Annotated in this window: 47 protein-coding genes and 2 pseudogenes (1 of these 49 running past the window's edge); 46 read left to right on the top strand and 3 right to left on the bottom strand. The window is 60.9% G+C overall.

All coding sequences use genetic code 11. The features are described 5' to 3' along the window. The 42 genes and pseudogenes from FHT71_RS25820 to FHT71_RS25615 all read left to right on the top strand — a co-directional run. Positions 1 to 593 carry the 3' portion of a hydrolase gene (locus FHT71_RS25820; protein ID WP_132593215.1) on the top strand. The gene continues 70 nt to the left of window position 1, outside the view, so 593 of the gene's 663 nt are visible here — the last part of the coding sequence; its start codon lies off the left edge, out of view; it ends in the stop codon at positions 591 to 593. A 218-nt stretch (positions 594 to 811) separates the two neighbouring features. Next, on the top strand, positions 812 to 1,843 hold the full coding sequence (locus tag FHT71_RS25815; RefSeq protein WP_183722665.1) for an Atu2307/SP_0267 family LLM class monooxygenase: 1,032 nt from the start codon (positions 812 to 814) through the stop codon (positions 1,841 to 1,843). A gap of 37 nt (positions 1,844 to 1,880) precedes the next feature. Beyond that, positions 1,881 to 2,316 (top strand): annotated as a pseudogene (locus tag FHT71_RS25810) (LysR family transcriptional regulator). Between the two features lie 162 nt (positions 2,317 to 2,478). Then, complete coding sequence (locus FHT71_RS25805; RefSeq protein ID WP_183722663.1) at positions 2,479 to 3,414, top strand: pirin family protein; 936 nt, start codon at positions 2,479 to 2,481, stop codon at positions 3,412 to 3,414. A gap of 89 nt (positions 3,415 to 3,503) precedes the next feature. Next, complete coding sequence (locus FHT71_RS25800) at positions 3,504 to 3,791, top strand: GNAT family N-acetyltransferase (protein WP_183722661.1); 288 nt, start codon at positions 3,504 to 3,506, stop codon at positions 3,789 to 3,791. Positions 3,792 to 3,907: 116 nt separating this feature from the next. After that, positions 3,908 to 4,249: a hypothetical protein gene (locus FHT71_RS25795; RefSeq protein WP_183722659.1), complete on the top strand. Its 342-nt coding sequence runs from the start codon at positions 3,908 to 3,910 to the stop codon at positions 4,247 to 4,249. Between the two features lie 515 nt (positions 4,250 to 4,764). After that, positions 4,765 to 5,793: a substrate-binding domain-containing protein gene (locus FHT71_RS25790; protein ID WP_183722657.1), complete on the top strand. Its 1,029-nt coding sequence runs from the start codon at positions 4,765 to 4,767 to the stop codon at positions 5,791 to 5,793. Positions 5,794 to 5,989: 196 nt separating this feature from the next. Beyond that, complete coding sequence (locus FHT71_RS25785) at positions 5,990 to 7,516, top strand: sugar ABC transporter ATP-binding protein (RefSeq protein ID WP_183722655.1); 1,527 nt, start codon at positions 5,990 to 5,992, stop codon at positions 7,514 to 7,516. Between the two features lie 16 nt (positions 7,517 to 7,532). Beyond that, positions 7,533 to 8,522, top strand: a complete 990-nt coding sequence (locus FHT71_RS25780; protein ID WP_183722653.1) for an ABC transporter permease — start codon at positions 7,533 to 7,535, stop codon at positions 8,520 to 8,522. Position 8,523: 1 nt separating this feature from the next. Further along, positions 8,524 to 9,531 (top strand): sugar-binding transcriptional regulator, encoded by a 1,008-nt coding sequence (locus FHT71_RS25775; protein WP_183722651.1) that lies wholly within the window; start codon positions 8,524 to 8,526, stop codon positions 9,529 to 9,531. Continuing rightward, positions 9,528 to 10,523, top strand: a complete 996-nt coding sequence (locus FHT71_RS25770) for an aldo/keto reductase (RefSeq protein ID WP_183722649.1) — start codon at positions 9,528 to 9,530, stop codon at positions 10,521 to 10,523. The genes FHT71_RS25775 and FHT71_RS25770 overlap by 4 nt, the downstream gene beginning before the upstream one ends. A gap of 12 nt (positions 10,524 to 10,535) precedes the next feature. Further along, positions 10,536 to 12,284: a glycerol-3-phosphate dehydrogenase/oxidase gene (locus FHT71_RS25765; RefSeq protein WP_183722647.1), complete on the top strand. Its 1,749-nt coding sequence runs from the start codon at positions 10,536 to 10,538 to the stop codon at positions 12,282 to 12,284. Continuing rightward, positions 12,257 to 13,099 (top strand): class I fructose-bisphosphate aldolase, encoded by an 843-nt coding sequence (locus FHT71_RS25760; protein WP_132593235.1) that lies wholly within the window; start codon positions 12,257 to 12,259, stop codon positions 13,097 to 13,099. Before FHT71_RS25765 ends, FHT71_RS25760 begins: the two co-directional genes overlap by 28 nt. Before the next feature lie 103 nt (positions 13,100 to 13,202). Then, the gene (locus tag FHT71_RS25755) at positions 13,203 to 14,732 is read left to right on the top strand and encodes an FGGY-family carbohydrate kinase (RefSeq protein WP_183722645.1); all 1,530 of its coding nucleotides are present in this window, start codon (positions 13,203 to 13,205) and stop codon (positions 14,730 to 14,732) included. Positions 14,733 to 14,740: 8 nt separating this feature from the next. Then, positions 14,741 to 16,354, top strand: coding sequence for a GMC family oxidoreductase (locus FHT71_RS25750; protein ID WP_183722690.1), 1,614 nt, complete (start codon positions 14,741 to 14,743; stop codon positions 16,352 to 16,354). A 409-nt stretch (positions 16,355 to 16,763) separates the two neighbouring features. Continuing rightward, on the top strand, positions 16,764 to 17,057 hold the full coding sequence (locus tag FHT71_RS25745; RefSeq protein ID WP_007788994.1) for a DUF1330 domain-containing protein: 294 nt from the start codon (positions 16,764 to 16,766) through the stop codon (positions 17,055 to 17,057). 58 nt (positions 17,058 to 17,115) lie between these two features. Then, on the top strand, positions 17,116 to 17,826 hold the full coding sequence (locus FHT71_RS25740) for an SDR family oxidoreductase (RefSeq protein ID WP_183722643.1): 711 nt from the start codon (positions 17,116 to 17,118) through the stop codon (positions 17,824 to 17,826). 66 nt (positions 17,827 to 17,892) lie between these two features. After that, positions 17,893 to 18,192: an Atu4866 domain-containing protein gene (locus tag FHT71_RS25735; RefSeq protein WP_132593305.1), complete on the top strand. Its 300-nt coding sequence runs from the start codon at positions 17,893 to 17,895 to the stop codon at positions 18,190 to 18,192. 95 nt (positions 18,193 to 18,287) lie between these two features. Further along, on the top strand, positions 18,288 to 19,211 hold the full coding sequence (locus FHT71_RS25730; protein WP_183722641.1) for an AraC family transcriptional regulator: 924 nt from the start codon (positions 18,288 to 18,290) through the stop codon (positions 19,209 to 19,211). Positions 19,212 to 19,368: 157 nt separating this feature from the next. Then, positions 19,369 to 20,118 carry an SDR family oxidoreductase gene (locus FHT71_RS25725; RefSeq protein WP_183722639.1) on the top strand — a complete coding sequence of 250 codons (750 nt, stop codon included), beginning with the start codon at positions 19,369 to 19,371 and terminating at the stop codon, positions 20,116 to 20,118. A 72-nt stretch (positions 20,119 to 20,190) separates the two neighbouring features. Then, positions 20,191 to 20,742, top strand: a complete 552-nt coding sequence (locus FHT71_RS25720) for a flavin reductase family protein (RefSeq protein WP_132593245.1) — start codon at positions 20,191 to 20,193, stop codon at positions 20,740 to 20,742. 359 nt (positions 20,743 to 21,101) lie between these two features. After that, positions 21,102 to 21,737: a response regulator gene (locus tag FHT71_RS25715; RefSeq protein ID WP_132593247.1), complete on the top strand. Its 636-nt coding sequence runs from the start codon at positions 21,102 to 21,104 to the stop codon at positions 21,735 to 21,737. A gap of 247 nt (positions 21,738 to 21,984) precedes the next feature. Continuing rightward, on the top strand, positions 21,985 to 23,721 hold the full coding sequence (gene poxB, locus FHT71_RS25710) for a ubiquinone-dependent pyruvate dehydrogenase (protein ID WP_132593249.1): 1,737 nt from the start codon (positions 21,985 to 21,987) through the stop codon (positions 23,719 to 23,721). A gap of 9 nt (positions 23,722 to 23,730) precedes the next feature. Beyond that, positions 23,731 to 25,137, top strand: coding sequence for a cytochrome ubiquinol oxidase subunit I (locus tag FHT71_RS25705; RefSeq protein WP_183722638.1), 1,407 nt, complete (start codon positions 23,731 to 23,733; stop codon positions 25,135 to 25,137). Positions 25,138 to 25,139: 2 nt separating this feature from the next. Continuing rightward, positions 25,140 to 26,111: a cytochrome d ubiquinol oxidase subunit II gene (cydB, locus tag FHT71_RS25700; protein ID WP_183722636.1), complete on the top strand. Its 972-nt coding sequence runs from the start codon at positions 25,140 to 25,142 to the stop codon at positions 26,109 to 26,111. Between the two features lie 42 nt (positions 26,112 to 26,153). Continuing rightward, a complete protein-coding gene (locus tag FHT71_RS25695; protein WP_183722634.1) occupies positions 26,154 to 26,897 on the top strand; it encodes a (Fe-S)-binding protein in 744 nt (247 codons plus the stop codon). A gap of 35 nt (positions 26,898 to 26,932) precedes the next feature. After that, a complete protein-coding gene (locus FHT71_RS25690; RefSeq protein ID WP_183722688.1) occupies positions 26,933 to 28,453 on the top strand; it encodes a lactate utilization protein B in 1,521 nt (506 codons plus the stop codon). Next, the gene (locus FHT71_RS25685; RefSeq protein ID WP_183722632.1) at positions 28,450 to 29,061 is read left to right on the top strand and encodes an LUD domain-containing protein; all 612 of its coding nucleotides are present in this window, start codon (positions 28,450 to 28,452) and stop codon (positions 29,059 to 29,061) included. The genes FHT71_RS25690 and FHT71_RS25685 overlap by 4 nt, the downstream gene beginning before the upstream one ends. Before the next feature lie 285 nt (positions 29,062 to 29,346). Then, the gene (locus tag FHT71_RS25680; protein WP_183722630.1) at positions 29,347 to 31,065 is read left to right on the top strand and encodes a thiamine pyrophosphate-dependent enzyme; all 1,719 of its coding nucleotides are present in this window, start codon (positions 29,347 to 29,349) and stop codon (positions 31,063 to 31,065) included. A gap of 58 nt (positions 31,066 to 31,123) precedes the next feature. Further along, positions 31,124 to 33,214 carry an FUSC family protein gene (locus tag FHT71_RS25675; RefSeq protein WP_183722628.1) on the top strand — a complete coding sequence of 697 codons (2,091 nt, stop codon included), beginning with the start codon at positions 31,124 to 31,126 and terminating at the stop codon, positions 33,212 to 33,214. Next, on the top strand, positions 33,211 to 33,414 hold the full coding sequence (locus FHT71_RS25670) for a DUF1656 domain-containing protein (protein ID WP_007800399.1): 204 nt from the start codon (positions 33,211 to 33,213) through the stop codon (positions 33,412 to 33,414). Before FHT71_RS25675 ends, FHT71_RS25670 begins: the two co-directional genes overlap by 4 nt. Before the next feature lie 5 nt (positions 33,415 to 33,419). Beyond that, positions 33,420 to 34,565 carry an HlyD family secretion protein gene (locus tag FHT71_RS25665; protein WP_183722626.1) on the top strand — a complete coding sequence of 382 codons (1,146 nt, stop codon included), beginning with the start codon at positions 33,420 to 33,422 and terminating at the stop codon, positions 34,563 to 34,565. Positions 34,566 to 34,651: 86 nt separating this feature from the next. Then, positions 34,652 to 35,263, top strand: coding sequence for a response regulator (locus FHT71_RS25660; protein ID WP_183722624.1), 612 nt, complete (start codon positions 34,652 to 34,654; stop codon positions 35,261 to 35,263). A 396-nt stretch (positions 35,264 to 35,659) separates the two neighbouring features. Beyond that, complete coding sequence (locus FHT71_RS25655; RefSeq protein ID WP_183722622.1) at positions 35,660 to 37,168, top strand: mechanosensitive ion channel family protein; 1,509 nt, start codon at positions 35,660 to 35,662, stop codon at positions 37,166 to 37,168. Positions 37,169 to 37,658: 490 nt separating this feature from the next. After that, the gene (locus FHT71_RS25650) at positions 37,659 to 38,873 is read left to right on the top strand and encodes an acyl-CoA dehydrogenase family protein (RefSeq protein ID WP_183722620.1); all 1,215 of its coding nucleotides are present in this window, start codon (positions 37,659 to 37,661) and stop codon (positions 38,871 to 38,873) included. A gap of 67 nt (positions 38,874 to 38,940) precedes the next feature. Continuing rightward, positions 38,941 to 39,744 carry an enoyl-CoA hydratase-related protein gene (locus FHT71_RS25645; RefSeq protein WP_183722618.1) on the top strand — a complete coding sequence of 268 codons (804 nt, stop codon included), beginning with the start codon at positions 38,941 to 38,943 and terminating at the stop codon, positions 39,742 to 39,744. Between the two features lie 39 nt (positions 39,745 to 39,783). Continuing rightward, positions 39,784 to 41,010 carry a CoA transferase gene (locus FHT71_RS25640; RefSeq protein WP_183722617.1) on the top strand — a complete coding sequence of 409 codons (1,227 nt, stop codon included), beginning with the start codon at positions 39,784 to 39,786 and terminating at the stop codon, positions 41,008 to 41,010. Positions 41,011 to 41,040: 30 nt separating this feature from the next. Next, positions 41,041 to 41,856, top strand: coding sequence for an enoyl-CoA hydratase (locus FHT71_RS25635; RefSeq protein WP_348649320.1), 816 nt, complete (start codon positions 41,041 to 41,043; stop codon positions 41,854 to 41,856). 82 nt (positions 41,857 to 41,938) lie between these two features. After that, complete coding sequence (locus tag FHT71_RS25630; RefSeq protein ID WP_183722613.1) at positions 41,939 to 42,880, top strand: 3-hydroxyacyl-CoA dehydrogenase; 942 nt, start codon at positions 41,939 to 41,941, stop codon at positions 42,878 to 42,880. Between the two features lie 2 nt (positions 42,881 to 42,882). After that, positions 42,883 to 43,824, top strand: coding sequence for a 3-hydroxyacyl-CoA dehydrogenase NAD-binding domain-containing protein (locus tag FHT71_RS25625; RefSeq protein WP_132593281.1), 942 nt, complete (start codon positions 42,883 to 42,885; stop codon positions 43,822 to 43,824). A 246-nt stretch (positions 43,825 to 44,070) separates the two neighbouring features. Beyond that, positions 44,071 to 45,723, top strand: a complete 1,653-nt coding sequence (locus tag FHT71_RS25620) for a fatty acid--CoA ligase (protein ID WP_183722611.1) — start codon at positions 44,071 to 44,073, stop codon at positions 45,721 to 45,723. A 228-nt stretch (positions 45,724 to 45,951) separates the two neighbouring features. After that, positions 45,952 to 49,068 (top strand): PAS domain-containing protein, encoded by a 3,117-nt coding sequence (locus FHT71_RS25615; protein WP_210301574.1) that lies wholly within the window; start codon positions 45,952 to 45,954, stop codon positions 49,066 to 49,068. On the opposite strand, the gene FHT71_RS25610 is transcribed toward FHT71_RS25615, so the two are convergent. Continuing rightward, positions 49,049 to 49,441, bottom strand: a complete 393-nt coding sequence (locus FHT71_RS25610) for a response regulator (protein WP_183722608.1) — start codon at positions 49,439 to 49,441, stop codon at positions 49,049 to 49,051. The genes FHT71_RS25615 and FHT71_RS25610 overlap by 20 nt on opposite strands. A gap of 1,247 nt (positions 49,442 to 50,688) precedes the next feature. Between FHT71_RS25610 and FHT71_RS25600 the strand changes: the two genes are divergently transcribed. The 3 genes from FHT71_RS25600 to FHT71_RS25590 are packed head-to-tail and all read left to right on the top strand — an operon-like array spanning position 50,689 to position 55,122. Continuing rightward, positions 50,689 to 51,771 (top strand): efflux RND transporter periplasmic adaptor subunit, encoded by a 1,083-nt coding sequence (locus tag FHT71_RS25600; RefSeq protein ID WP_183722604.1) that lies wholly within the window; start codon positions 50,689 to 50,691, stop codon positions 51,769 to 51,771. Beyond that, positions 51,771 to 54,110: an ABC transporter permease gene (locus FHT71_RS25595; protein ID WP_183722602.1), complete on the top strand. Its 2,340-nt coding sequence runs from the start codon at positions 51,771 to 51,773 to the stop codon at positions 54,108 to 54,110. Before FHT71_RS25600 ends, FHT71_RS25595 begins: the two co-directional genes overlap by 1 nt. Continuing rightward, a complete protein-coding gene (locus FHT71_RS25590; RefSeq protein WP_183722600.1) occupies positions 54,100 to 55,122 on the top strand; it encodes a biotin/lipoyl-binding protein in 1,023 nt (340 codons plus the stop codon). The genes FHT71_RS25595 and FHT71_RS25590 overlap by 11 nt, the downstream gene beginning before the upstream one ends. A gap of 139 nt (positions 55,123 to 55,261) precedes the next feature. On the opposite strand, the gene FHT71_RS31910 is transcribed toward FHT71_RS25590, so the two are convergent. Next, positions 55,262 to 55,534, bottom strand: a complete 273-nt coding sequence (locus tag FHT71_RS31910) for a CHAD domain-containing protein (RefSeq protein ID WP_246718093.1) — start codon at positions 55,532 to 55,534, stop codon at positions 55,262 to 55,264. Between the two features lie 51 nt (positions 55,535 to 55,585). Here FHT71_RS31910 and FHT71_RS25580 point away from each other — a divergent pair. Next, positions 55,586 to 56,084: pseudogene (locus tag FHT71_RS25580) on the top strand (ATP-binding cassette domain-containing protein); the annotation flags it as partial. Between the two features lie 266 nt (positions 56,085 to 56,350). On the opposite strand, the gene FHT71_RS25575 reads toward FHT71_RS25580, so the two are convergent. Beyond that, the gene (locus tag FHT71_RS25575) at positions 56,351 to 56,917 is read right to left on the bottom strand and encodes an acyloxyacyl hydrolase (protein WP_183722598.1); all 567 of its coding nucleotides are present in this window, start codon (positions 56,915 to 56,917) and stop codon (positions 56,351 to 56,353) included. Positions 56,918 to 57,671 lie beyond the last annotated feature (754 nt).

Here is a 57,671-nt window from a genome sequence, read left to right as displayed (position 1 = left end):
AGCCCTATCAGCTCGCGAACGTGAACAGCCACGATCCGCAGGCGGTCGTGAACAACACGACGGCGCTTGCGAAAGCTGCGAAGGTTTTCAACGTCCCCACAATCCTGACAAGCGTGATAGCCGGCCGGGGTGGCCTGCTCTTCAAGCACCTCACCGATGTTTTCCCCGGACAGGAGGTGATCGACCGCACATTCATCAACACCTGGCAGGATCCGAAGGTGGTGGACGTGGTGAAGGCTACCGGCCGCAAGCAGCTGATTATTGCTGGCCTGTGGACCGAAGTCTGCGTTGCGATGCCGGCAATCCAGGCCGCGGGCGAAGGCTGGGACGTGACGGTGATTACCGACGCATCGGGTGGGACCTCAGTCGAAGCGCACCAGGTGGCGATCCAGCGGATGATGGGGGCTGGCATCAATATGATGACCTGGCTCGCGATCGCCGCCGAATGGCAGCGCGATTGGGCTCGCGAGGAGACCGCGGCTGCGCTGACGGACGTCATCATCGAGCATGCCGGTGGTAGCGGCATCGCCTATCTGTGGGAGCAGCAGCTCCTCAATACGCCGGTTCAGGCGGCCAGCCGGGCCGGTCTTTAAAAGCTGACTGGGATGGCGGAATCTCGAATTGATGTCACCGTAAAGGCCCCAAAGTCGAGCCTCGCCATCCCGACTCAAGCGAGTTCACGCTTGGCCCAGCCGTCCACCGACGCGAAAGATGCGCCTGCGACCACCGTGACGGCGACAATCTGAGGGCGGAAATGAAACTGGCCAGGTAGCGACGACAACGAACCGCGCAATCAACTTAAGGACCAAGCATGGAAATTGGTATCGACAGTTTCGCAGCCATCCTTCCTGATCCGAAAACGGGTAAGCGCCCGTCACCGTCGGATCGCATGGCCGAGCTTATCGAGGAGGTCGTGGTCGCAGATCGCGTCGGGCTCGACGTATTTGGTATTGGAGAGCATCACCGCAGTGAGTTTCTCGACTCCGCCCCGGCCGTCATTCTGGCCGCGGCCGCGGCCCGCACCTCCCGCATCCGATTGACGAGTGCGGTCACGGTTCTCAGCGCTGCCGATCCGGTGCGTGTTTTCCAGGAATTCGCAACCCTCGACCTGATTTCCAAGGGTCGTGCGGAGCTCGTGGTCGGCCGCGGATCCTTCATCGAGGCCTACGCGCTGTTCGGCCTTGATACGCGTCACTATGACGAGCTCTTCGCCGAAAAGCTCGACCTGTTTCTCAAGCTTTGCGAGACGAGAGATATCACCTGGGAAGGCCGCTTCCGGCCGCCACTCAAAGGGCAAGGCGTCTTTCCGCGCCCACATCAAACGCGGCTTCCAGTCTGGATCGGAGTTGGCGGTTCGCCGGAATCCTTCGCACGCGCCGGTGTACTTGGCCTTCCTTTGATGGTGGCGATCATCGGCGGCAGCTTCGAACGTTTCCGCCCGCTTGTCGATCTCTATCGCGAAACCGGACAACGCGCCGGGCATGATCCGGAAAAACTCAAGGTGGGCGTCCATGCGATGGGCTTTGTCGGCGAGACCGATTTGGCTGCAAAGGATGCCTTCTTCCCCGGATGGGCGTATCTGACGACGAAGATCGGCAGTGAGCGCGGCTGGTCGCCACCGACGCGCCAGCAATTCGAGCTCATGGCGGGTCCTGACGGCGCATTCCTGGTCGGCGAGCCGAAAGCCGTTGCCGCTAAGATGCAGCAGGCAAGCGAAACGCTCGGCGGCCTTTGGCGCATCACCTTCCAGATGAGTACCGCTTCGCTTGATACGGAAGCGATGAAGCGCTCGATCGAACTTCTGGGCACCGAGGTCGCTCCAATCATCAGGGCGGCGCCCTAGGTCGGGTCTCGACGGTGTCGCAACGGAGGAATGCCAAATGGACATCGAAGATCTGCGAGTGTTCGTCGAGGTTGCCGATTCGGGAGGCATCACTTCGGCCGCGCGCAGGCTGGGGGTTTCCAAGTCGATGGTCAGCCGTGCACTCACCAGAATCGAGGGGGCGGCGATTCATGGATGGCGAGAAAATCATCACCGTGCAGCCGCAGGGCCGCTTCAGGACCGACACCGGCATGGCGCTTGCGAGCGCAGCCGCTGAGGGGCTGGGCATTGCCTGGCTCCCTGATTGCGTCACCCGCGACTATCTCGCTTCAGGGGCTCTCGTTCCGATCATGACACGTTTTCCGCTACCGGTCGGCGGGGTCTATGTCGTACGGCCTCCCAGCCCGCATCCATCCCGAAAAGTGCGGGTTCTCTCGGAGTTTCTGATCGAATCCTTTGAGAATGACACGCATTTTTGGGGCTCCGGGAGTTGATGCCGCGGACAGCGTGTTCCGCTTTCCGCGACACAGTGTAGCGTTTCCCAAACCTAGTCGCGGGTGCTGTCGCTTTCTAGTTTCGGTGGCGGCTTTGGCCGACCGGGCAGCAGAACGAGAGCCCTGCAGGGTCTACCCCGCAGACTGAAGAGGAGAAGATGCATGAGTTGGAACCCCGCAATTGCGCCAGCCTGTCCTGAAGAGGTCGGCCTGGATGCGATCGACTCTCTCATCATTCCACGTTCGCGCGACCTCGGTGGCTTTGAAGTTCGGCGCGCCTTGCCTGCGCCGAAGCGTCAGATGGTTGGCCCGTTCATCTTCTTCGATCAGGTCGGGCCTGCGGAACTTCTGACTGGTCAGGGCATCGATGTTCGACCGCACCCCCATATAGGACTCGGCACCGTCACTTATCTTTATCGCGGTGAATTCCATCATCGCGACAGCACAGGCGCCGACCAGATCATTCGCCCCGGAGCTCTGAACTGGATGGTCGCGGGCCGGGATGTCTCCCATTCCGAGCGCACTACGCCAGAAGGCCGCAGCGGTCCGCAAAGGCTGCTGGGGATCCAAACCTGGGTAGCGCTTCCCGACAGCCATGAGGATATGGCGCCGATGTTCGAGCATCATGGGACACAGGCCTTGCCGGTGATCGAGGATCGCGGCGTCACCGTTCGGCTTATCCTGGGAAATGCCTATGGCAGGGTCGCTCCCGCGAGGATGTTTTCCGAGACCTTCTATGCCGATGTCAGGCTGGAAGCAGGTGCTCGCCTGCCCATGCCGGACAATCACGAGGATCGGGGGATCTATATCGTCGAGGGTTCGATCTCGATCGCTGGCCAAGACTTCGAAGCGCCGCAGATGATGGTGTTTCGTCCCGGTGACAGGATCACGGTGACCGCTGGCGGCCAAGGTGCAAGGCTGATGGCCCTCGGCGGCGCGACACTCCCAGGACCGCGTTACATCTGGTGGAACTTCGTGGCCTCTTCCAAGGAGCGTATCGAAGAGGCCAAGGCTGAATGGCGTGCCCAGAACTGGGGGAAGGGGCGTTTCGATCTCCCGCTTGACGACAGGGATGAGCCCATCCCTTTGCCCGAGTAATTTTTGCTGATCGGCTTCAATTAAGAGGATCATCTAGGGATGGGTCAGGTCGGCACGTTAGCCACTGGATTGATGACGCAGGAAATGGATTGAGCCAAGAGGTTGAGCGCGAAGATGGCGCGTCCAAGGGACGCTACCGGATCGTTGTTGATGGGCACGAAGCCGAAATGACATACAGTCGTGCGGGTCAAAAACTGATCATCATCGACCACACAGATGTTCCTGCCGCGCTGCGTGGCCGAAAAATCGGTAAGCAATTGGTCCGCCAGGCGGTAGAAGATGCCAGGCGGGGAGGGATCATGATCATCCCGCTTTGCCCATTCGCGAAAGCGCAGATAGAGCGCCATACGGAGTGGCAGGATGTTTTGAGCAAGTGAATAGATTCTGCCGGCCAATGAAATAGAGGCGGCAGAAAGGACTGCTATGCAGAGAAACACATTTTTGTTCCAGGAGGCGGAGCAGGCCCTGCAAGCTGCTGCCGATGAGGTGAGCAATGGCCGAAAACACCCCTGATCCAACTTTGGCGGAGCGCCAGGTCGCCGATGTCATCGCTCGCGCCGACAGGAAGCTGGCTGCCGCGGTTTCGCGAGCCCTGGAGAAATCGACCGAGATCGCCGCAGCGGAAATGCAAGCCATCGGCCAAGAAGATGCTGCGCCGGCAATGCAATATTTTGCGGCAATTGTTCATCAGCGAATGTATTGTCTCATGTGTGGGGCAGACCCGGATACGTTTGAAGGGGGAGACCCTGAAACTGCCTACCACGTCATTCGCAACTCCCAGAATATCGCCAGGCATTATTGGTCAGCAGACGTTGAGCCTTACCCAGCGAAATAGCGGTGGATCATCCATCGACATCCAGCACCGCGCTATCATGGCATCGGCGGCACCTGTAGTTGCCGATCAACTCGGCGCTAAGAGACATCCATTTTGCGACGTTGAGGAGGAGCTGGCCGCGTCGGTGATCGCTGATCCAGGTCAGATTCATAGATAATCGGGAATCGCGGCGGCCTGTTATCCGCGGCAATTCTGCCAACGCATCCTATCCGCAACATATGCACCCGACCCGCCCGCTTGACCGCGAGGGGTTTGATCAGGACTTGATTGACTTCGGGCCAAGTGATCTCTTTTCCATGGGGAGTGAATAGCGGCCGGCGGCTTGGAATGTATTCAGTCCGTTTCGCTTATCTATGAAATATATTTCATTCAGTGAATTATATTGACATACATTTCGTCTTCGCCTTTATTGTTCTCATCGGACTTCGAGGAGGAAGTTCGGTTTCAACGCGATCAGCGGCGTCGACGTGACGCCCTCAGGCTTTTGGGAGGGGCTTCGGCCTCGAGGAGGAATTTTGCGCAAATTTATCAGCTCGACCGCCATGGTGGTCCTTGCAGCAACGCTTTTTACCGGCACGGCATCCGCGGAAACGGACAATCCGTTCCGCTGCAAGCCTGGTGAAAAATACGTCATGAACGTCATGGTCTCGGGCGTGGAATACTGGTTCCCGGTCTATGAAATGTTCAAGCAGGCAGGCCAGCAGCTCGGCTGCGAAACCGAATATACCGGCACGCCGGAATATGACGTCAACAAGCAGATCGCCACCTTCGACCAGGCTCTGGCCCAGAATCCGGCTGGCATCCTCGTCCATCCGATGAACTCCGATCCGTTCATCGAGCCGATCAACCGCGCCATCGAGCAGGGCACTGCCGTCGTCACGTTTGCCGCCGACTCGCCGCTTTCCAAGCGCGTCTCGTTTATCACCTCGGACAACACCCGCGAAGGCATCTATGCCGCCGACGTAATCGCCGAGAAGCTGGGTGGCAAGGGCGAATATGCAGTTCTGGAAAATCCGGGCCAGGACAATCACGACAAGCGCATCGCGGCCTTCATCGGCCGTATGAAAGAAAAGTGGCCGGACATGAAGCTGGTCGGTCGTGCTGCTTCCAACCAGGACCCGACCAAGGCCTATCAGGGGCTTTCAAGCATCATCCAGGCCAATCCGAATCTCGGCGCGGTCTTCATGCCGGAAGCGAACTCCGCGATCGGCGCCTCACAGGCGTCCAAGGAAAACGGCGGCAAGGTTCTTGTCATGTGCGCCGACGTCAACGCCAACATTCTCGACATGATCAAGGCTGGTGAAGTCTTCGGCTCGATCAACCCGAACCAGGGCATGCAGGGTTACATGGGCTTCATGCTGTTGTGGCTTTCCAAGCATCCGGAACTGATCGACCCGATGAACGACGCCAAGCGCTCGGGCTTCAACCCGATGAGCATCCCGGTGGTCGATAATGGTCTTTCGATCGTCACTGCCGAAAATGCCGACGACTTCTATTGGGATAAGTACCTGAAGCGCCGCGGCACGAAGGGTATCGAGGAATAAGGGCATCGGCCTTTGTCCCCTTCTCCACGGCGGGGAGAAGGTGGCCCGGAGGGCCGGATGAGGGGGATGGCTGGTTCTGAACTTGCCACACTCCCCCTCATCGCTTTGCAAGCGAGGCACTGCTCCCCGCCGGGCAGAAGAGACAGATTATCACAGCCACTCGATCCGGGACCGGCTATGAATAAGGAAAATGAAGATGGCGGAGCCGGTGCTCACCATTCAAGGTATGACCAAGCATTTCGGGGCGATCCGGGCGCTGACGGATGTCAACTTCACGCTCGAGCGCGGCGAAGTCCATGCGCTCTGCGGCGAAAATGGCGCCGGAAAGTCGACGCTGATGAACATCATCGCTGGCGTCCTGCAGCCGACCGACGGCGAAATCCGCGTCGATGGAAAACCCGTCCGCATCGCTTCACCGGCTGCCGCGCAGGCGCTCGGCATTGGTCTGGTGCATCAGGAAATCGCGCTCTGCCCTGATGCGACGGTGGCCGAGAATATGTTCATGGCCGCGACCAGTCGCCGGCGTTCCCCTTTCATGAATTACGGTGCTCTGGAGCGCGATGCCCAGCGGGTGATGAACCGGCTGGCTGCCATCGACGTCCGCCAGAAGGTCGCGGATCTGCCGATTTCCAGCCAGCAGCTTGTCGAGATCGCCAAGGCGCTGACGCTCGACTGCCGCGTGCTCATTCTGGACGAGCCGACCGCAGCGCTTACCGAAACCGAGGCGCAGCAGCTCTTCTCCATCATCCGCGACCTCAAGGCGAACGGCATCTCGATCATCTATATCAGCCACCGCATGGCCGAGATCTTCAGCCTCTGCGACCGCGTGACCGTCTTTCGTGACGGCCGGTATGTCTGCACCGACAAGATCGACGATGTCACGGCCGATGATGTGGTGCGCCGCATGGTTGGCCGCGAGATCACCCGGCTCTATCCGGAAAAGCTCGGGGCCGAAGACGCCTCCAGCGAAACCATCCTCGAAGTGGATGGCCTCGGCGATGGCGCTCGATTCCATGATGTCAGCTTCGATCTGCGCCGGGGTGAAATCCTCGGCATCGGTGGCCTGATCGGCTCCGGCCGCACGGAGATCGCCGAAGGCATTTGCGGGCTTCGCACACATACGGCTGGCGAAGTCCGCCTGCATGGCAAGCCGCAGGCGATCCGAGCCTATGCGGATGCGGTCAAGACGGGCATCGTCTATCTGTCGGAAGACCGCAAGGGGGCCGGCATCTTTCTGGAAATGTCGATTGCCCAGAACATCTCGGTGCTCAACTTGAAGGCGCTCACTAACCATGCGGGCCTGCTGAACGGCCGTGCCGAGGCGGCGCTGGCGGAGGATTTCGCGCGGCGGCTTGCCGTGCGCATGGGCGGCGTCGAGGCGCCGGTGAAGTCGCTGTCCGGTGGCAACCAGCAGAAGGTGGCGATCGCCAAGCAGCTTGCGGTGAAGCCCAAGGTGATTCTGATGGACGAGCCGACGCGCGGCATCGATGTCGGCGCCAAGACCGAAATCCATCGGCTGCTGCGCGATCTCGCGCGCTCAGGCATCGGCATCGTCGTCATCTCATCGGAAATGCCGGAATTGCTCGGACTTTGCGACCGCGTGCTGGTCGTCCGGGAGGGACGTCTTGCCGGCGAGCTTGGCCCGGAAGACATGACGGAAGAAGCCGTGATCCGCCTTGCATCGGGGATTAGTGCGGCAAGGACGGCATATCATGCCGCGTAAGGAGGGAGAAACGGGAATGGCAATCGACACGATGGCGGCGGACATGCCGAAGACGGGGCACTGGAAACGCATCGGCACCATGCGCGAAGCGGGGTTGATCGCGATCATCCTGACGCTCTGCGTGATCATGAGCTTTGCCTCGCCGCACTTTCTCACGCTCGGCAACTTCCGCGCCATGCTGATGAGCTTTTCGGTGGAAGGCATCGTCGTCGTCGGCATGACAATCCTGCTCATCGTCGGCGGTATCGATCTCGCGGTCGGCTCCGTCGTCTGCTTTGCCATGGTGCTCTCCGGCTCGCTTTTCCTTGCCGGGCTCGATCCGTGGACGGCCTCGCTGATCGGCGTTCTCGCCAGCGGCGCCATTGGGGCGATCATGGGGTTCTTCGTGACGGTGGTAGGGCTCAACCACTTCATCACCTCGCTTGCCGGCATGGTGATCGTGCGCGGGCTTTGCCTGGTCATCACCAAGGGCACGCCGCTGTCGCTCTTCACGCTGCCGGCAGGCTTCAAGGTTGTCGGGCAAGGCACCTTCTACGGCGTTCCCTATGTGATCCTGATCTTCGTCGCCGTCGTCATCCTGTTTGATTTCCTGCTGCGCCGGGCAACGGCCTTCCGCAAGGTGTTCTATACCGGCAGCAACGAGAAGGCGGCGCTCTATTCCGGCATCCGCACCAACCAGGTGAAGTTCTGGGTGACGGTTCTGTGCTCGACGCTCGCCGGTGTCGCAGGCGTCATCTATATGTCCCGCTTCGGTGCCGCGACGCCCACTTTCGGCGTCGGCATGGAGTTGAACATCATCGCTGCGGCGGTCATCGGCGGCGCTTCGCTGAACGGCGGCTCGGGTACGATCTTCGGTGCCATCCTCGGCATCGCGCTGCTCTCGGTCGTCACCTCGTCGCTGATCCTGCTCGACGTTTCCGTCTATTGGCAGGACATGATCAAAGGCTGCATTCTGCTCGCTGCCGTCTCCATCGACCATTTTCTGCACAAGCGGAAGGCCGCCTGATATGCCGATTGCCAGACTGAAACCCAAGACAATTGCGCCGCGCGAGGAAATCGTCATCGCGCGCCAGATGCACCAGGCGCTCGTGCTGCACTTTCTCGAAGGTTTGACGCAGTCGCAGATTGCCGACCAGCTCCGCATCTCGCACGCCACCGTGAACCGGTTGATCAAGCGCGGCCGCCAACTCGGCCTCGTCGAAATCAAGATCAAGTCGCCGGTCGAACCGCTGGTGGATATGGAAGAACGCCTGCTGGCACTCGGCGGCATCGGTCGTGCCGTGGTGGTGCCGACCGTTTCCGATAATCCGCAGACGGCGCTGCAAGCGGTTGGGGAGGCGGCAGCACGGCTGCTGCTGGAGGAAATCGCGGATGGCGACACGATCTGCATCACCGGCGGCAAGGGTGTCGGCGCCGTCGTCGCCGGCCTGCAGCCCGCTCGCCGCTTCGATGTCGAGGTGATCCCGGCGACCGGCTGCGTGCAGGGCAAGCACTATACCGACGTCAACCACGTCTCGACCCTGATGGCAGACCAGCTCGGTGGACGCTCCTATCAGATCCATGCGCCGCTCTTTGCCGATGATGCCGAGCAGCGGGACATGCTGATCAATATGCGCGCCGTCGCCGATGTCTTCCAGCGGGCGCGGGAGGCCAAGATTGCGGTGGTCGGCATCGGCTCGATCCTCAGCGCAGATTCGACCTATTACGATCTGCACCCCTCCTCCAGCGAGGACCGCAAGGCCATCGAGCATTCCGGTGCGAGCGCGGAACTGCTCGCTCATCTGCTCGATGGCGAGGGCCGGGTCTGCGACTACAGTCTCAACCGAGTACTCGTTTCTCTGACGCTGGAAGAGTTCGCCTCGATCCCGACGAAGATCGGCGTAGCAAGCGGCCTCAACAAGGCCAGCTCGATCCTGAGCGTGCTGCGAGGCAACCACCTCGATACACTCGTCACCGACGAGGCGACCGGGGCACGCATTCTTGAAATAGCATCCGAGGAAGGGTTTTCGGCATGAGCAGCGAACAGTTGATCCGCGAGATCGGCCGCTCCGGCATCAAGGCGTCTGCCGTCGGGCTCGGCACCTGGGCGATCGGCGGCTGGATGTGGGGCGGAACCGACGAGGCGCAATCCATAGCCGCCATTCAGGCCTCGCTCGATGCTGGCGTGACCCTCATTGACACGGCGCCGGCCTATGGTCTCGGCCGCTCGGAAGAGATTGTCGGCAAGGCGATTGCCGGGCGCCGCGACAAGGCCGTCATCGCCACCAAATGCGGCCTTGTCTGGCATACGCGCAAGGGCAATCACTTCTTCGATCAGGACGGCAAACCGGTTCACCGCTATCTCGGGCGCGACTCGATCATCCATGAGGTGGAGGAAAGCCTGCGCCGGCTCGGCACGGATTACATCGATCTCTACATCACCCACTGGCAGGACGCGACGACGCAGATCGAGGAGACGGTGCGGGCTCTGGAAGAGCTGAAGGCAGCCGGCAAGATCGGCGCCATCGGCGCCAGTAATGTCGATCGCTGCGAGCTTCAGCAATACATCAGCACCGGATCGCTCGATGCGATCCAGGAGCGGTTCAGCATGATCGATCGCGAGGTCGAGGCCGGCCTGCTGCCGCTCACCGTTCAAAATGGCGTGTCGACGCTCAGCTATTCTTCGCTGGCGCTCGGCCTGCTCTCCGGCACCATCGAACCGGACCGCGTCTTTTCGGGTGATGACCAGCGCAACGACAACCCGCGCTTCTCCGTCGCCAACCGGCAGAAGGCGAAGGCGTTTTCCGAGGCGATCCGGCCGGTCGCGGAGCGGCATGAGGCGAGCATCGCGCAGCTGGTGATCGCCTGGACGCTGGCGCAGCCCGGCGTGACCTTTGCCCTCTGTGGCGCGCGAAACCCGGCGCAGGCGCTCGACAATGCGCGGGCCGGAACACTCAGGCTCACTGCGGAAGAACTTTCGGCCATCGACGCGGCGCTGGCTGCGAAACTGGCCAACATGGACGGATAACAGGCTGTCATCATGAACCGTGAAGAGACATTGGACGGGCTCCGCAAGAGCCCGAAGGTGGACGTGTGCGTCCTCGGCGGCGGCATCAACGGGCTCAGCGTCTTTCGTGAGCTTGCGCTGCAGGGTGTGAACGTGTTGCTCGTCGAGAGGGGCGATTATTGCTCGGGTGCCAGTGCAGCGCTGTCGCGCATGGTGCATGGCGGCCTGCGCTATCTCGAAAATGGCGAGTTCAGCCTTGTCCGCGAATCGCTGGCTGAGCGTGACCGGCTGCTGCGCAACGCGCCGCATTACGTCGCGCCGCTGCCGACCACCGTTCCGATCTTCGATGTCTTCTCCGGCCTCGGCAACGGCATCGTGCGTTTCCTCGGCCTCACCCGCCGCCCGAGCCGCCGGGGCGCCATCACCATCAAGGCAGGGCTCGGCATCTATGATTTCCTGACCCGCAAGCGCGCATTGATGCCGAAGCATCAGTTTCGCGGTCGGCGCAGCACGCTTGCCAAATGGCCTGCGCTCAATTCCGCGATCCGCAATTCCGCCACCTATTACGACGCCTGGGTCAGTCACCCGGAGCGCATCGGTGTCGAGATCTTGCGCGACGGGCTCTCTGCTGGCCCGAATGCCGCTGCTTTGAATTACGCAGCGATCGAGCAAGCCCCGGCCGGAGGTTTCCTCCTGCGCGACCACGTCTCCGGCGAGGTGCTGACGATCAAGCCGTCTCTCATCATCAACGCCACCGGCGGCTGGATCGATATTGTCAACGGCGCGCTCTTTCCGGAGGATGCACGGCCCGCGCCGCTGATGGGCGGTACGAAGGGCTCGCACTTGATCATCGATCATCCCGGCCTGCGCGACATGCTCGACGGCCACATGATCTATTACGAGAACGAGGACGGACGCATCTGCATCCTGTTTCCCTATCTCGGCAAGGTGCTGGTCGGTTCGACGGATATCCGGGTGGACGACCCTGGAACCGTGCGCTGCGAGGCAGATGAACGGGATTATATCCTGCAATCGCTCGCCTTCGTGTTGCCGGGCATCGTCATTCGGCCGGAACAGATTGTCTTCCAGTTTGCGGGCGTGCGGCCGTTGCCCGCCAGCAACGACAGTTTTACCGGCCGCATTCCGCGCGATCATTTCTGCACGATGCTTGAAGGCAGCGATGGCGGTCCCCCGGTGCTCTGCATGATCGGCGGCAAGTGGACGACTTTCCGTTCCTTCGGGGAACTCGCTGCCGACATGGCGCTGGAACGGCTTGGCTTGCCGCGCCGGCTGGATACAGCCGAACGCACGTTCGGGGGAGGGCGCGGCTTTCCTGATGATCGCGATGACTGGCTGCGGCAACTTTCGGCCACGACTGGCCTTGCCGCCGATCGTGTCGCCAGGCTCTTTACACGCTATGGCACCGATGCCGCCGAGATCGCCCGCTTTATTTCCGTGGGTGCGGATCAAGCCTTGCCCCACGCCGGCTACAGCGCCCGCGAACTTATCCATCTCATCCGCTCTGAGGCAGTCGAGCATCTGGATGATCTGCTGCTGCGGCGAACGACACTGGCCGTCAGCGGCGAGCTTTCGCTTGATGTTGCAGATGTCGCCCTTGCCATCCTCGCCGCCGAGAAGGGCTGGCCACCCCAGCGCACGGCCGAAGAGCGCGCCCGTTTTCTGACCCTCCTGAACGACCGCCACGGCGTTTCGGAGGAAAACCTTTCCGCGAGGAACGAACAAAGGAGTGAAGTATGCGAGACATCAGCAAGGTCCGGATGAACCGGCTGTTCGGCAACGGCCGTTGCCTGGATGTGGCGATCGATCATGGCGTTTGTAACGAGCCGTCTTTTCTCGACGGGCTGGAAAATATGCCGGTCGTTGTGAAGGCGTTGGTCGATGCGAAGCCCGATGCGATCCAGATGAATTACGGCCAGGCCGACCTTCTGCAGGACCTGCCCGGCAAGGACAAGCCGGCGCTGGTCATGCGCATCGACATGGGCAACCCCTACAACCGCTTCCGTCACCGGGATATGTGGGCCGTGCTGCAGAACGAGGCCGAGCCGCTGATCGGCGCGCTGCAGATGGATGCTGCCTGCGTCGTCGTCAATCTGTTCATGCTGCCGGACGAGCCCGATCTCTTCCGCCAGTGCGTTCAGAACATTGCCCGCGTCCGCGCCGACTGCGAGAAATACGGCATGCCGCTGATGATCGAACCGCTGGTGATGCAGCCGCTAACCGAGCGCGGCGGCTATATGGTCGATGGCGATGCTGAGAAGATCGTGACGCTGACGCGACTTGCCCGCGAAATGGGCGCCGATATCGTCAAGGCCGACCCGACGACCAACGCGGAGGACTTCCACCGCGTGGTTGAGGCAGCGCGCTGCCCGGTGCTGGTGCGCGGCGGCGGCAAGGAAGCCCTGTCCGCCGTCTTCGCCAAATCCGCCGCCTTGATGCGGCAGGGCGCGATGGGCATGGTCTACGGACGCAATATCTATCAGCATGCCAATCCGAGCGCCGTCGTGCGCGGTCTGATGGCGATCATCCATGAGGACAAGAGTGGCCAGGAGGCGCTTGCGCTTTATCAGCAGGGATGAAGTTGGATTTCCTCTTCTCCCCAACGGGGAAAAGAGGGTATCGGCGCTGGGCCTTCGGCCCGAACCGCGCAAGACTGTCAGAACCTTTTGGGAGGGGTTCGGAATGGAAAAATATCTGTTGGGGCTCGATGCCGGAAACACCGTCATCAAGGCCGTGATCTTCGATCTTAAGGGCAGGGAGGTGGCCTATGCCGGCGAGGAGGGCCATAGCCGCATGCCGTGCCCCGGTCATGTGGAGCGCGATCTCGGCGAACTCTGGGCCAATGCCAAACGGGTGATCCGCACCTGCCTCGACAAAGCGGGCATTGCTGCCAAGGATATCGCGGCCATCGGCTGCGCCGGCCATGGTAACGGGCTCTATGCGCTCGATCGCGACGGCCAGCCGCTTCTCGGCATCCAGTCGCTCGATACGCGCGCGACCGGGCTTGTTGAGGAATGGGCGGCCGAAGGGGTTGGCGACCGCACAGTGCCGATCGCTCGCCAGCGCCCCTGGCCCTCCCAAACGCCGACGCTGCTCGGCTGGCTGAAACGCCATCGTCCCGAGCTTTTCCAGCGCATCGGCACGGTGTTCTTCTCCAAGGATTTCGTCGTCAACCGGCTGACGGGAAACCGTGTCAGCGAGGTTTCCGACATGTCCGGCGCCGGCTTGCTGGATCTCGCCGCCCGCCGCTACGACAGAACGCTGATGGCGGCCTACGGGCTTGCCGACAGCATGCATATGCTGCCACCGTTGATCGAAAGCACCGATATCGCAGGGCATGTAACAGAAGATGTGGCGACCGAGACCGGGCTTGCTGCGGGCACGCCGGTTGTTGGCGGGCTGTTCGATGTTGTGGCGTCGGCGCTCGGCTCGGGCGTGTCGCGCACCGGCACCGCCTCGATCATCGCCGGCACCTGGAGCATCAATCAGGTGATCATCGACTGCCCCGACCTTGAGGGCCCGGTTTTCATGTCCTCCACCTTCGACCGCAGCCGCTACATGGCGATGGAAAACAGCGCCACGTCGGCCGCCAATCTCGAATGGCTGGTGCGGGAATTCTTCGAGGACGAGCATCAGGAGGGCGTCTCGCCCTTCGACGCAGCTTGCGCGCTCGCGGCTGCGGTCGCGCCGGTTGCGGATGATCCGCTCTATCACCCCTATCTCTATGGCGCCCAGCAGGATGGCCATGCGCGGGCCGGTTTCTATGGCATGGCTGGCTGGCACACCAAGGGGCATCTGATCCGCGCACTTCTGGAAGGTGTCGCCTTCAGTCATCGTCAGCATATCGAGACCATCCGCAAGGCGGGTGCGACCTTCGAGGAGGCGGTGCTCTGCGGCGGTGGCTCGCGCAGCAGGCTCTGGCCGCAGATTTTTGCGGATGTATTGGGCGTTCCCGTCACCGTTGCTGTGTCGCGGGAGACCGGGGCGCTAGGGGCGGCGATTGCGGCCGGGACGGGTGTCGGGTTGTTTGCCGATTTCACCGAAGGAGCCACCGCCATGGTGCGGACCGATCGGCATTATCAGCCCAATGCTGTGCTTTCGGCCCACTACGCCCGTCGTTACGGACTTTACAACGATATTAAAGAGGCGATGACACCGCTGTGGCGGCGGCTTTCGGAGGCGCAAAGTCTCGCAAAAGGAGTTGCAGTGTGACCATGCCCATGAATGAAGCGCTTATGGATGAAGGTGTTTACGATTTCATCGTCGTCGGTGCGGGGTCGGCCGGTTGCGTCCTGGCAAACCGGCTCTCGACGGATCCGAAAAACCGGGTGCTGCTGCTCGAGGCCGGCGGCTCGGATCGGTATCACTGGGTGCATGTGCCGATCGGTTACCTCTATTGCATGGGCAATCCGCGCACCGACTGGATGATGAAGACGGCAGCCGAGGCCAGCCTCAATGGCCGGACGCTCAATTATCCGCGCGGAAAGGTGCTCGGCGGCTGCTCCTCGATCAACGGCATGATCTACATGCGCGGGCAGGCGGCGGATTACGACGGCTGGCGGCAGGCAGGCAATGCCGGTTGGGGCTGGGATGACGTGCTGCCCTGGTTCCTGAAATCGGAGGACAATTATCGCGGAAAATCGGCCTTGCACGGGGCCGGAGGCGAGTGGCGCGTCGAACGCCAGCGCCTGTCCTGGCCGATCCTCGATGCCTTTCGCGATGCGGCCGAGGAACTCGGTATCCGCAAGAGCGACGATTTCAACGACGGCGACAATGAAGGGTCCGGCTATTTCGAGGTCAATCAGAAGGGCGGCCTGCGCTGGAACACGACGAAAGCCTTCCTGCGCCCGGCGATGAAGCGGGAGAACCTGCGCGTGCTGACGGGCGCGCAGACCGAGCGGCTGGAATTTGATGGCGAGGCTGTATCCGGCGTGCGCTTTCGCCTCAATGGCCGCGCCTGCGTCGCCCGCGCGTCGCGCGAGGTCATTCTGTCTGCGGGTTCGATCAACTCGCCGAAAATTCTGGAGCTTTCGGGCGTCGGGCGACCGGATGTGCTGTCGAGCCTCGGCATTCCCCTGCATCATGAGCTTCAGGGTGTCGGCGAAAACCTGCAAGACCATCTGCAGATCCGAACCGTCTTCAAGATCGAGGGCGCGCGCACGCTGAACCAGCTTTACCATAACCTGTTTACCCGTGCCGGAATGGGTTTGCAGTATGCGATCAGCCGTTCCGGTCCGCTCTCGATGGCGCCAAGCCAGCTCGGGATCTTCGCCAAAAGCGATCCGTCCGTCGCTACCGCCGATCTCGAATATCACGTCCAGCCGCTCAGCACCGACCGGCCAGGCGAGCCGCTGCATCGTTATCCTGCCGTGACTGTCTCTGTCTGCAACCTCCGGCCGGAAAGTCGCGGCACGGTGCATATAACGACACGTGATGCCTCGGCCGCCCCTGAAATTCGTCCCAATTATCTTTCGACCCCGGGCGACCGGCTGCTCGCGGCAAATTCGATCCGTCATGCGCGCAGCCTGATGGAAACGAAGGCTATCTCCCGTTTTCGACCGCAGGAGATGCTGCCGGGCCGGGAATATCAGAGCGATGACGAGTTGATCCGGCGTGCAGGTGATATCGCCACCACGATCTTTCATCCTGTCGGCACCTGCAGGATGGGAAGCGATCCGATGGCGGTGGTGGATGCAAAGCTGCGCGTGCACGGGCTTGAGAAGCTGCGCGTCGTCGATGCCTCGATCATGCCGACGATCGTGTCCGGCAATACGAACTCCCCGGTGATCATGATTGCGGAAAAGGCAGCGGAGATGGTGCTGAGGATGCAATAGCCGGACGATGTTTTCTTCCATCCGACTAGACGTCCGGGAGCATCTACGGGTACCCCAGATGTTCAAGTTCAGCGCTATGCCAATGGTCAACGTGCCGCACACATCTGTCGAAATGCAGGCCTTTTTCAAGTCCCTGTGTGATCAGGCCCCCGCAACCACGCCATAGTAGCCAAATCTACGATACACTGCGCGAGAGCGCCATAATCAACCCCGCTAAATCCCCGTTAGAAAATACAAAATCTAAAATCGACAGGTGCAAAGCCGCAGCAGGGCGGCGCGATGCGTCGTGTGTAGTATGCGCAAGATCCCGACGGCTTGCGCAAGCCGGCAGGAGAGGTCCGCCGGCGATGGGCCTAGGTTCAGTGTACCCATCCGGATTGGATGAGGTCGTAACAAACAGGAACCACCCATGTCAGCCTACCTCGTTGTCGATCTCGACATTCAAGACCATGATGCAATTGCCGATTACCGCTCCAATGCCCTGCCGCTCGTCGCCGAAGCCGGCGGCCGGCTCATTGCCCTTGATGATGCCCCGCTCCAGCTCGAAGGCTGGGAGGCGACGAACATGCTGATCATCGAATTCCCCGACATGCAGGCAATCCGCGATCTTTTCGCCTCGCCGGCCTATGCGCCTCTCGCAAGGCAAAGACAGTCTGCGGCGGCTTCGCGGATCATCGCCCTGCGCGGCTTCGAGCCGGCGTGACGATCGTCTGCGGCTGCGCGCCGCCTGAGCATCGCAACTTCAAAAAAGGATCAATCCGATGAGCAATATCGCAAACAAGATCGTTCTCGTCACGGGCGCCAGCAGCGGCATCGGCGAGGCGACAGCGCGCGCCCTTGCCAAGGCCGGCGCCGTCGTCGTGCTCGGCGCACGGCGCACCGAGCGCCTCGAAACGCTGGCGGCCGAGATCACTGCTGCCGGCGGCAAGGCGCTCTACCGAAGCCTCGACGTTACGTCTCGCGCGGATGTCCAGGCCTTTGCCGATGCCGCGCTTGAGGCTTTCGGCCGCATTGATGTCATCGTCAACAATGCCGGCGTCATGCCGCTTTCGCCGATGGCATCGCTGAAGGTGGACGAGTGGGACCGGATGGTCGATGTCAACATCAAGGGCGTGCTTTATGGCATCGCCGCCGTGTTGCCGGCCATGAACCGGCAGGGTGCCGGGCAGGTGATCAATGTCTCCTCCGTCGGCGGCCTCAGCGTTTCGCCGACGGCCGCCGTCTATTGCGCCACCAAATATGCGGTGCGGGCGATTTCCGACGGGCTGCGGCAGGAGAACGACCGGCTCCGGGTGACCTGCGTCTATCCGGGCGTCGAGATCACCGATCCCGTCGCCGCCGAAGCGATGGTCGCCTATCGCCGGATCGCCCTGAAGCCGGAGACAATCGCCGAGGCGATCGTCCATGTGATCGGCCAGCCCGAGGATGTCGATAGCAGCGAAATCGTCATCCGGCCCACCGCCAGCATATGAGCGGAGGCTGGGATGGCAAACGGTTTTGGAGTTGCAACGGCGAGCCGTACCGCGATGCTGCTTGGCATGGCTCCTGCCCAGGAAGGATATTCCCCGATGAAAACGACCGCACCAGACCAGACGCATCCCTATGCCGGCATGTGGATCACCGCGGACGGCCTCATTCGCCACAACCTGCTGCCGAACGGCCGTTATGACGAGGCGCGTGGCCGCCGGGAAAGCGCCTATCAAGGGCGATACGAGGTTCGCGGCAATCACATCGACTATTGGGACGATACCGGTTTTACTGCCGATGGCGACTTCATCGACGGGGTGCTTCATCATGCCGGCATGATCCTCTACCGTGACGGGAGGACGCCGGAATAGCCAGAAAGTCTTGGTTCTTTCCTTTTCCGTGGCGCTGGATATCCTTGATTCCGGCGCCACATTGGCATGAGGCCAACTATGGGGTGGGAGGTGACATGGCTTTGGACGAACCCTGCCTGCCCGTCCCCGAGCGGACCTCTCCCGTCGGGCTCGAAGACTATATCAGCGGAAACACGCTGATTAGCGGCGACGGGCCGGCGTGGAGGGACGTCTTCGTACAGGTGCTGTCGCGCCACCGTGTTCAGCATCCCTTCCTGGTGCCCGCCGTGGCCGAGCCGCTCATTGTCTGGATCATGTCCGGCCGTGCGGTTGTCGAGGAGCGGGATCTCGGCGGCGAATGGATGGCAAACCGCGTCGAGGTCGGCGATTTCTTCCTGACCTGCTCGCCGGTTCCCTATGAAATGCGCTGGCAGGCCGATGGCGATCAATCCTTTCGCGTGATGCACCTTTACGTTTCCGTGCCGCTGTTTGAGCGGGTCGTCGAGGCGATGTTCGGCAAGGACGGCGGGAACGTGACGCTGAAGGAGGTGTCGGGCGGCCGCGACGCGACGCTTTCGCATATCCTCGGTCTCCTCCACGAGGAACTGGCAGCCGATGGCGGTGGCAGCCCGCTTTACGTCGAAGGGCTGGCCCAAAGCCTTGCCGTCCATCTCGTGCGCCACTATGCGGTCGCCAATACCGAGATGCGTGCGCAGAACGCCTTGCCCGGCACAAAGCTCAGGCGCGCGATCGCTTTCATGGAGAACCGGCTGGAAGAACCGTTCGACCTCGGCCGCCTGGCGCAGGAGGTCGGCATCAGCGAATTCCACTTCAGCCGGCTGTTCAAGAAAGCGACCGGTCTTCCCCCCTCGCACTATTTCATCCGGCAGCGGGTCGCCAAGGCCCAGCAACTGCTGCAGGAGACCGAAGCCAGCATCATCGAGATCGGCCTTTCGGTGGGCTATTCAAGCCCCAGCCATTTCGCCCAGATTTTCCGCCGCGAAACGGGGCTCTCGCCGAGCGACTATCGGAGGGGGTAGGCTCAGTTGGCGTCGTGAGTAGAAAATGGAGCAAGATCCCGATAGCCGTGGCAAGCCGCCGAGGGAGGGATCCGTCCGGATTTCTTAGAGTTCTTCTTGTCGAAAGCGAACATCTCTCCACCTCCGGAGCGCTTTTCAAGCAACAAGGAGACAGATCATGACGAATATCAACGGCAAAGTCGCACTGGTCACCGGTGCATCGAGCGGCATTGGCGCAGCAACGGCACTTGCCCTCGCCGCCGCCGGTGTAAAGGTCGGCATCGCCGCACGGCGCACCGATCGTCTGGAAGAGCTGAAGGCTGAAATCATAAAAAAGGGTGGCGAAGCCCTGGCCATCGAGATGGACGTCGTCGATCCGGCTTCCATCGAAGCAGGCGTGAAGAAGCTGGTCGATGCCTCTGGCTCGATCGACATTCTTTTCAACAATGCCGGCCTGATGCCGCTTTCCGACATCGACCAGTTCAAGACGACCGAATGGCTTCGCATGGTCGACGTCAACGTGAAGGGCCTCTTGAACACGACGGCGGCCGTGCTGCCGCAGATGATCAAGCAGCATTCTGGCCACATCTTCAACACTTCCTCGATCGCCGGCCGCAAAGTCTTCAAGGGACTGTCGGTCTATTGCGCGACAAAGCATGCAGTGACCGCTTTCTCCGACGGCCTGCGCATGGAGGTCGGCCAGAAGCACAACATCCGCGTCACCTGCATCCAGCCCGGCGCGGTCGCGACCGAACTTTATGACCAGATCACCGATCCAGGCTACCGCCAGCAGATGGACGATCTCGCCAAGCAGATGACCTTCCTCCAAAGTGCCGACGTGGCCGACACGATCGTGTTTGCGGCTCAGGCGCCGGCCCACGTCAACGTGGCCGAGCTCTTCGTCCTGCCGGTCGAACAGGGCTGGTAAGCATCCATCACCAACATCGTGATGTCGGCCTTCCCGTGAGGAACGGGGAGGCCGAGGATCAGGGAGTTTCCCATGAAGGAAGTACCTGCCTCCGGGGCCTTTCGTCAGCTTGAACCGGGTCCGATCGTGCTCGTGACGACCAGCCATGAAGGCACACCCAACGTCATGACGATGGGGTTCCACATGATGATCCAGCATGCACCGCCGCTGATCGGCTGCGTCATCGGTCCCTGGGATCATAGCTACCGCGCTTTGAGAGCGACCGGCGAATGCGTGATCGCCGTCCCGACAATCGATCTTGCAAGGGCGGTCGTCGATATCGGCAATTGCTCGGGTGACACGGTCGACAAGTTCGAGCGTTTCGGCCTGACGCCGCAGCCGGCACGGGCCGTCTCGGCGCCGCTGATCACGGAATGCATTGCAAACATCGAATGCAGGGTGGTCGATACCAGCCTTGTCGAGGCCTATAACCTCTTCATCCTGGAGGCCGAACGGCTGTGGATCGACACGGACCGTAAGGAGCGGCGGACCCTCCATCATCGCGGCGACGGTGATTTCGCCGTCGATGGCGATGTGCTCGATCTCAGCGAGTATATGGTCAAATGGCGTCACCTTCCAAGGTGACGCCATCTGCATTTGACGGTATGGTCCGTTGTTTCCGCGACCGTCCCGCGAAGTCGCACTCCGGTCTCATGGCTTGGAACCAGGTTGGGGGTGTGACAATGCGAAGGATGTCGCCGGAGACACTCGTCCTCGGACGGTGACCTTTGGCTTATGCCAAGGCGCATATTCGGCAGCTGCGCGCCAAGATACCGCCAGGGGCATGATGAGAGCATTAGCTCTTGTTTGTGGCCTTGCGCCGACCTGATGGGGAATGAGGCTGTTCACCTTTATCGGTTGGGACTAAATTTGCCGCAGAGCAGCCACGCGAATCTTGCAACCCGAGCAGGCTCATTGCCTGCCTTTGATCGTGAGCAAAAGTGATGTCGGAAGCGAACGCTACTGTCTTGGTCATCGACGACGATCCCGCTCTGCGAGCCTCGATCGGACGGCTGTTGCGATCGCTCGACCTGGATGCTCGGCTCTTTGCGTCCGTCTCAGAGTTTCTCGAGATGGACCTGCCGAACTGTCCCACTTGCCTGGTACTCGACGTCAGATTGCCGGGGCGAAGCGGCCTCGATCTTCAACGTCAGCTGGCCATGACGAGCCAGGAGATCCCAATCATCTTCATCACAGGCCATGGCGATATTTCCATGTCGGTGCAGGCGATGAAGGGCGGCGCCATTGAGTTCCTGACCAAGCCGTTCCGGGATCAGGAACTCCTCGACGCCATTCAGCTCGGTCTCTCTCGCGATCGTGCCCGGCGGAAGGATGAAGAGGCTCTGGTCGCTCTCAGGGAGCGCTTCGCGTTGCTGAGCCCCAGGGAGCGCGAGATCATGATTCAAGTCGTGCAGGGCCGCCTCAACAAGCAGATTGCGGGGGATATCGGCATCGCCGAAGCGACGGTGAAGGTACACCGCAGCCGTCTGATGCAAAAGATGAACGCCCATTCCCTTCTTGCACTCGGCCGAATGGCCGAAAAGCTGCAACTGGTGCCCGCGTTGCCGCAACACTGCTGAGCCGAAGCCGCACTGAACGGCAGTGGTGTGTTCTTTTGGGATTCGACCTGCCGTTCTTCGCGTGTAATCCAAAGTTCAGGGCAATAGAACCATCGTGCTATTCGGCGCCACCTGCGCACAATAGCTCGCGGCATCTCAAATCATCAAACTCCACGTTACCCCGTCGACCAGCCTCTTGTGCTGCCAGTCGGAGTGCCAGGCAGCGCAAAGCTGCCATCGGCCGCAGACACAACGCTGGAGAGCAACGATGCCAAGAACAGTCGCAGATCAATTTGTCGAGTTCCTCGTTGCGGCGGGGGTCAAACGCGTATACGGCATTGTCGGTGACAGCCTCAACGGCCTGACAGACGCCATCCGGCGTCAGGGCAAAATCGAATGGGTGCACGTTCGGCACGAAGAAGTTGCTGCCTTCGCCGCTGGTGCCGAGGCGCATCTGACCGGTGAACTCGCTGTCTGCGCTGGAAGCTGCGGACCAGGAAACCTGCACCTCATCAACGGGCTCTTCGATTGCCATCGCTCGCGCGTACCGGTGCTTGCGATCGCGGCGCATATTCCTTCAGCGGAAATCGGCTCGGGCTTTTTCCAGGAAACGCATCCGGAGACGCTGTTCAAGGAGTGCAGCCATTACTGCGAACTCGTCTCCACGGCAAACCAGATGCCGCGCTCACTCGAGACCGCCATCCGGCAAGCGGTCGGCAATCGCGGCGTATCAGTGATCGTCATGCCCGGCGACGTATCGCTGCAAGCGGCGTCCGATGCGCCGGCGCCAAAGATCGACGCTCTGTTGCCGCGGCCGCCCGTCGTTACGCCAGCAAATCCGGAGCTCGACCGGCTTGCCGCCCTGCTGAACGGCGACGGCCGTGTGACGATCCTGTGCGGCTCGGGTTGCCAGGGTGCCCACGACGAATTGCTGGCGCTAGGTGCGCGCCTCAAAGCACCGATGGTCCACGCGCTGCGCGGCAAAGAGCATGTCGAGTGGGATAATCCCTACGATGTCGGCATGACCGGCCTCATCGGCTTCTCATCGGGCTATTACGCCATGCTCGATTGCGACATCCTTCTGATGCTCGGGACAGATTTCCCCTATCGGCAATTCTATCCGCGGGGAAGCGGCGTGCGCATCGCGCAAGTCGATATCCGGCCGGAGAATTTGGGCCGTCGCGCTGCGGTCGATCTCGGTGTCGTTGGCGATGTCAAGGCGACCCTTACGGCCTTGTTGCCCCTTCTCGACGAGAAGCGCGATGGCTCTCATCTGGCCCAAGCCCGCCAGCACTACACCAAAGCGCGCAAACAGCTCGACGATCTGGCAACCGGCAAGCCCGGCGGACGAGTGCTGCACCCGCAACAAATTGTCAAGGCGCTGAGCGACCAGGCTGCGGCCGACACGGTCTTTACCTGCGACGTCGGCCTCCCGACCGTATGGGCGGCACGCCATCTTGCGATGAACGGCAAGCGGCGGCTTGTCGGGTCCTTTTGGCACGGGTCCATGGCCAACGCCATGGCTCAGGCCATTGGCGCGCAATCGGCCTTTCCCAAGCGACAGGTTGTCTCACTGTCGGGTGACGGCGGCTTCACCATGCTAATGGGCGATCTCCTCAGCCTTGCGCAGCTCGAGCTGCCGGTGAAGGTCGTCGTCTTCAACAATGGTGCGCTCGGTTTCATTGAGCTCGAGCAGAAATCGACCGGATTCCTTAGCTTCGGGACCGACTTCAAGAACCCGAATTTCGCCGCGATGGCGGAAGCCGTCGGCATCCGCGGAATCCGGATCCAAAGCCCAGACGACGTGGAAGAAGGCGTCGCCGCGGCGCTGGCGCATCCCGGACCAGTGTTGATAGACGCGGTTGTAAGCCGAACCGAGCTCGCAATGCCACCGTCGGTGACCGTCGAAATGGCGAAAGGCTTCACGCTCTACATGCTGCAAGCGGTCATGAGCGGGAAGGCCGATGAGCTCGTCGATCTCGCGAAATCCAATCTCTGGCGTTAGGGGCTCGCCATGGACGTTACCGCGCTGCTCCTGTCACGGCTCCAGTTCGCCTTCACCGTGTCGTTTCACATCATCTTTCCGTCCTTCACGATCGGCCTTGCGGCCTGGCTTACCGTGCTCGAAGCCCTTCACGTCGCGACCGGACGTCCCGCCTATCGTGTTGTCTTTGAATTCTGGCTGAAAATATTTGGCATCGCCTTCGGGCTCGGCGTCGTTTCCGGCATCGTGATGGCCTTCGAGTTCGGTACCAACTGGAGCGAGCTCTCGCGCATGTCGGGGCCGATCCAGGGGCCGCTGCTCACCTATGAAACCTTCACCGCCTTTGCGCTCGAGGCGAGCTTCTTCGGTGTCCTGCTGTTCGGGCGGGAAAGGGTTTCGCCATGGTTCTATCTCTTTTCGACCGCGATGGTCGCGCTCGGTACGACGCTCTCCGCATTCTGGATCATGGTCAACAACAGCTGGATGCAGGTGCCGGTCGGCTATGTCGTCGAGAACGGCATTTTTGTTCCGAGCGATTGGGCCAAGATCATCTTCAGCCCCGTTGTTTGGGTGCGCTTTCCACACATGCTTCTTGCTTCCTACCTCACCGGCGCCTTCTGCGTCGCCGCGACCGGGGCATGGTACCTGCTGCGTCGGGTATTCGAGGCCGAGGCCCGCATCATGTTGCAAATGGGCCTGTACCTCGCCGCCGTCCTCATCCCTGTGCAGCTGTTCTTCGGCCATCTGACCGGCGACTACGTCCACGACGAGCAGCCGGCGAAATTTGCAGCGATCGAGGGCCGTTGGCACGACGAACAGCCAGCCAGCGAAGTGCTGATCGCGCTTCCCGACGAAAGCGCCGAAACCAATCATTACGCGATCAGCATTCCTGTCCTCGGCAGTCTCATCGGTAGCATGAGCTTCACGTCGAAGGAACTCGGCTTGACCCGTTTCCCGCCACAGGATCGACCGCCGGTGCTCATTCCCTTCTTCGCGTTTCGCATCATGGTCGGCTGCGGAATGATCATGCTGGCTCTCGCCTGGCTCGGCACCTATTTGAGCCTGAAGGGCCGCATCGAGCAAAACCGCATTTTTCTCTGGTGCACATTCCTCAGCTTTCCCTTGCCGTACGCTGCGATTTTGACGGGCTGGTTCACCGCTGAAGTCGGGCGGCAGCCCTGGACGGTCTATGGCCTTCTGCGAACCGCCGACGCAATGACACCGTTCCTCACGACGCGCGCAGCCACCCTGTCGCTCATCGTGTTCTGCACTGTCTACACTCTGATCTTCCTTTTCGGCGTCTTTTACATCTACGCGCTTTTGCGCGCCGGCCCCGCGGGGCAGCTCGTCTTGCCGCCCGCCGATGCGACCCCCAACCGCCCGATGTCCGTCGTCAAGCATGCGGCGGCACCCCATCAGCCCACTGCCGGAGAATAGAGATGGTGATTTTCTGGGTAGCTGTCCTTGCGATCAGCACATTGCTTTACGTGCTTCTCGACGGGCTTGATCTTGGCGTCGGCATCATCTTCGGCCTTACCCGCGACAAGGCGAAGCGAGATGTCATGATGACCGCAGTAACGCCGATTTGGGACGGCAACGAGACCTGGCTGATCGTCACGGGCGTCGTCCTCTGGGGCGCCTTTCCGCTCGTCTATGCGACCCTTCTGTCTGCTTTTTATCTGCCGCTTATCATCATGCTCGCGGGACTGATCCTGCGTGGCGTCGCCTTCGAATTTCGGCACAAGGCGAAACGGATGCGCTGGCTCTGGGATTGGAGTTTCGCTGGCGGTTCATTCGTCGCCGCATTTGTCCAGGGCCTTACCGTCGGCGCCCTGGTGGAAGGCTTGCCGATCGCCAATGGTCACTATGTCGGCGGGGACTTCGGCTGGCTCAGCCCCTTCGCGGTGCTCTGCGGGATCGGCCTCTGCATCGGCTACATGCTGCTTGGCACCACCTGGCTCGTCCGGAAGTGCGAAGCGGATGTGAGGGAGATTGCCTATCGTCAGATCCCTGTTCTCTCGATCGCACTGCTCGTTTTCCTGGTCGTCGTGTTCGTCTTTGCCCTTGTTGAAGATCTGCCGGTCATGGGTCGCTGGCTGGAGCGGCCGTATCTACTCTTCTTTCCGGCGGCCGGTGCAGCCGCCGCCGTCGCTCTGGCAGCCAGCGCCCGCCAGCGGCGGGACAAGCCACCGTTCCTCATGGTCGTCCTTATCTTCGTGGCCGCATTCGGCACGCTGGCGATCTCGTTCTGGCCCTACATGGTCCCGTTCGCGATCACGATCGAAGCGGCTGCCGCACCACATGCAAGCCTCGCCTTCATGTTCTGGGGTGCGGGCCTCTTCGTCTTCCCGCTCATGCTGCTCTACACGGCCATCAATTACAGGGTTTTCAGAGGCAAGGTCCGCCAATGACCGGGCAACACCAATCGTCAACTGAAAGTAAAGGAGTTACAAATGCGGATCGGGCTCTTCATCCCCTGTTACATCGACGCCTTCTTCCCGGAGGTTGGCATCGCCACGCTCGAACTGCTTGAGCGGCTCGGCCATGACGTCGAGTACCCGCGCGACCAGACCTGTTGCGGCCAGCCGATGGCCAATAGCGGTTTCAATGCCGAATGCATCGATGCCGAGGCGCTGTTCGTGCGCAACTTCTCGGGCTTCGACTACATCGTGGGGCCTTCGGGCAGTTGCGTCCACCACATCCGCGACAATTTTGACGCTGCCGAGCAGACCGACGAAGTGAAGGAGGTCCGCGCCCGGACCTTCGAGCTGGTCGAATTCCTGCATGATATCGAGAAGGTCGAGGCCTTTCCCTGGGCTCGCTTCCCGCATCGCGTCGGTCTGCACAATAGCTGCGGCACGCTGCGCCGGCTCGGACACGCGAAACCTTCGGAACTGCACGAACCATTCTTTTCCAAGCCGATGGATCTCCTCTCGAAAGTCGATGCGATCGAGTTCGCCTCGCCGGCGCGGCCCGACGAGTGTTGCGGCTTCGGCGGTACCTTCTCGGTCTTCGAAGAAGTCGTGTCCACCAAGATGGGCTACGACAAGGTCAGCGACCACGCCCGGGCCGGCGCCGAATACATCGTCTCGGCCGACTCATCCTGCCTGATGCATCAGAAGGGCTGCGCCGAACGCATCGGCGTCCCGGTCAAATTCATCCACATTGCCCAGATCCTGAATGGAGCCCTCGCATGAACAGCCATTCTCGCACGCCGGACGATAAGAATGTCATGCTGCATCCGGAGCTGCTGGCCGATGACGATCCCGATGCCATCATCCGCGACGGCCGACGCCTCGATCACGCCGAGGGCACGTCGAAGCCACTGCGGTCACTGCCCGAGCCACAGCCGCGCGGGGCGAGGATCCGCGGCAACCGGCCGGTCAACCAGGCAGAGGCCGCCGGACGTTTCATCGCTGCGACCGAGCACCAGAAGATGCATGACGAGCGGCTCTGGGACCTTCGCCAGAAGCGCGACAGCGAGATGCACGGCATGCCCGAGTGGGAAGAGCTCCGATCGCTCGCCTCGGCGATCAAAGAGCACACGCTCACCCATCTCGATGAATATCTCGACCAGTTCGAGACCAACGCTCGAGCAAATGGAATTCACGTCCATTGGGCCCGCGATGCTGCCGAGCACAATCGGATCGTGCGCGGCATCCTGAAAGACCACGGCGCCAAATCGCTGATCAAGAGCAAGTCGATGCTGACCGAAGAGTGCGGCTTGCGGCCTTACCTGGCCTCGGCCGGGATCGAGGTGATCGAGACGGACCTCGGCGAGCGCATCCAGCAGCTCGATGACGAAGATCCGAGCCATGTCGTGGTGCCTGCCGTTCACAAGCTGCGCACGGATGTGGCCGATGTATTTTCACGCACAATCGGCACCGACCCCGAAAACAGCGATGTTCGTTACCTGGCCGAAGCGCAGCGGGAAGCAACCCGGCCGCTGATCCTGAATGCTGACGCTGGCATGACCGGCGCCAACTTCGTGGTCGCCGAGACCGGGACCTTCGTCGTCTGCACCAATGAGGGCAATGCCGATCTGTCGTCCAATGTCCCAAAACTGCATATAGCCTCGATCGGCATCGAAAAGATCATTCCCCGGCTGGAGCATCTGGCGGTGCTCGTGCGCATGCTGTCGCGCAGCGCGCTTGGCTCGCCGATGACGCAGTATACATCGCATTTCCGTGGACCGCGCGCCGGCGGCGAGATGCATGTCGTGCTCGTCGACAATGGCCGGTCCGATCGGCTCGGCCTCGAGAAGTTCTGGACCTCGCTCAAATGCATCCGCTGTGGTGCCTGCATGAACACCTGTCCGGTCTACCGGCGCAGCGGCGGCCTGAGCTACGGCGCCACCTATTCCGGTCCGATCGGCCTCATTATCGATCCGACCTTCAATGCGCGAAAATACAGCAACTTGCCGTTCGCCTCCTCGCTCAACGGCAGCTGCACCAATGTCTGCCCGGTGAAGATCAACATCCACGAGCAGATCTACGCCTGGCGACAAGTGCTGGTCAGGGAGCATGAGGTCCCGTTCGTGAAGAAGGCGGCGATGAAGGCTGCCGGCGCGTTGCTGTCGCAGCCAGCCGCCTACCGTGCCGCCGTCGCCACGGCCGAGACCGCGCTCGCCCATCTGCCGCGCTTCGCCATCTACAACGGCCTCAATGCCTGGGGAAAACATCGCGAGGTGCCGCACCCGAGCAAGCAAACCTTTCACAGCTGGTACCACGCAAACCGGGGAGCAAAGGGATGAGCAGCCGCGATGATATCCTGGCTTCAATCCGGGCCAACCTGCCCCGCATCGACCGACCGCTTCCAAGCGTACTGCTGTTTGACGATGCCCCGCCGGCGTCACTGCTCGATGCCTTCAGGGCCAATCTGCTCCGTATGGGCGGCCTGTTCCTGGATCCGCCGGCCTCCGGCGACATCATGGCGCCGGTTCGGACGAAGATCGTGGACGCCAAGATCGTGTGCTCAACCGTGCCGGAGCTGCCGGGCAATCGCGACATCGCCGGCGCAGAAGCACCACAGGACCTTGCGGATGTCGACTACGCCATCGTTCGGGCGTCCTTCGCGGTCGCGGAGACTGGCTCCGTCCTGCTGAGCGATGTCGACCTCCGGCTCAACGCGGTAGCCTATCTCGCGCAGCACCTGATCGTGCTGCTCGATCCCGCCGACATCGTCGTCAATCTGCACCACGCTTATCGGCGCGCTGAATTCCGTGAGCGGCACTACGCCTGCTTCCACACTGGCCCGTCCGCGACAGCCGACATCGAAGGAGTGCTCATTCACGGCGCCCAGGGTGTGCGCTCGCTTTCCGTCCTGCCGCTTGCCCGACCAAGCGCCACCCCAGACCACTGAACTGCAGGAGTCACATGATACCGGTCACCAAAACCGAAGTGCCCTGACGCTGCCTTACCGGACCCCGGTGCGCCCCAAGGAATTGGCGCACCGTCAAGGCTGTGCCCCCACTTTTCGCGAGACCCGTCTAGACCTGCGTATAGATGTGCGGACGCTTCCCCGGTCGTAGCTTTGTCATCGCATTCATCGGCACAGAGGCAAGGCCCAGCCAAGCGCGCCAATGCCGGGCACGACGCAAGTCATGAGCAAAGAAGAGAATTCAACCCCGATGCAGGAGCTACTGTCATGAGTAAACGAGTTGCCGATTTGATCATCGAAACGCTGCAATCGGCCGGTGTGAAGACCTGTTACGGAGTGGTCGGCGACACGCTGAACCAGATCGCTCACTCAATCGATCGCAGTGAGATCGATTGGGTCCATGTGCGGCATGAAGAAGCTGGCGCCTTCGCAGCAGGGGCCGAAGCGCAGCTCACTGGTCATCTCACGGCCTGCGCAGGCACCTGTGGACCCGGCAGTCTCCACTTTATCAACGGCCTCTATGAAGCCAATCGCAACCGCGCGCCGATCATCATGATCGCAACTCAGATTGAGCGCCAGGATTTGGGGTTCGAATCGATCCAGGAAATCAATTTCGATGATGTCTTCAAGGGCTGCAGCGTCTATTGCGAGATGATCGTTACGCCGGAGCAGGCCCGCCGCAAGACGGTTGCGGCCTGCCAGGCAGCTTTGACGAGACGCGGGGTGGCCGTGCTCGTCGTGCCAGCGGACATCGCGAATGCCGCCTCGCACGACGAGCCTCCTTATGCTGTCCATGCGCGGCGCCCGCTCATTCGCCCGAATGATGCCGACCTCGATGAAATCGCGGGCATTCTGAACACGAGCGACGCGATTACGATTTACGCGGGCGCGGGTTGCGCCGGTGCGCACGACGAGGTGGTCGCAACGGCGGCGCGGTTGAGGGCGCCGATGGCCCACACGTCTCGCGGAAAGGACTTCCTCGAATATGACAATCCATACAATGTCGGGATGACCGGCATCATCGGCGGGCCGGCAGGCTATCATGCCATTCGCAACTGCGACACGCTGCTTTTGCTGGGGGCCGATTTCGCCTGGACCCAGTTCTATCCGGATGGAGCGACGATCATCCAGATCGATGCCGATCCAACGCATATCGGCCGGCGACATCCGGTGGCGATCGGGACGGTCGGCGATATCAAGACGACCTTGGAGGCTCTGCTGCCGCGCCTCGAGCAACACGACGACAACGCGTTTCTGGCAACCTATGTGGAGCGTCATCGTAAGGACGTGGCAACGGCAAAGGCCGAAACCGTGTCGGGTCCGGACTCCGCCATCTCAGGCACTTACCTTACCAAAATTATCAACACGTACGCGGCCGATGATGCATTGTTTGCGGCCGATGATGGCACGGCGGCGGTCTGGATGCTTCGCCACATCGATACCGGCGGCAAGCGCAGAACCTTTGCCAGCTTGCTGCATGGCACCATGGCCAGTGGAATGGCGTCCTCGCTCGGCCTGCAGAAGTGCCAGCCTGACCGACAGGTAGTTTGCCTGGCTGGCGATGGCGGGTTCGCCATGCTGCTTGGCGATCTACTGACGACAGTCCAGGAAAATCTGCCGGTCAAGATCGTCGTCTACGACAACGGCAAGCTCGGGTTCGTCGATATCGAGCAGAAGGCGGCTGGCTTGGAGCCGTTATTCACGGATTTGAAGAACCCGAACTTCGGCGAGGTTGCGAAGGCCGTCGGCCTTTGGGGGCACATGGTCACGAAGGCCGGTGAAGTGGAGGACGCCGTCCGAACCTGGCTTTCCCAGCCAGGCCCTGCGCTCCTGCATGTGAAAGTGAAACCGATGGAGTTGGTGACGCCACCTTCGCCGTTCGTTTCGCCGGAGGCGGTCGTCGGGATGGCAGTCTACTCCGCCAGAGCAATGCTGCACGGAAAGGGGCACGATGTTTGGGAGATGATCGTGGAGAACATCCCGTGATCAGCCGAGCTGGAGACACGTTCCTGATGCTCGCTTCCGAACACAAGCGGATACGGCGATGACTGGCTCTGTGCTCAGTGGTTTTCGTCTCCTGCAGTCGAGCACGGCCGCAATGTTGCGGCCGCTCGAGGGGGCTCTACGGGCCGCGGGTCCGTCGCTGCTGTTTGGATTCCGGCTGTGGGTTTCGGTGTCTCTTGCATTCTACGCCGCGTTCTGGCTTCAGCTCAGTAACCCATTCTGGGCCGGAGCCTCGGCGGCGATCGTGTGTCAGCCCCAACTCGGCGCCTCTTTGCGCAAGGGCTGGTTCCGAATGCTCGGTACCTTCGTCGGTGCTGTCGTGAGCGTGGTTCTGATTGCCTGCTTTCCGCAGGATCGCGTGCTGTTTCTCGTCGCTTTGGCATTGTGGGCAGCGGCTTGCGCCTTCGTCGCCACGCTCTTGCGCAACTTCGCGTCCTATGCCGCATCATTGGCCGGCTATACGGCGGCGATTATCGCCGGCGACTTGCTCGGCACTGTTGGTGGTGTTGATGCAAACGCGGCCTTCATGCTTGCCGTCACCCGCGCCACGGAGATCTGCCTTGGCATTGGCTGCGCTGGCATCGTTCTCGCCGGAACCGACTTCGGCGGCGCTCGCCGCCGGCTCGCGACACTGTTTGCAGAGTTGGCAGGCGACGTCACGGCCGGTCTTACCGGGACTTTGGCGACAGGGACGACGGGGACGGAGTTTCGTGACATGCAAACGGTTCAGCGCGAACTCGACCGCCGTGTCATCGCGCTCGACCCGATCGTCGATCAGGCGCTGGGGGAGTCTTCTGAGATCCGGTATTACGCGCCGGTGTTGCAGCGGGCAGTGGAAGGCCTGTTTTCTGCCCTGGTCGGCTGGCACGCGGTCGCCAGCCACTTGGCGACGCTACCCCACAATGAGCCGCATCAAGAAGCGGCCGCCGTCCTCAAAAATCTTCCACAGGAGCTGCGATCTGCGCCAGAACCTGGCGCGGCGGCGCGTTGGCTGGCCGGCCCTGAAGCCGTGCATCGGATCTATCAGACCGCAATACCACCATTGACCGCTTTGCCGGCCGAAACTCCTTCGCTGAGATTGCTCGCCGACAAAACGGCGGAAGCATTCGCCGGCATTGCTCATGCGCTCGACGGGCTTGCCTTACTCGTTGCCGATCCAGCAAGACCTGCTTTGCGTCCAGGCCGGGACCGACTTCACGTGCCCGATTGGTTGCCCGCGCTGGTCAGTGCTGGACGCACTTTCGTGACGATCGTTACTGTTTCACTGTTCTGGGTCGTCACCGGTTGGCCGGGCGGTGGTCTGGCCATGACTTTCGCCGCGATCGCCACCCTCCTGCTCGCACCGCGATTCGAGGAGACCTACGGCGTCGCCGTGCTTTTCGTCATCGCCGCCATTCTCGACCTGATCCTGAGCGCAATCGTCGCCTTCGCAGTGCTGCCGGGGCTACCCACACACACCTTTGTGGCCTTCAGCCTCATCATGGGCGTTTGTCTGGTGCCCATGGGCACTCTGTTAAGAGCAGCCCGGCAACCCTGGCAGGTGGGCCTGCTCACCCCGATGACGATGGTTTTCGTACCAATCCTCCAACCGACCAACCCGGAAACCTACGATACCCTGCAGTTCTATAACATCGCCTTGGCAATCGTTGCTGGTTTGGGTGCCGCAGCGCTGTCGTTTCGTCTCCTGCCGCCGTTGTCGCCGGCATTCCGTGCGCGCCGGCTGTTGACGCTGACCTTGCGCGATCTGCGGCGGCTGGCAAAGCGGCCCACGCAAAGCGATTGGGAACGCCGTGTCATCGGACGCCTTGCGGCGATGCCGAACGAGGTGGCACCACTATTGCGTGCGCAGCTATTGGCGACGCTCTCGGTCGGCAGCGAGATTGTTTACCTGCTGCATTCCGCACACCAGTTCGACCTAGGCGCCAACCTCGGCGCGGCGCTTGAGGCGCTTGCCGAGGGCAGCAGCAAAAGCGCGATTGTCCACCTGTCTCGGTTAGATGAGGTACTCGCCACCGAGCGCGCGCAAGGGCCGGGAACACGGGATGTCCTTCGCGCGCGCGCCGCCATTCTTGGCGTATCGCAGGCGCTAGCAACACACGCCGCTTTTTTCGATGCCGGAGCGCCGCGATGAGGTTCGTCGAGATCGACCTGTTCGGAGTGTATGTCGCGCCGATGTCTTTGATGCTGATCGGCGCGTGGGTCGTGACGGTCGCACTGCGACGGATCGTGGCCCGGTTCGGACTGCTGCAGCATGTCTGGCACCCGGCGCTATTCGTCTTCGCGGTCTACGTGATCGTTCTGTCATTGATCGTCTTAACTGTAGCGTGGTGACCGCGATGTCTGAAATCAAAGCCGAATTGAAGCCCGAAACGGCGAAAGCCGATGGTGAAGCAACGTGGTCCCCCGACATGCTTGCCCGCACGACGCCAAAGCGACGCGCGCGCGTCCTGCCGGTGTTGCTCACTGTCCTTGTTGTCGCGGTCGCGGTTATTCTCGGGCGGGCGATGTGGAAGGCCTATATGGGCGCGCCGTGGACACGCGACGCCGCTGTCCGCGCCTATGTGGCAACGATGGCTCCGGAGGTCGGGGGACGCATCGTCGAGTTAACCGTCCGCGATAACCAGTTCGTGCACAAGGACGACCTGCTGATGGAGATCGATCCGACCAACTATAGGATCGCCGTCAGCCAAGCCGAGGCATCGGTGCAGGCCGCGCGGGCCAACGTGCAGAACATCGACGCGCAGATGGACGTCCAGCAGGCACAGATCCGCGCTAGCCAGGCACAGCTCGATGAGGCGCAGGCAGCCCTCGTGTTTGCCCAAGAGCAGTCCGGACGCTACAAGACGTTGGCGCAGGAGGGTTCGAGCAGCCTTCAGAATGCCCAGCAGTTCACGTCCCAGTTGCATCAGCAGCAGGATGCGGTAAAGACTGCATCGGCAGATCTCAACCTGGCGCAGCGGCAAGTCGAGTCGCTGAAGGCGCAACGCATGAGCGCCGAGGCGACTGTTGCTCAAGCCAAGGCGCAGCTCCAACAAGCGCAGGTGAATCTGGAGCGCACGCGCATTCTTTCCCCAACCGACGGCTACGTGACAAATCTGCTGGCGCATCTCGGTGATTATGCCAATGCCGGCGTGAACAGCATCTCGGTTGTCGACGCCAGTTCCTTTTGGGTCGACGGATATTTCGAGGAAACCACCCTCGCTCCGATCCGCGTCGGCGATCCCGCCGAAATCAAGCTGATGGGCTACAGTCAGATTGTGCACGGCCATGTCGACAGCATCGCCCGAGCAATCGACGTCGCCAACGCCCAACCCGACAATCAAGGCGTTGCGACCGTCAATCCCATCTTCACCTGGGTGCGCCTGGCCCAGCGCATCCCGGTAGCGGTGCACATTGATGAGGTACCGCCAGGCGTTGTCCTGGCGGCCGGCATGACCGCCACCATGCAGATCGATGCATCGAGGCGATCGCCGGGGAAATAGTCGGAAGAACGGTGATGTCATGTCTGGATGTCTGACATCATCCGATCCTTCCAGACTTCAACTAACTCGAACCAGGGACAATGCTGATGACTTCCGCTGATCTGATCCATTCGAGCCAATACCCGGCCACCATCGCCGACCCCGAAGTGAGCCCCGCCTCGCCGTTGGTTGAACGCCTGATCGAGAACGGCCTCGACGTGTGCCTTGCCGATAACGCCGATGCGGCAAGACGGCGCTTGCGTGAAAGGACCACATCCTTCGCCGTTGTCGAACTCGTCTTTTATGACGGAGACGGCATCGATCTCGTACAGGATATCGCGAACAGCTCTCCGCGTTGCCGCACCTTGGTCCATAGCCGCTTCGGCAACCTGGCCAACGCTGTTCAGGCGATCAAGTCCGGTGCTAGCGATGTTCTTCCAAAACCCACCGAAGTCGACTTTGTGATCGGCGTTCTCTTGAACAAGGATCTGCGACAGCCGACGTTCCTGTCGTCTTTCCCGGCTCCCGATCAAGGAGCAAGCGCCGACTCGTCACACACGGGCAACCTGTGGACCACACCATGGCAAACTCGCCCGCGCAGCGGACCCTTTGCGCACGTTCGTCCCAAGTCCAGCAGCACCATACAATCCCGGCTCGCTCGGAAAGTGCAAGTAGTATGCAGATGCCACCGCATTGTGGGCTGGGCCGGAGCGCACTGACTGAAGGAGCTATTGGCTTGAGAAAGGTTTTCCAGAATTACCCGGCGAGATTGTTGTGCGCTGCAAAGAAGATGGGGAACGGGAGAGCTACGTCGGCGCTTGGGGCTTCCTATCAGAGTTGCTTTCGAAGCTTGGCGAGTCCTGCGCTGTCCGCTTACCGTGGCCCTATCGATCATGCATCGAACGCCAAAGCAACCAGTGCTCAATAGCCAAAGGACGGTTTCGCAACTAGCACCAGCGTCGACAGATTGAGAATTGCCGGAAGCGACGCTTGCGATGTCGATCTGACCATATTTTGACAATGGCCGTTTGGCTCACCCTCTCCTCATTGCGCCGTGGCCTCGTGCGGGATCGTTGAGGACCCTCCGGACAACTCTTTAGGCTGCCGTCGGCACAATGTTAAACCACACCGCCATCATAAACGTCGTCACCGATCCGTTCGTCCAGACCGGCGCAGTAGCTGCGGTCGGGGCGTGGGTAACGCGTGTCCTGCTGCGCGGTCACCCGACACGCAGCCTTGTGGGTCAGCTGGTATTCTTTTTAGCGCTCACCGTCCTTCTGCTCTATCATGCAATCGTTCCCTATGAACCCGGCCCCGCGAATGCATCGACGCTGCAGCGGGTGTTCATTGGGATCGCCAAAGTCATATGGTGGACCAATGCCGCGTGGTCCCTGATCAGCCTCGTCCGTGTCTTCCTGATCTTCGAGCGGCAACCACAACAGGGCAGACTTCTTCAAGATCTTGTGGTTGGCATCATTTACGTAGGAGCGATCCTCTCCGTCGTCGCCTACGTCTTCAATGCGCCAGTGGGGACCTTAATTGCTACGTCAGGCGCAGTGGCCATCATGCTCGGCCTTGCGCTGCAGAGTACTCTTGGTGATGTCTTTTCGGGCATCGCGCTCAACCTTGCCAGACCCTACGGCATCGGCGACTGGATTGTCCTCAGCAATGGTATCGAGGGCAAGGTCATCGAGACGAATTGGCGGGCGACACACCTTTTAAGCGGTGCGAACGATCTTGTGGTTGTCCCCAACAGCGACCTCGCGAAGGCGAGGCTGACAAATCTCAGTAGCCCGGAACGAAGTCACGGCGTTACGCTGACGGCCCGGTTCCGTCCGACCGCGCCTCCGTCGGCGATGGCAGATGTCATGCGCTCCGTTCTGCTGAGCAGCAATTCGAGACTGCCTGACCATGAATCCACAGTTGCGGTTGTGTCTCTGGATGCAAGTGCGATTGAACTCGAGCTGAGTTTCAGGGTCGAAGACCTGGCCGCGGTAGCAAAGGCAAAGAGCGAAGTCTTTGACCTGATTTACCGGCATGCAAAAGCGGCGGGTCTGACCCTCTCGTCACCATCAGACGGGCTGGCCGTTGCTGTGGCGCATACCGATGAGCCGCCTTTTGGCCAGCACACGACGCCGCGCCGACTGCTTGATGCGATCGCCTTATTCGCGTCGATGACTGAGGACGAGAAGGAAGCGCTGGCCTCGACGATGAGCCGCCGGACCTTCCGGAAGGGTGAAATCGTGGCAGAGCAGGATGCCGTGTTGAGTTCCCTCATGATCATCCGTAGTGGTGTCGTTGCCGTCATACGACGCGATGGAATACGAGAGACGGAGCTGGGGCGTTTGGCGCCTGGCGACTTTCTCGGCGAAAGCGGCCTTCTGACTGGCTCCGGCGAGCTGGGTACGATCCAAGCTCTCACCTTCGTTGTTACATATGAAATCACGCAGCAGGGGCTGGCGCCATTGATGCAGGACCGTCCGGCGATTGCCGATGAATTAGCCTCGCTACTCTCGAAGCGAAACGCACATGAGCAACTTCGGCTGGGGCGAAGCGACGGGTCAGTTGTTGCAAAAGCGGTGCCCACTCTACGGGCGCGAATCAGGCACCTGTTTGATCTCTGACCTTCGCGCTGATCCGCTCAACGCGCGCACAGTTCAAGAAGGTGAGCGCGAGGTCGATTAGTTTGTCGCCTCGGCGGCTCGTTGCTGTGGGCAGTTCAAAGATCCTGAAACCCTAAGTCGATGCCGGTTCGATTGTCCGCGGCCTCGCCACCTGCTGCCGTGGAGGCGACATCGAGAAGCACCGGTGAGTGCGCTTGCGTCGCGACATCGCAGCCCAAAACGCGAACGTCGTCAGTCGACTCAGCGCGTCAGGCCTCACTGCCACGCCGAACCGCCCCGCGCACCAAACTCACTGCGCCAACCAGATTCTGTGCCGCTCGTAGACCGCGATTCACGTCACACCTGGACGAACGCTCGCCAAAAGACCGCAAGAAGTCGGCACGGACGTCATAGCCGCCGCAGACTTCTCCAAGAAGAAAATGTCGGCTGAGGTCATATTCCAATTCAACCTTCATACCGAAAGATCGGAAAATTAAGCAGGAGAACGCGGATGGCAATCGCAGCCCAGGAAGACAACAAGACCAAGCCTTTGCCGGCTCCGAACAGCGACTTCTACCAGCTTGCCGACGTCCTGACCCATGACGAATTGGCGATGGTCAAGAAGGTGCGGGCCTACATGGAGACCAGGGTCCAGCCGATTATCAACAAATACTGGTGCGACGACGCGTTTCCTTTCGAGCTTCTGCCTTCGTTCAAGGAGCTGGGAATTGGTGGCCTTGGGTACGATGGCTACGGCTGCGCCGGCGGAAGCCAGAAGCTGTTCGGCTTCGTCGCTATGGAGCTGGCTCGCGTCGACGCTTCGTTCTGCACCTTCTTCGGGGTGCATAGCGGCCTGGCAATGGGCTCGATCTATCTCGACGGTTCGCAGGAGCAGAAACAGAAGTGGCTGCCGCCGATGGCGCGCTGGGAAACGATCGGCTGCTTCGGCCTTACCGAGCCCTTGGTCGGTTCGGGGACAAGCGGGGGACTGACCACGACCGCCAAGCGCGAGGGGGACACATGGGTGCTCAATGGACAGAAGCGCTGGATTGGCAACGCGACGTGGTGTGATGTTTCGATCATCTGGGCGCGCGACCTGGCCGATAATCAGGTGAAGGGCTTCATCGTTGAGAACAAGACGACGCCCGGCTTCAGCGTCGAGAAGATCGAGAACAAGATCGCGCTCAAGGTCGTTCAGAACGGTGTCATAACGCTGAACGACGTGCGCGTGCCGGAAGCAAACCGCCTGCAGGGCGGCAATTCGTTCCGCGATACCGCGCGGGTGCTGCGGATGACTCGATATATGGTTGGCTGGGCTGCGACCGGTGTCCAGATGGGCGCGTTCGAGGCAACACTGAAATACACGCAGGAACGGCTGCAGTTCGGCAAGCCGATCGCTTCGTTCCAGATGGTGCAGGATCTCCTTGCCAAGATGCTTGCCAACGTGACTGCGTGCCAGTGCCTGATGGTGCGTCTGGCGCAGATGGATGACGAAGGCAAGCTTGCCGACCACCACGCGTCGCTGGCGAAAGCATTCTGCACGGCAAAGTCACGCGAAACCGTGGCATGGGGCCGCGAGTTGCTCGGCGGAAACGGCATCGTCGCCGACTACAATCTCGCGCGGTTCTTTGCGGATGCCGAGGCGCTCTACTCATACGAAGGCACCTATCAGATGCAGAATCTGATCGTGGGTAAAGCCATCACCGGGCTTGGCGCGTTCGTGTGAGCGCCAGCGAGCCAGGGGGACTGCCTCCTATCCTGGCTCGCGCCTTCCTGACAGGAGATACATCATCATGACTTCGGAAACTGCGGGTTTGACGCTTGACAACGTTCTCTATGGAAAGAAGGGCAACATTGGTTACGTCACGGTGAACCGCCCGACCGTCCTCAACGCCCTGAACACGCCGACGTGGTCGGACTTGAAAGCGGCCTTTGAAGATGCCCGTGGCGACGACACGGTGCGCGGCGTCATTCTCACAGGCGCCGGCGACAAGGCTTTTATAGCTGGCGCCGATATCAGCGAACTTGCGCAGGTATCGGCGGTCGAAGCCGAGCGGTCCAGCCGCTTCGGGCAGGAAGTCCTAAATCTCATCGAGAATCTCGGCAAGCCGGTGATTGCAGCCGTGAACGGCTTCGCGCTGGGCGGCGGCTGTGAGACGGCGATGGCCTGTACCATCAGGATTGCGGTGGAGTCGGCCAGGTTTGGCCAGCCGGAGGTTTCGCTCGGTCTCGTCCCCGGTGGTGGCGGAACGCAACGCCTCCCGCGGCTGGTCGGCAAGGGCCGGGCGCTCCAGCTCATCCTATCCGGAGAAATGATCTCGGCGCAGGAAGCCTATCGCATCGGTCTGGTCAACGAGATCGTTCCGGCGGCCGATCTGATCCGGCGCGCCGAGGCAATCCTTGCGAAAATCGCTGCCAATGCTCCCATTGCCGTCACGTTCGCGCTCGAGGCGGCAAACAAGGGGACGGAAGCGAGCCAGAGCGAAAGCCTGTTGATCGAGGCCGCGTACTTCGGGCTGTGCGCGGCAACCGAGGACAAGCAGGAGGGTACGACCGCCTTCCTCGAAAAGCGCGCACCAAAGTTCCGTGGACGGTGAACATACCCGACGCGCCCGGCAATTCAGAAAGGACAATCCATGGCAAGCGACAACATTTTTTCCGGACTGAAGGTGGTGGACCTGGCGAGCTTTATCGCAGGTCCGGGTGCCGCCGTGATCTTGTCAGACTTCGGCGCTGATGTGATCAAGGTCGAACCGCCCATCGGCGACACCTGGCGAATTGGATACAAGGTTCCGCCCCAGCCAAGGGCTAAGGACAACTATCCCTGGCATCTCAACAATCGGAACAAGCGCGGATTGGCGCTCGATCTGAAATCGCCCGAAGCCAGGGAAGTTTTGCGTCGACTGGTCGAGTGGGCCGACGTTCTGATCGTCAATACGCCGCACCCCGCGCGTGAAAAACTCAAGCTCGGCTATGACGATGTCGCGCCGTGGAATCCGCGCCTGATCTATGCGGATGTGACCGGCTACGGCGACAAGGGACCTGACGCGCAGCTTCCCGGATTTGACATCACGGCGTATTGGGCGCGAAGCGGCCTGCTTTCGTTGACACGAGATGCCGGTGCCCCGCCGACACTGCCGGTGGCCGGCAGCGGCGACCACTCAACGGCGGTCAGCCTCTATTCGGCAATCGTGACCGCACTCTACCGGCGGGAACGCACGGGCAAGGGCTCATACGTCACGACCTCTTTGCTGGCTGCCGGCGTCTGGGCGTGCGCTGTCTCGGCTCAGGCGGCACTTGCCGACGCTGCGTTCTTCCCGTTGCACGATCGCGCCAATCCGCCGAACGCGACGTTCAATGTCTATCGGGCGGCCGATGACACATGGTTTGTCATCGTATTGACGCCCGACAAATGGCCGGCTCTGGCCAATGGCATAGGCCACCCGGATCTCTTGACGGATGCCCGGTTTGCCGACCCTGCAAGGCAGGCCGCGAATTCAGCGCAGCTCACGGCGATCCTGGACCAGACCTTTGCCTCGCAGCCCATGGCGCATTGGCGTGAGGTCTTCGAGCATTCCCATCTGACCTATGGCGTGGTGCTTGCCCCTGGTGAAGTGATCAAGGACCCGCAACTCAAAGCGAACGACATCGTCGTTCCACTCGAAGGCGCTGGTGAAAACCTCAACTTCACGATCAGCAGCCCTCTCCAGATCCATGACGTAGCCAAGGTCCCGGCCACACGGGCACCGGAACTCGGTGAACACAGCGAGGAGATCCTCAACCAACTCGGCTTCAGCCCCAACGAGATCAACGGCCTGCACGCCAGCGGTGCCGTCCCGAAAGCACAAGGGCGAGCCGCATAGAGCGGGGCCGGCACCCCCCAGCCTTGCCGAGTGTTACTGGCCAGACGGAGACGGACGACGATGGATGACATAGTAACTGAATGCTCTGAAGGCAGACTTCGCGTTGAATTGAACCGTCCGAAAAAACTCAACGCGATGACTTCGAGCATGTACACGAAGCTCGCGGATGTCTTCTCTGACGCGGCCAAGGACGAGCGCATACGCGTTGTGCTTTGGCACGGCACGGGAGATTCGTTTAGCGCCGGCAACGATGTGAAGGCCGTTCTGGAAAATCCGCCCGGGGCAGGAGAATCTCCTCAGGCTCGGCTGATGAATGTGATGGTCGATTTCGACAAGCCGCTGATTGCCGCTGTGCGCGGTGCTGCGATCGGCGGCGGAACCACCATGCTGTTGCACTGCGACTTCGTCTACGCAGGCGAAAGCACCAGGTTCCAGATGCCTTTCATCAACCTCGCCGTGGTGCCGGAATTTGGATCAAGCTGCTTGCTTCCACCGACGATCGGGCACATTCGTGCGGCCGAGCTGATTTTGCTGGGGTTGCCGTTTGGTGCCAGCCGCGCTGCAGAGTTGGGATTGGCCAGGCAGGTGGTGCCCGATCAGAACCTGCTGCAGGTCGCAACCGAAACAGCACGGAATCTGGCCGCGAAGCCGGCTGGCGCCCTGCAAGCCTCAAAGCGAGTCCTGAAGCGTTCCTTTCGCGAACAGATCAAGGCGGCAATGAAGGCCGAGAACGAAGCATTCAGCGTGCAGGTTCGTTCTGAGGACGCGAAGGAAGCAATGACGGCCTTCCTGGCGAAGCGCCCACCTGACTTCACCAAAAAGGACAAACCAGTACCGGCCACCTAGGGCCGTTGCCAACCAACGGACATGCAGAGATGCCGCAGGAATACTTCGGCATCGAGGTCCTGAGCTGTGAAAGGAAAGAACCATGACTGACGCTTTGGCGAAGTTGAAACCGACGTCTGGCCGCAACGAGGCGCTTGGCCGACTGTTCGTTCTGGAATTGAGTGGTGGCCGCATTCACTCGATGAGTCCGGACGGCTCCAGCGGGAAGGTTATCGTCGCTGACTGTCACCTTCCCGATGGTATCGCGGTCGATATCGAGGCCGGCCATATCTATTGGACCAACATGGGGGTGCCCAACCTCAACGACGGTTCCATCGAGCGTGCCGACCTTGATGGCAGCAATCGCAAGGTCATCATCCCCCAGGGCATCACGTTCACGCCAAAGCAGCTTCATCTGGAGAAGCGCAGCGCCAAGCTCTACTGGTGCGACCGCGAGGGCATGCGGGTAATGCGCGCAAATCTTGACGGCACGAATGTCGAGACCCTGGTCAAGACCGGCGAAAGCGACGCTGACCGTCGTGACGCCGCGAAGTGGTGCGTCGGCATCACGGTCGATCCCGAGCGCGGGCAAATTTACTGGACACAGAAAGGTGCCGACAATTCGGGCCTCGGCCGCATCTTCCGTGCGGGCATCGACATACCCAATGGCGAGGACGCCGCCAGTCGCACGGACATTGAAGTATGGCTCGACAACCTGCCCGAGCCGATCGACCTCGAACTCGATCTTAAGGGCCGTGTCATCTACTGGACGGACCGGGGTAATCCTCCGCTTGGCAATACGGTCAATCGTACCTCAATCGATGCGCCGGTCAGAAATGGACACGCACCTGAAATCATCGCCAGCGATCTGATGGAAGGCATCGGTATCGCGCTCGACGTTCCCGGCAATCGGATGTTCGTCACCGACCTTGGTGGTTCGCTCTATTCTGCAAGCCTCGATGGCTCCGAGAAGCGTGCGCTTCTCTTCGCCCAAGGCAATCTGTCCGGCGTTGCATACGTCGAAATCCCTTCAAAGGAGAATTGACCATGACTGGCAATAAGCCGATCTCTCAAGTCACCATTATCGGTACGGGCGTCATCGGCGCGAGCTGGGCGGCACTTTTCCTGGCGAAGGGCCTCGACGTCGTGGCGACCGATATCGCCCCGAACGCCGAAGTTTCGTTGAGACGCTTCGTTGACGGCGCCTGGCCCGCGCTCGAAAGACTGGGCCTGACGCCCGGCGCCTCTAAACTGCGACTGGTCTTTACAGCGGACTTGGCAGAGGCCGTCAAGGGTGCTCATCTGGTGCAGGAGAACGGACCCGAGCGGATCGATTTCAAGAAGAAGCTCTATGGGCAGCTCGACGAGCTGCTGCCGCCTGATGTCGTCATCGCGTCGAGTTCGTCCGGCCTGACGATGAGCGAGATCCAGTCCGGTTGCCCGTTTCATCCGGAGCGCTGCGTCATCGCCCATCCATTCAATCCGCCACACTTGATCCCGCTTGTCGAGATCGTCGGCGGTACCAAGACGTCCGAGGAGACGATCCGGCGCGCTTCTGAATTCTATACGGCTCTCGGCAAGCGAACCGTCCGCCTTCACAAAGAGGTGCCGGGACATGTTGCCAACCGGCTGCAAGCTGCCCTTGCCCGGGAGGTCTATCATCTGGTGGGCGAGGGCGTTGTCAGCGTCGCTGACGTCGATACCGCGCTCTGTTGGGGGCCGGGGCTGCGATGGGGGATCATGGGCCAGGTTCTTCTTAACCATCTCGGTGGCGGTCAAGGCGGCATGGAGCATTTCCTGGAGCAATTTACCGGTCCGATGACCGCCTGGTGGAAGGTCCTGGGTTCACCGCAACTGACCCCGGAACTCCAGCAAAAGCTGATCGCAGGCGTTCGTGCCGAAGTGGGCTCGCGGTCGATCGACGACTTGGCCGCCGAGCGGGACGAGGTCCTGCTCGGGCTGCTCGAACTGCGTGCCAATTCTGCATGAGGGCAACGCGCACTTGGAGGAGGTGCGCGTGCCGTTGGGAAACCAAACCCGAACTGCGCTCGGCGTGCTTCACCCGCAGCGTGGCCCAGCGCCGAAGATGAAACGTAAGATCGCTGGCTGCACCCCACCCAGGACTTTACAGCTGCCCCAGCGATCGCCGCCAACATCGATCTGACGGGCCCTCAAAACAACGGTTGCCGCCAGCTCACAGTAGCCCTGACGGCTCATACCTTCAAGGATACCACCATGACCGGAAAGCTTATAAAGGCCGCCGAGTCCGCTTACGAATATCCGCTTCTATTGAAGCAGCTATGGCATACCCCGCTAGCACAAACGCCCGATCAGGTGATTGTATATCGCGACATCAAGCGCCTCACATATCGCCAGTTGCGCGAACGCGTCGGGCGCCTCGCGTCCAGCCTTGCGAGCCTCGGTGTTCGAGCCGGCGACACCGTCGGCGTGCTCGACTGGGACAGCAACCGATTCCTGGAAGCCTATTTTGCCGTTCCGATGATGGGAGCTGTTTTGCAGACGGTGAATGTCCGCCTGTCACCGGAACAGATCGCATATACGATCAATCATGGGGGAGCGTCAGTCCTTCTCGTCAACGACGACTTCGTCCCGGTTCTGGAAGGCCTCAAGCAGCAGCTGCCCAATGTGAAGACGCTAATCCTGATGTCGGATCGGGCGGTGCCGCAAACCGGGGGGCTTACATTCGCCGGCGAATATGAGGACCTCCTCGTCGGCGCTTCGCCTGATTACAACTTCCCGGACTTCGACGAAAACGCCCTTGCCACTACCTTTTACACGACCGGCACGACGGGTTTACCGAAAGGGGTCTATTTCAGTCATCGACAACTGGTACTCCACTCACTTGCCGAAATGGCTTTCTTCGGCACCGCCGCGAAACAAGGCCGGTTTTGCCGCGATGACGTCTATATGCCGATCACCCCGATGTTTCACTCGCATGCCTGGGGACTTCCCTGGACGGCGACGCTTTGTGGCGTCAAGCAAGTGTATCCGGGACGCTACGACCCGGCCTTGCTCGTCAAGCTGATCAAAACCGAAGGCGTAACCTTCACACACTGTGTGCCGACGATCTTGCAAATGCTGCTTGGCGCGGCCACAGCGGCAAATACCGATCTCGCCGGCCTGAAGATGGTGATCGGAGGCTCGGAACTGCCGAAGGGGCTCGCCAAGCAGGCCCTTGCTCTAGGCGTTGACATCTTCGCCGGCTACGGGATGTCGGAGAGTGCTCCGCTGCTTTGTCTGGCGCAGGTGAAATCCGCGGATCTGACCGGCGATGTCGAGGACGAGGTCGATATCCGAACCAAAGCCGGCATCTCTGCACCGCTGGTCGATATCCGTTTGGTCGACGCGGGTCTGAACGCAGTACCGCATGATGGAAAAACACCTGGCGAAGTCGTCGTGCGTGCGCCATGGCTCACCCAGGGATATGTCGACAATGGCGAAGCATCCGAGCAGTTGTGGGCTGGCGGCTACTTACACACCAATGACATCGGCATCATCGAGCCTGACGGCTATCTTCGTATCGTCGACCGGATCAAGGATGTCATCAAGACCGGCGGCGAGTGGGTGTCATCGCTCCAGATCGAAGATCTTATTTCGCAATGTAACGGGGTGTCGCAAGCCGCCGTCATCGGCGTCAAGGACGACAAATGGGGCGAGCGACCACTGGCGCTGGTCGTCAGGGATGTCCTGACGGGCGGCGATCTCAGCGATACGCTGATCAAGTCGCATCTGAAGGCCTTCGCCGATGCCGGGGTGATCTCGAAGTACGGGATCCCCGACACGATCCTGTTTGTCGACGCGCTCCCGAAGACGAGCGTTGGGAAGTTCAACAAGAATGAGCTCAGAGGGAAATACGGCAAACTCTAGCTCACATGCGCAACCATGCGGTCGACCTTAAGGTTAAAAGGGCTGGAGCTGCTCGGCGCCAGGTGCCTTCTGCGTCGGGCAGATTGATCGAGGAGCGGCAGGCGTTCGTCGGTTCAGCCAATGTTGCTGTGGCAGACTATGCGACACGCCAAGCCTTGCTTCACGTAGATCTGGAATCGTCAAAACGAGGTCGAAAGCACATGGTTCGTCTCGTACACAGGGGATAAGATGGTCGCTCGAACCTGTAGTTCGGCCATGGAGCGGCCTGTGTCAGAGGACGGTGAGGGAGCTGAGGAGGCACTCGTCAGCGGCGAGCAAGAGCTTCGCCTGTTGGTGGATACGATTCCGGCGCTTGTGTGGAGTGCCGGGCCCGAGGGCAATATCGAATACGTCAACCAGCGTTTGCTTGAGTATCTTGGAGCAACACTCGGCGAAATTACCGGCGATGGATGGATGGAAACAGTCCATCCGGACGACGTCGCGTTCAAGACGCACACCTGGCTAAGGAACCTGGAGTCTGGAACGCCTCACGATGTAGTTTGCAGATTTCGGGGAGCGGACGGCCGATATCGGTGGTTCGTCGTAAACGGAGCACCGTTGAAGGCGAGCGACGGCCGTGTGCTGCGCTGGTACGGCGTTCTGATCGACATTGATGATCGAACAAAAGCGGAGGAGGCGCTTCGGGAGAGCGAGTATAAGCTCCGTCAAATCATCGACACGGTACCCGGCCTCATCTGGTCAACTGGTCCCGACGGTGAACCGACCCATGTCAGCCAGCGCCTCCTGGACTACAGCGGCATGCGATTGGAGGATTTCAAGCATGTTGGTTGGGAAGCCTTCGTGCACCCTGACGACGTTCCAGAAACCGCAAAGGCTTTCGATCACGCAATTCAGACGGGAACGTCGTACCGGGGCGTGCTGCGGCTGCGCCGGGCGGACGGCGAATTTCGTTGGCACCATGCTCGCTGCGAGCCTTTGCGCGATCGGCAGGGGCGCATCATCCAGTGGTATGGCCTGTCTTTTGACATCGATGAGGGCAAGAAGACCGAAGAATGGCCGAGGTTCGTGACGCAGCTGCAATCCATTCTCAATGTGCTTCCGGCCTATACCTGGTACGGAACTCCATCCGGCAGCCTCACCTTCGTGAACAAACGACAAGGGGATTTCCTTGGTGTTCCGAAAGATCATCCCCTACGTTTCGGCATCGACATTGGGGCGCAGTGGGACGACTGGATCCCCCTGTTGCATCCGGACGACCACGAAGAAGCACGCAGATACTGGTCAAATCTGCTGCGCAGTGGCGAGGGCGGAGAGCATGATTATCGAGTCCGTGACGCTCAAGGAAACTACCGCTGGTTTCTCACCCATGCCGAGCCGCTCCGGGCAAGCGATGGAACCCTGCTACTATGGATCGGGACGACCCTGGATATCGAAGAGCTCAAGTGCACAGAGCAAGCTCTGCGGGAAAGCGAATACCGGCTCCGGCAAATCATCGACACGGTGCCCGGCCTCATCTGGTCAACCGGCCCCGACGGTGAACCGACCCATGCCAATCAGCGCCTGTTGGACTACACTGGCACGCGACTTGAGGATTTCAAGAACCGCAAGTGGGAGCGATTCCTGCATCCGGACGACTTGCCAGACTTTATAAAGACCATCGATCACGCAATTCAGACCGGAACATCCTGCGAGGCAGTGTACCGTCTACGTCAGTCGAACGGCGGATATTTTTGGCACCACGCTCGCATTGAGCCGCTGCGCGATCCACAGGGGCAGATCATTCAGTGGTACGGCCTGTCTGTTGACGTCGATCAAGGCAAGAAGTCCGAAGACCGACTACGCCATAGCGAGGCCTATTTGGCCGAAGCGCAACGGCTCAGTCACACCGGTTCGGCAGCCTACAATAACACAGCGCTTCTTTATTGGTCGGATGAGACTTATCGAATTCTGGAGTTTGATCCACGCAACGGCCTCCCGAGCCGCGACGCTGTGGAACAAAGGATCCACCCTGGCGACCGAGAACGGGTGCGCGAGGAGGCCCGGCGAGCGGTGGAGCAGAAGAGAGACTATAAACTCGAGTACCGAATTGAACTGCCCGCGGGAAACATCAAATACATCGAAATGACCGCTCATCCGAAGTTCTCAGCGAATGGAGAACTTCTGGAGGTGGTCAGTACACTTCTCGATGTGACGGAACGCAAGCGCGCCGAGCAAGCTTTGCGCGAAAGTGAGGGGAAGTTCCGCGACTACGCCGAAAGTGCCTCCGATTGGTTTTGGGAAATCGGTCCAGACTATAGGTTCACGCTGCTGACGGGAAATGCGTTTGGCTCAGACACGGCTGATCGGCTCGGCAAGACGTGCTGGGATCGCGCCCTCGATCTTGAAACGGAACCGGAGAAATGGCTGCATCTCCAGGCAAGTCTCGATTCACGCAAACCGTTCCGTGACTTTGTATATTGCTCCGATCGCCATAACGGCTCTCCCATGTATGTGAAGGCCAGCGGCAAGCCAGTGTTTGATGCCAACGGAGAATTCCGTGGTTATCGCGGCACCGGCACCGACGTGACCGCCCTGATGCGCGCGCAAGCGGAGCGTGAGAGGCTGCGCGAGCTGGAGTCGGAACTCGCGCACATGAACCGCCTGAGCGTGATGGGAGAACTAACCGCCTCGCTGGCCCACGAAATCACGCAACCGATAGCCGCGGCGCGTAACAATGCCCGTGCGGCCACACACTTTCTGGACCGAAATCCGCCGGATCTGGGTGAAATCCGAGAAGCGCTCGCCTGTATCGTCGACGATGCGGACCGAGCCAGAGATATCATCGACCGTATCCGTGATCACATCAAAAAGGCGCCTCCTCGGAAGTCTCGTTTCGATCTGAACAAGGCGATCGATGAAGTGATTGGATTGGCGCGAAGCGCAATCACCACGAATGGAATCTCGGTCCGAACGCGCCTGGCGGAGGCACTGCTTCCCATTGAGGGCGATCGGGTTCAACTGCAACAAGTCGTGCTGAACCTGATCCTGAACGCGGTCGAAGCCATGAGCACGATCGAGGCCGGGTCACGGGAGTTGTTTATCAGCACCGAAGAAAGCCAGACTGGTGGCGTCCTCGTCTCCGTGCGCGATTCAGGACCCGGCATCGATCCCGATCATGTCGATCGCGTCTTCCAGGCCTTCTACACCACGAAGTCGAGCGGGGTAGGGATGGGACTGTCGATCTCCCGGTCGATCATCGATGCCCACGGCGGCCGGCTATGGGCAGACCCGGATGTTTCGCCCGGGGCCGTACTTCGGTTCTCCTTGCCCGGCGGTGACAGGGAAGTTACGAATTCCAGCCGCTAGGCGCGCCGGGCTGCAGAGCCGCACGAAGACACCGTATTAGATGCAGCTCATCAAACGGCTTGCGAAGATAACAAATGACCCCGCCGTTCAAGGCGCGGGTGTGGTCAACGTCGTCGGGGTAGGCAGTCACGAGGATCGTCTGGATCGCGTGACCCGCCTCGATGAGGTGCTCATGGAGCTCGAGCCCGGTCATCTCTGGCATATGGACGTCAGCGATCAGGCAGGCGGTTTCGGCGAGACGAGGCGACGCGAGGAAATCGGCTGCCGACGGAAACGTTGCGACGTCGTAGCCAAGCGATCTCATGAGCCGCCTCATGGATTCGCGAAAGAACTGATCGTCCTCGACGACTGAGACCAACGACGCCTTCGGCATATGTGCTCCGGAAGTGCGCACAAACTGCGACGCGAGCGCGCCGACGACACCGGCGCACCCGGATGCGAATAGGGTTAGCCTGCGCCCAAAAGTAGTGCCGGAGCAATACCACTTGCCTGTAAACTTTGGCTTATGTCTAGGCGCGAATTCCCCGCTGCGCGGCAGGATGCTCAGGGGATATCGGCATCGCTGAAGCGACGGTGAAGGTACACCGCGCCGTCTGATGCCAAAGATGAACGCCCATTCGCTTTTCGCGCTCGGCCAATGGCCGAAAAACTGCAACTCGTACCCGAGGAACTGCAACACTGCTGAGGACAAGCCGCACGAGCAATGGCGGTTACACAGGCTTTCGATCGACAGCCCTTCCGCGTGTAATCCAAAGTTTAGTCAAGCTAGACCAACGTGCCGGCTCGCGCCACCTGAGTGCAATAGATCGCGGCATCCCAAATCATCAAATTGCACCTCAAGACGGCTTTCGTTGAGAGCCGGCACACCAAGTTCGTCGGCTGGTACGACATATTTGTTGAGGTACGATATGGAAAGCCCGTATGGCGAGGTTGCAGACGTTTCAGCTCCAATCGATCTCGAGTTCGGCCCCCTGGCAAACAGCCTGGTATTGCTCCTTGAAGCGGCCAAAACCGAGATCGAGCATGACCAGGAGGCGGCAAGGATCTCATTGGCCACTGCGTCGTCCATACTCCAGTCGGAGATCGAGCGCCGTTCACGCGGCGAGGGCTCCGGAACGGGTGGATTGGCGGGTTGGCAGGTGGCGCGTGTCCGATCCTACATTGACAGAAACCTGCATCGGACCATTCACGCAAGTGATTTGAGTGCCGTTGCGCGGCGAAGCACGTCGCACTTCTCACGCTCGTTCAAACAAGCGTTCGGAGAGCCGCCGCATGCTTACATCGTAAGGCGGCGCCTTGAGGAAGCCTGTCATCTGATGCTGACAAGTTCAGTTTCGTTGAGCGAGATTGCTTTGAGCGTGGGGTTTTCTGATCAGGCACATCTGTGCAAGCTGTTCAGGCAGGCCTTTGGCCAAAGCCCGTCGATGTGGCGGCGCGAGCGCGAGACGTCGTGGCGCGGTTGATCCAGACAGGGGAGCGTGTTGTGCTCATATTTCGGCGATCTGACAGGCAGCGTGGGAAGGGCGATCTGGGACTACCACGACCTGCTGAATTGAGATCGGCTGGCCCAGGGAAACATGCTATGGACAGGGCGCGTTGCGTATCGCGGAGGGCGTTGCCATGAGTGAGCTGTTGCAGTCTCCCAATGACGGATCTGATGTCATCGAGGAAGCACCTGGAGGCTCCCGGCATGCCACAGGCGGCGGCGCGCCTGGCCCTCGCACCTCCCGAGCCGCTGCGCTCATCGTCATCCTGACGGTTGCGATGATCGTCGGCCTTTCTTTATGGTATCTCGTCCAGCCGCAACCGCTGCTTGTTCAAGGCGAGTCGGACGCGACGCGCATCGACATCGCAGCCCGCGTCGACGGACGCGTCGGCCAGCGTCCGGTGGCGCGGGGCGACAATGTTGCGGCCGGCCAGGTACTGGTGACGATCGACAACCCGCAGATCTTCAGCAAGCTGAAAGAGGCGCAAGCCCAAAAGGCGGTCGCCGTCGCCGATCTCGCCCGCATCGATGCTGGAGTCCGCGAAGAGGTGATCGCGCAGCGCAAGGCGGCGATCGCCTCGGCCGAGGCCAATCTGGCGCTGGCGCAGCAGACCTATAATCGCACCAACGAATTGACCACCAAGGGCATAGCGGCCATCCAGACGCTCAACGAGGCGACCGCGTCCCTCGACGTCGCCAGACGCAGTCTCGAGCAGGCAAAGCTCGCCTATGACGAAGCTGTCACCGGCTACACCAAGGAGGAGCGCGGCATTGCCCAGGCCAATGTTGACAAGGCGGCGGCGGCTGTGACGACGCTGAACACCCAGGTCAACGAAATGACCGTAAGGGCGCCGGTTGGGGGCCAAGTCTATCAAATCGGCGCCGAGCTCGGCGAATACGTCTCGCCAGGCGTACCGCTCCTCTCCCTGGTCGACCTCAGCGATGTCTGGTTGAGCTTCGATCTCCGGGAAGACCTCGTCAAAGGCCTGAAGGTCGGCGACAAGCTCGAGGTTCGCATTCCGGCGCTCGGCGACCGGATGGTTCCGATCGAGGTCAGGACAATCGCGACGCGCGGCGAATATTCCGGCTGGCGCGCGACCCGCGCGACCGGCGACTTCGACCTTCGAACCTTTGAGGTGCGCGCCTATCCGACCGTGAAGATCCCCGAGCTTCGCCCCGGCATGAGCGCCTATCTGCAATGGAGCGGAGGGCGTTGATGCCGTCGCCCGTTTCACCCGGCCTGCTCTGCGTCGCCACCCGCGAGGTGATCTGGATCTGGCGCGACCGGGTGGCGCTGTTGCTTGTGGTGGCGATCCCGCTGATTGCCTTTTTGATCCTGACGGCGACCTTCAGCAATGCGGTCGTTCGCAATCTGCGCGTCGATGTCGTCGACTTGGATCGTTCCGACACGTCGCTGCATTTCATCCAGACCATCGACGCGGCTCCATCCGTGGCCGTGGCGCGCCGTTCGTCTGATCTCGACGGCGCGATGCATTCGATCCGCTCGGGCGCTGCAATTGCTGCTGTCTACATCCCGCAAGACTTCGAACGTGACATCCTTGCTGCCAAGCGCCCGCAGATCGTGATCTTCTACAACAAGCAGTATTTCTCGCCCGGCAATATCGCCTCCGGCGGGCTGCAGTCGTCGATCGCGGCTGCGGCCGCGACCTTACCCAAACCGCCCGGCAGGAGCACCGGGTTTGCGCCGGGCTCGCTGGTGACCGAACAATATGTGCTGACCAATCCCGCCCTCAATTACGTCCAGTTCCTGCTCAGGGCGATACTGCCCACGGTGCTCCATGTTCTTACCGCGGTTGCCGGAGGTTACGCGGTGGGCTCCGAGTTCGGTTCGCGCAGCGTGCGCGAATGGCTTGCCGCAGCCGGCGGCAGCCCGCTCACAGCGTTGGTCGGCAAGCTTGCTCCCTACTTCGGGGTGTTCATTTTGCTGATGGTCGTCGGCCTCGGTATCATCCACGGGCTCAACCAGATTCCTTTCCGGGGCGATGCCATTTTGATGGGCGCCTCCGCCATCCTGCTGGTCATCGCCTATCTGTCGCTCGGAGCGCTGCTGCAGCTTCTGGTGAGGAACCTGCCGCTCGGGCTGTCGCTGACCGGCGTGATCTGCTCGCCCTCATTCGGGTTTGCCGGCGTCGGCTTTCCGGTTCTGGCGATGGGCGGGTTTGCACGTCTCTGGGGGGATATGCTGCCGCTGCGCTGGTATATCCAGATCCTGTTCGACCAGGCCGCCCGCGGCGTGCCTACTCATGATTCGGTAAGGCCTTTCATCGCGCTCGCGGCACTCGCCGTCGCCTGCTTCGGTCTGTCCTGGCTGAGACTGACCGTCATCGCCCGCAGCCCTGCCAAAGCGGCAAAGCAGGCGGCTCCGCTGGCGGCAGCACCACCGGGGATCGTCGGGGCATTTTCCGCTGAATACAAACGCGTGCTCGGCGACAGCGCCGTCTTCGGCCTCATCGTGCTCGCCCCCATCATCTACGGCCTGCTCTATCCCCAGCCTTACCTGGGGCAGCTCGTCCGCAAGATCCCGGTCGCGGTGGTCGATGACGATTTTTCCAATCTCAGCCGGACTTTTATACAAATGCTCGACACCGACGAAGCAACGCAGGTGTCCGCCCGTCCGAGCACGCTTGAAGCGGCGCAGACAGCGCTCGCCCGGCGGGAAGTGTTCGGTATCGTCGGCATTCCGGCAGGGACAGAACGCGAGGTGCTGAAGGGGGCAAGCGCTCGACTGCCGATCTATGTCGATTCCACCTATTTCCTGCTCTATAACAGGACCCTTCAGGGCATTACGGAGGCGGCGGCGACCGTTACTGCAGATCTTGCGGCCGGCAGTGCGCGTTCTGACGGCAGTCTGCGCCGGGCGGCGCTCATTAGAAGTTCACCTGTCGAAATCCTCAATCAACCGCTCTTCAATCCGACTGGCGGCTATGCCAGCTATGTTGTGCCGGCGGCCTTTATTCTCATCTTGCAGCAGACGTTGCTGATGGGCTCGGCCACGCTCGGCGGCGTTGCCTTCGAACGAGGCGGACATCAGGCGCGGCACAGCCGCGGCCGACCGATCGCGGTGCTCGGCCAGGCACTCGCGCATCTGCTGCTAGTTCTACCCGGCTTTGCGCTTTACCTGATCATCCTGCCGCACGTTTACGGATTCTCGACCAACGGGCGATTCCTGGACATGCTGGTGCTTGCCATTCCCTTCATCCTGTCGGTGAGTTTCCTCGGACAATTCGTCGGCTCGTGGTTCGAGCGCCGCGAGACGGCGGTGCTGCTCTTTATCGCGATCAGCCTGCCCTTGTTTTTCCAGGTAGGCGTCGCCTGGCCACTGGAGGCGATGCCCAACGCAATCCGAATTGCAAGCCAGGTGTTGCCAAGCACCGCAGCTATCGACGGCCTGGTGCGCGTCAATCAGATGGGAGCCTCGCTGACGGATGTGTGGAGCAACTGGCAGAGGCTGTGGACGCTGGCAATCGTATACGCGGCACTCGCTATCATGTCGGCGTGGTGGTCAGGCTTGCGGGGAGGGAACGATGACGACTAGCGCGGTCGACTTTCTTACATCACGGATCAGGACACTTTCCCTGGCGCTGTCTGTCGTCGTGATGGCAACGGGTGGGGGTGCCGCGACCTTAGCCGGTGTCACAAGCAACGCGGGCGACGTTGTCCCAGGCATGGTCCAGCGCACGGAAATCCGCATCGCGCCGGAAGTTGGTGGACGGCTCTTGAATGTTGCCGTCCATTCGGGCCAGCGTATCAGGAAAGGCGATCTCCTCGCGACCCTGGACAGCCCGGAACTGGCCGCAGCGCTCGGGCAGGCGAAGGCCGCCGCCGCCAGTGCCAAGGCCGACCGGGATCATGTCTATGTCGGCGTCCGCATGGAAGAAGTCGCCATCGCCGAACAGTCGGTGAAGACCGCCGAGGCAAACCTGCTGCTCGCGCAGCAACAGAATACCCGTGCCGCTGCGCTGGCTGCCAAGGGTTCCGGCAGCCGGCAATTGGTCGACGACACCACGGCTCAGCTCGGCAAGGCACAAGCCGATCTCGACCTGAAGCGCGCGCAACTGGCGGCAGCAAGCGCCGGGCCGACGAAGGAGGAACTGGCGCTCGCCGACGCCAAAGTGGCAGCCGCGCAAGCGGCCGTGGACGAGGCCCAGATCGCGCTGGACAAGACAATGTTGAAGGCGCCCGTCGATGCTACCGTCCTGATCCAGGTGGCAGAGCTGGGCGAGGCTCTTTCACCGGGCAAGCCGGTGTTGACGATCGAGCCTGACGGCGAGCGATGGATCGCGTTCACGCTGCGGGAGGACGCTCTTGGGGACATGGCCGTAGGCAAGACCGTCACGCTGCGTGCCAACGACGGACGCAGCATCGGAGCCCGCATCAGCGAACTTAGGCCGCTCGGCGAGTTTGCCACCTGGCGGGCCGCCAGAGCGGTCGGCGATCACGATCTCAACACCTTCTGGGTGCGGCTCGATCCGCTAGCCGGCGATCAGGACTTGGAGCCTGGCATGACGATCTGGCTGCCTGAAGTAGTAGACGGTGGTTCACGATAACGCGACTGGATGCGACATACGCGACCAATGCGATCGTGACGCGTGTTTATCGCGCTGCGCACATCCGGTCGTTTGCGGTCGTCGCCGCATTGAGGCCATTCGTTGAGGTCGAGCGCGAGCGCCCCAGCACGGGACGAATTCAGCGCCCCGATCGCATCGTCGAACGCCCCTGGCGGGCGTCCTTCAACTTGAACCGCAGGTCGGCGTCCTTCGCCTTCGCGAGCAGCACGTCGATGTTTCGGGCATCGCCGAGCACGCCGGCCAGCCAGCGCATTTCGCCGTTCAACCGCCGAGGTTCTTCGCCCGACAGGCTCGGCTTGAATAGAGCGAATGCCGAGCGCAATCGCCGGGAGCGCCACTCGCGCCTAATGCCGTGTTTCGGGCGTACTGCGACGCAGAAGGACGTCCTCATTGAGCCGAAACTGCCGGAAGCACGACAAGGCGATCGTCTGGAAGGCGGCCGAAGGACATCAGCCTGACGGTGAAGAAAGGGGCGCGCATGGTCGTCTGCGGCCCTTCCGGTTCCGGAAAGTCGACCCTCATGCGCTGCTACAACCGGCTTGAAGCGCACCAGCAGGGGGAGATCATCGTCAACGGCATCACGCTGCACGACAGGATGCGCAAAGTCGCCGAGGTGCGCAAGCATGTCGGCATGGCGTTCCAGCACTTCAACCTGTTTCCGCACATGACGGTGCTGATGAACTGCATGGTCGGGCCTATGTGGATCAAGGGTGTGCCGGTTGCCGAGGCCAAGAAGACCCGCGCTGCGGTTTCTGGAGGGTGTCCGCATTCCGGAGCAGGCCGACAAATACCCAATCCAGCTATCCGGCGGCCAGCAGCAGCGCGTGGCGATTGCCCGTAGTCTTTGCATGGAGCCGGCAGTCATGCTTTTCGACGAGCCGACCTCGGCACTTGATCCGGAGATGGGTTCGGAGGTTCTCGACACCATGACCAGGCTATCGCGCTTTCGGTGCGGCTCGACAAGCGTTTACCGATGGTCCGGGGTGACCGGATCCAACTTCAGCAGGTCGCGGTAAACGCCGAAAGGATCTGTACCCGGCGGTTTTGCAAAAGCTACTAGATCGAAAAGTGCGAAGAGCGCCGACTACTCATTCTATTCGCAGACTTCGCCACGGCAGCCGAACTGATCCATAGCGTAACTCGGGTTTCACGCTGGAGGGACTGACGCCGAGTTTTTCTTCCGCTCCAACTGCGAGAAACCCGATCGTCAGAACTTGTATCCCACTTGGAGACCCGCACGCGTCATGCCGTTGTTGGGGCCTTCGCACAGGTTCGCATGCGAGGAATGCGCGACTTGCGCAATCAGGTTCCAATGCTGGCTGAAGCGATATCCAGCGCCGAGATACTCGCGGAAAAGGAACCGGCAACCGAGATCTGGACCATCATTGTTTCCCTCGAGTTCGCCGTTGTGCCAAACACCACCAAAGCCCGCTTCAGCAAAGAGCTTCTCGTTGAAGTTCGCCGTCCACGAAAAGCCCGCATAAACCTGAGTTGCCTGGCCCGATGTCCCGATCGACGTTCCAAGATTGATGCGGGGGCGGGCAAGCTGCTGTCTCCAGCCGGTAGCGGCGTCCTGTCCGAAAGGATCGAAGAAAACCGACACTTCTGGAAATACGCCGTCTTCATGCTCGCCACCGTTCTGGACCGATGCGGAAGCACCAAAGCGCAACTCGTCGAAAATCTGTTCACCCGCATAGACGGGCGTCACCGAAAGACATGCCGCGGCGGTCAAGAGGGCAGCTGTCGAGCGGGCCGCAACAGTTTGAGATTTCATCGTCACGTCCTTCGTCCGAATCAAAAAGCGATCCACAAGGGATTTGAGGGCAGAGGATTCGTTTGGTAAAGCGCCTTTTTCGCTGCGTGTTTGTCCGCCGGCTGGGGAAAATAAGACTCAGTCGTACCAACCCAACCGTTGCGAGGTTTTCCGCTCGACGCTAGTCTTACTGAAATTCTTGTAATGGCGGTCCTTGGCGACATTTGATTTGCTTTATGTCCGTTCACTTCCATGAGCACTCTGCACGCACCTCGTTCCGAATACATTGAGCGATTCCGGATCCGTCCGGTGTCCGATTTTTAGTGTTTGCTTTCGAGGGCTGCCATGAAGGTTGTCTCTACTGGCCATAAGGGCGATGGCGCCTTCATCAGGTATATTGTCTCCGATCTATTTCCCTCTCGCCACCATCAAATGCGATGGACCGGTCGCGTCCCGATCACAGGCCGCGCGCAATTTCGCACGCTTGCTTGATCTCAATCAAGCCGTTTCGCGATGGCGTACATTCTCGGAAGCACTTGTTTCGGGAAACGACGCATACGAGCTCGACTTCGGCAAGTGCGGCCTGACATATGGTGTGAGAGGAAGCGCTTACGACCCGGGGGATCGGGCGGAAAAAGAGCCTAGTGTGCTGTCTCAGAGATTATGACTCGTTGAGCACAGGTGTTGGATAAGACTTAGCCATTTTTTCGCGCGCTTGGTCGACTGAGAACATCCATCGGATTTGGGCACCGCTATCGGTCCGACGACGCTCCCA

The organism is Rhizobium sp. BK060 (genome assembly GCF_014193145.1).
Classification (GTDB): Bacteria; Pseudomonadota; Alphaproteobacteria; order Rhizobiales; family Rhizobiaceae; genus Rhizobium.
Note: the sequence above shows the minus strand (reverse complement) of the source record. Positions and strands in the feature narration are given on the sequence as shown.

Bases quoted from the DNA above. Each gene is read 5' to 3' on its own strand.
- FHT71_RS25815 (WP_183722665.1), top strand. From the start codon at position 812: ATGGAAATTGGTATCGACAGTTTCGCAGCCATCCTTCCTGATCCGAAA.
- FHT71_RS25805 (WP_183722663.1), top strand. From the start codon at position 2,479: ATGAGTTGGAACCCCGCAATTGCGCCAGCCTGTCCTGAAGAGGTCGGC.
- FHT71_RS25795 (WP_183722659.1), top strand. From the start codon at position 3,908: ATGGCCGAAAACACCCCTGATCCAACTTTGGCGGAGCGCCAGGTCGCC.
- FHT71_RS25785 (WP_183722655.1), top strand. From the start codon at position 5,990: ATGGCGGAGCCGGTGCTCACCATTCAAGGTATGACCAAGCATTTCGGG.
- FHT71_RS25780 (WP_183722653.1), top strand. From the start codon at position 7,533: ATGGCAATCGACACGATGGCGGCGGACATGCCGAAGACGGGGCACTGG.
- FHT71_RS25775 (WP_183722651.1), top strand. From the start codon at position 8,524: ATGCCGATTGCCAGACTGAAACCCAAGACAATTGCGCCGCGCGAGGAA.
- FHT71_RS25770 (WP_183722649.1), top strand. From the start codon at position 9,528: ATGAGCAGCGAACAGTTGATCCGCGAGATCGGCCGCTCCGGCATCAAG.
- FHT71_RS25765 (WP_183722647.1), top strand. From the start codon at position 10,536: ATGAACCGTGAAGAGACATTGGACGGGCTCCGCAAGAGCCCGAAGGTG.
- FHT71_RS25760 (WP_132593235.1), top strand. From the start codon at position 12,257: ATGCGAGACATCAGCAAGGTCCGGATGAACCGGCTGTTCGGCAACGGC.
- FHT71_RS25755 (WP_183722645.1), top strand. From the start codon at position 13,203: ATGGAAAAATATCTGTTGGGGCTCGATGCCGGAAACACCGTCATCAAG.
- FHT71_RS25750 (WP_183722690.1), top strand. From the start codon at position 14,741: ATGAATGAAGCGCTTATGGATGAAGGTGTTTACGATTTCATCGTCGTC.
- FHT71_RS25745 (WP_007788994.1), top strand. From the start codon at position 16,764: ATGTCAGCCTACCTCGTTGTCGATCTCGACATTCAAGACCATGATGCA.
- FHT71_RS25740 (WP_183722643.1), top strand. From the start codon at position 17,116: ATGAGCAATATCGCAAACAAGATCGTTCTCGTCACGGGCGCCAGCAGC.
- FHT71_RS25735 (WP_132593305.1), top strand. From the start codon at position 17,893: ATGGCTCCTGCCCAGGAAGGATATTCCCCGATGAAAACGACCGCACCA.
- FHT71_RS25730 (WP_183722641.1), top strand. From the start codon at position 18,288: ATGGCTTTGGACGAACCCTGCCTGCCCGTCCCCGAGCGGACCTCTCCC.
- FHT71_RS25725 (WP_183722639.1), top strand. From the start codon at position 19,369: ATGACGAATATCAACGGCAAAGTCGCACTGGTCACCGGTGCATCGAGC.
- FHT71_RS25720 (WP_132593245.1), top strand. From the start codon at position 20,191: ATGAAGGAAGTACCTGCCTCCGGGGCCTTTCGTCAGCTTGAACCGGGT.
- FHT71_RS25715 (WP_132593247.1), top strand. From the start codon at position 21,102: ATGTCGGAAGCGAACGCTACTGTCTTGGTCATCGACGACGATCCCGCT.
- poxB (WP_132593249.1), top strand. From the start codon at position 21,985: ATGCCAAGAACAGTCGCAGATCAATTTGTCGAGTTCCTCGTTGCGGCG.
- FHT71_RS25705 (WP_183722638.1), top strand. From the start codon at position 23,731: ATGGACGTTACCGCGCTGCTCCTGTCACGGCTCCAGTTCGCCTTCACC.
- cydB (WP_183722636.1), top strand. From the start codon at position 25,140: ATGGTGATTTTCTGGGTAGCTGTCCTTGCGATCAGCACATTGCTTTAC.
- FHT71_RS25695 (WP_183722634.1), top strand. From the start codon at position 26,154: ATGCGGATCGGGCTCTTCATCCCCTGTTACATCGACGCCTTCTTCCCG.
- FHT71_RS25690 (WP_183722688.1), top strand. From the start codon at position 26,933: ATGCTGCATCCGGAGCTGCTGGCCGATGACGATCCCGATGCCATCATC.
- FHT71_RS25685 (WP_183722632.1), top strand. From the start codon at position 28,450: ATGAGCAGCCGCGATGATATCCTGGCTTCAATCCGGGCCAACCTGCCC.
- FHT71_RS25680 (WP_183722630.1), top strand. From the start codon at position 29,347: ATGAGTAAACGAGTTGCCGATTTGATCATCGAAACGCTGCAATCGGCC.
- FHT71_RS25675 (WP_183722628.1), top strand. From the start codon at position 31,124: ATGACTGGCTCTGTGCTCAGTGGTTTTCGTCTCCTGCAGTCGAGCACG.
- FHT71_RS25670 (WP_007800399.1), top strand. From the start codon at position 33,211: ATGAGGTTCGTCGAGATCGACCTGTTCGGAGTGTATGTCGCGCCGATG.
- FHT71_RS25665 (WP_183722626.1), top strand. From the start codon at position 33,420: ATGTCTGAAATCAAAGCCGAATTGAAGCCCGAAACGGCGAAAGCCGAT.
- FHT71_RS25660 (WP_183722624.1), top strand. From the start codon at position 34,652: ATGACTTCCGCTGATCTGATCCATTCGAGCCAATACCCGGCCACCATC.
- FHT71_RS25655 (WP_183722622.1), top strand. From the start codon at position 35,660: ATGTTAAACCACACCGCCATCATAAACGTCGTCACCGATCCGTTCGTC.
- FHT71_RS25650 (WP_183722620.1), top strand. From the start codon at position 37,659: ATGGCAATCGCAGCCCAGGAAGACAACAAGACCAAGCCTTTGCCGGCT.
- FHT71_RS25645 (WP_183722618.1), top strand. From the start codon at position 38,941: ATGACTTCGGAAACTGCGGGTTTGACGCTTGACAACGTTCTCTATGGA.
- FHT71_RS25640 (WP_183722617.1), top strand. From the start codon at position 39,784: ATGGCAAGCGACAACATTTTTTCCGGACTGAAGGTGGTGGACCTGGCG.
- FHT71_RS25630 (WP_183722613.1), top strand. From the start codon at position 41,939: ATGACTGACGCTTTGGCGAAGTTGAAACCGACGTCTGGCCGCAACGAG.
- FHT71_RS25625 (WP_132593281.1), top strand. From the start codon at position 42,883: ATGACTGGCAATAAGCCGATCTCTCAAGTCACCATTATCGGTACGGGC.
- FHT71_RS25620 (WP_183722611.1), top strand. From the start codon at position 44,071: ATGACCGGAAAGCTTATAAAGGCCGCCGAGTCCGCTTACGAATATCCG.
- FHT71_RS25615 (WP_210301574.1), top strand. From the start codon at position 45,952: ATGGTCGCTCGAACCTGTAGTTCGGCCATGGAGCGGCCTGTGTCAGAG.
- FHT71_RS25610 (WP_183722608.1), bottom strand. From the start codon at position 49,441: ATGCCGAAGGCGTCGTTGGTCTCAGTCGTCGAGGACGATCAGTTCTTT.
- FHT71_RS25600 (WP_183722604.1), top strand. From the start codon at position 50,689: ATGAGTGAGCTGTTGCAGTCTCCCAATGACGGATCTGATGTCATCGAG.
- FHT71_RS25595 (WP_183722602.1), top strand. From the start codon at position 51,771: ATGCCGTCGCCCGTTTCACCCGGCCTGCTCTGCGTCGCCACCCGCGAG.
- FHT71_RS25590 (WP_183722600.1), top strand. From the start codon at position 54,100: ATGACGACTAGCGCGGTCGACTTTCTTACATCACGGATCAGGACACTT.
- FHT71_RS31910 (WP_246718093.1), bottom strand. From the start codon at position 55,534: ATGAGGACGTCCTTCTGCGTCGCAGTACGCCCGAAACACGGCATTAGG.
- FHT71_RS25575 (WP_183722598.1), bottom strand. From the start codon at position 56,917: ATGAAATCTCAAACTGTTGCGGCCCGCTCGACAGCTGCCCTCTTGACC.